Below are 57,671 nucleotides of genomic sequence, written 5' to 3' on the forward strand. Positions count from 1 at the left end.
AATGCAATACCTAAATTGAAGGATGCTGCATATTTTATTACCGATACCAATGATAAAGATGGTGTAGCTCAAGTATTGGAAAAATTAATTTGTACTGTTAACAACAGTTAAAAGGATAGAATGGCTACTTCCTATATCGAAAATTATGTAAATAAGCTGTCCATATGGACAGCTTATTGTATGTTTTTGCTTAGCGTGTTGTTCTTCATAAATGCTGGCGGTACCTCAAGAAATGGATAAAAAAATATAGATATATTTATTTTTTATTCATTTCTATAAAGTGTTGCCTCCTAATGTTTCTAAACTTGAAAGTTGCGAGAAGCCTGCACGACTTCACAACCATAATGGAGTATGGACATCAATAGGAGGGAGGTCACTATCAGTTAGTAAACTCTCCATATTTTAGCTACAGTTTGTCGGCCTGTAGCAATTCCATAAATTCATCTTCCGGAACATCCACAATCAAAATGTCTTCAGAAATCAATTCTCCACCAATAAGTCCCTCAGAGCGCATTCGTATCAACGCTTTTATAGTTTTTAATCATTCTTCTTTTTTTAAGTAATACCCTCCAGGGCTTTATTTATTCACTTCACTTTAAAATGAATGATCTAATTATGATACAGATACTTTTTTTTATGTAGGGCAAAGAACATAAATTCCCTCCTTAAAACAAAACTTATCGAAAACGAACGGTTTTAAAATCTCATTCCTAATTTGAAATGTAAAAAAAGAATGAAATAGTAAGGTAGCGGGAAGAAATCAGCAAAATTAAGCATCCGAGTAGGAGTATAGAGGAGTAACATGTTACAATACAGCTAAGAACACGCAATAAAGGAGAGTATTTTTACGTGAAAATTAAAGCAATTGAACCAACGCCAAGTCCAAATACAATGAAAGTTATTTTGAATGAAGTATTACCATCAGGAGCGCGTAATAATTATACAAATGAAAATAAAGAACAAGCACCAATGCAAGTGCAAGAAATTTTGAAAATAGAAGGCATTAAAGGTGTATACCATGTAGCAGACTTTTTAGCAGTGGAGCGAAATGCGAAGTATGACTGGAAAGTTTTATTACAACAAGTTCGTGCCGTTTTTGGTGAAGAAATAGTGGAAGAAAGCGAAGAACAACAACTTTCTCATTTTGGAGAAGTGAAAGTGTTTGTTCAAATGTTCTTTACTATTCCGATGCAAGTGAAGTTAACAGATGGAACATCGGAAGAGCGTGTAGGCTTACCTGATCGTTTTAAAGAATCTATTATGAAAGTGCAAATGTCTGCACCTAACGTTGTGAAAGAGCGCAAATGGGTAGAGCAAAGTACACGTTACGGTAATTTTGAAGAAATCGGGAAAGAAGTAGTAGAAGAAATTGTTGCTGCTTATTCAGAAGAACGTGTAAATGAAACGGTTAAAGAACTATTGAATCAAGCTGGTGCTGTTGAAGTAACGATTCAAAAGCGTGAGCCATATAAAGTAACAGAAGAGATGATGAAAGATTCTGACTGGAAAAACCGTTTTGCGGCTTTAGAACAAATGGATCCTACTGAAGAAGATATGCCGATATTGAAAATGGCATTAGAGGATGAGAAAGTATCTATCCGCCGTTTAGCAACAGCGTATTTAGGTATGGTAAAAGGTGATGGAGTATTGCCGTTATTATATAAAGCGCTATTGGATCGTTCAGTAAGTGTCCGCCGTACAGCAGGAGATTGCTTATCAGACGTAGGTGATCCAGCAGCGATGTTCGTTATGATTAAATCTCTGAAAGATTCAAGTAAATTAGTACGCTGGCGTGCAGCAATGTTCTTATTTGAACTTGGTGATGAAAGTGCAATTCCGGCACTAAAAGCAGCAGAAGATGATCCAGAGTTTGAAGTGGCGATGCAAGCGCGTTTAGCTTTAGAACGTATTGAAGGCGGCGAAGAAGCCAAAGGATCAGTATGGAAGCAAATGACGGAGTCTCGTAAAGGGGAATAGTTTATGATTGTTTTCTATGATAGTTGGTGTCCGATGTGTACAGCAGTTGCAGAGCGTACGAAAAGATTAGATAAAAAGGGTAAGATGAAATTTGTTTCATTTCGAGATGAAGATGTAGTTGAGAAGTATGAACTTTCTCAAGAATTACAAAGTAAGATGGAACAAAGATTGTATATTTTAAAAAATAATAAGTGGTATGATGGAATTCATAGCATTAACGTATTAGCAAAGGCTGTTCCATCTTATTGGTTTGCAGTGCCTTTTATAAAGCTATCTATCGTACTTGGATTTGGAAGTAAAGTATACGATTATATCGCTAACAATAGAAAACTCGTCCCAGTTGGACACTGCCGTGAAGGGGTTTGTGAAATCCCTACAAAAAAATGAAATCATCGTTATCTTTCTTTTGCACCTATTAATAGAGCGTGATATGATGAATTTGGAATGAAAGTTGAAGGAGAGATTACAAGATGTCAAATGCTTATGAAGAATACATGCGTCAAATGGTAATTCCAATGCGCCAAGAATTAGTGCGTTCTGGATTTGAAGAGTTAACTACAGAAGAAGCTGTAACAGAATTTATGGAAAACACGGCAGGTACAACTTTAGTAGTTGTAAACTCTGTTTGTGGTTGTGCAGCTGGTTTAGCACGCCCATCAGCAGGTCAAGCGGTTGTACGTGCTGAAAAACAACCTGATCATCTTGTAACTGTATTTGCAGGTCAAGATAAAGATGCTACTGCAAAAATGCGTGAATACTTCGGAGAAATTCCTCCATCTTCACCATCTATGGCATTACTAAAAGGAAAAGAAGTTGTTCACTTCATTCATCGTCATGAAATTGAAGGTGCAACTATGGACGAAATTATTACGAACTTAGAACAAGCTTTCGAAAAGAATTGCTAAAGTAGGGGGAGAGTGAATCTCCCTCTTTTCTTTATATAGAGGTGAAACAATGATAGTAACAACAGCAGGAAGAACAAATAAAGAAATGACAGCTTATGCAAATAAGGTAGCAGAAGAATTAAATAGTTCTTTCGTTATACGTAATGATATACCTGTACATAAATTGCATGAACAGTATGAACAAGATGTACTTGTTGTAGGCAAAAATCGTTTAGCCATTTATCCAAAAGGAACGGAAGAGTCGTTTTTCTTTCATCCAAACTCAGCGATGTTTCGTGTGAAAAGATTAATGCGCGGAGAACACGATCCGTTTGTACAAGCTGCTAAATTAGAGAGCGGAATGATAGTGTTAGATTGTACGCTCGGTATGGCATCAGATAGTATTGTAGCTAGTTATATTGTTGGTGAAAGCGGAAGAGTAACAGGACTTGAAGGAAATGAATATATGGCTTATATCATGGAAAAAGGCTTGCAAACTTGGTCTTCGTCTATTGCAGAAATTGATGAGGCAATGCAAAGAATCGAGGTAAAGCAAACAGAGCATTTCGCATTTTTAACGCAATGTGAAGATAATAGTTATGACGTTGTTTACCTTGATCCGATGTTTGAAGAGACTGTCATAGAATCAGATGGAATTAAAGGGTTAAAACACTTCGCTTTGTATCATGATATTACTGATGAAACAATTGCGGAAGCGAAGCGTGTGGCGAGAAAGCGTGTCGTTCTGAAAGACCATTTCCGTAGTGCTAGATTTGAAAAACACAATTTTCACGTATACAAAAGAAGAAGTGCAAAGTTTCATTTTGGTGTAATTGACCCTTGCTAATTGTTTGAAAAGATGTATAATAAGCAATAATTAATTAAATATACTGTCGGTGATGAAGAGAGTAGTCTTTTTCAGAAGGAAAGCGAGCTAGGGATGGTGTGAGCCTAGTGCGGAAGAAAAAGATGAAGCGCACTTCGGAGATGCTTCTTGAATGAATAGTAGAGTAAGCCGAGGTCCCCTGTCCTCGTTATAAACGGGAAAGTGGTTCGTTATGAACAACAAGGGTGGTACCACGGGTTAAAACTCGTCTCTTTTTTAGAGACGAGTTTTTTGTATTCAAAAAATAAGGAGGTTGTATTATGGATTATAAAACGCAGTTTGCAAAAAGTTTATCGAATATTTTTACGAGTGAATTAACGCAAAATCAAATTTTAGATTTAATCGAAACACCGAAACAAGATGAATTCGGAGATGCAGCGTTCCCATGTTTTTCACTAGCGAAGCAATATAAAAAATCACCAGCTATTATAGCGAAGGAAGTTGCGGAGAAATTAAATGATCCGTTCTTTACGAAAGTAGAGGCTGTTGGTCCTTATGTAAATGTATTTTTCAATCGTGAAACTGTAAGTGATGCAGTATTAAAAACGATTTTAGCTAAGAAAGAAGAATACGGTCAAAGTCACTTTGGATGTGAAAAAACGGTAGTTATCGATTATTCCTCTCCTAATATCGCGAAACCTTTTTCAATGGGGCATTTACGTTCTACAATGATTGGTAATTCGCTGAAACATATCGCCGAAAAATGTGGTTATGAAGTTGTAGGAATCAATTATATTGGCGATTGGGGCACACAGTTTGGGAAGTTAATAACCGCGTATAAAAAATGGGGAAATGAAGCAGTAGTTAAAGAGGATCCAATACGTGAGTTATTTAAGTTATATGTTCAATTCCATGAAGAGGTAAAAGAGAACGAGGAACTAGAAGAAGAGGGACGCGCTTGGTTTAAAAAATTAGAAGAAGGTGATGAAGAAGCAGTCGAGCTTTGGAACTGGTTCCGTCACGAATCTTTAAAAGAATTTTCACGTATTTATGAACTTCTCGGTGTGGAATTTACAAATTTTCAAGGAGAAGCTTTCTATAATAATTTAATGGAAGATTTTATTGGAATTTTAGAAGAACATGATTTGCTTGAAGAATCAGAAGGCGCATTAGTCGTTAATTTAGAAGAAGAAGGTATGCCGCCATGCTTAATTAGAAAATCAGATGGTGCGACTATTTATGCAACACGTGATTTAACGGCGGCTTTATATCGTCAAAACACATATGGATTTGATAAAGCACTTTATGTAGTTGGACCAGAACAAAGTTTACATTTCAATCAATTTTTCACTGTATTAAAAAAGCTAGGCTATACTTGGGTTGATGGAATGGAACATGTGCCGTTCGGGTTCATATTAAAAGACGGTAAGAAAATGTCGACACGTAAGGGCAGAATTATTTTATTAGAAGAAGTACTAGAAGAAGCTGTTGCACTTGCGGAACAAAATATTGAAGAGAAAAATCCGAATTTAAAACAAAAAGAAGAAGTGGCAAAGCAAGTAGGTGTTGGAGCAGTTATCTTCCACGATTTAAAAAATGAGCGTATGCATAATATTGAATTCTCATTAGAAAATATGTTGAAATTTGAAGGGGAAACAGGACCGTATGTACAATACACACATGCGCGTGCTTGTTCAATTTTAAGAAAAGAAAGTGTAGAGTTTGAAACGTGTACTTTTGAATTAAAGGACGATTATAGCTGGAGTGTAGTAAAATTACTCAACAGATTCCCGCAAGTAATTGAAGCGGCCTTCAACAAAAATGAGCCATCTATTATTTCAAAATACGTATTAGATGTAGCACAGGCGTTCAATAAATATTATGGAAATGTTCGTATTTTAGAAGAGAACGAAGAAAAAGAGAGTAGACTCGCATTAGCTTACGCTGTGACGGTTGTATTAAAAGAGGGATTACGTTTACTTGGGGTAGGGGCACCTGAGGAGATGTAAAATAATACTTTTGTGCTTAAACGCAATAAGAAATATTTACATTACTTTAGGGAAGAACTGCAAATCAAATTAAAGCGTAATATTATAACAAAAAGAAAAATCAGGCGATCATTAACCTGATTTTTCTTTTTGTATTCTCTTGAATAAATTCTTATCTATAAGGTGTGTTATACGCTGCGAAGTGTAAGAACGCTATAATTTTGTTACGAAATCAATTAAAATATTTGTAGAGAGGATGGTCCGTATTGATTCGAGGTTTCATTTTACACATTCCTTGTCATAGACTACCGGAAAGGAGTTTTCTTAAACTACAAAAATACATGCCTTTATGTGCGCGATGCACAGGTATTTTTATTGGTTTATGTATGTTTCCAATTTACTTTTTAATAACACCTTCGTTTAGTCTCTCATTAATGCTATTCTTTTTTGCTCAAATTCCATTAATAATTGATGGATTCACCCAAAAGTGGAAATGGCGAAGCAGTACAAATTTGCTAAGAGTAACTACCGGCCTATTAAGCGGTAATGGTATGGGACTATTTATTGTATCTAGTATTATATGGATTATATCTTAAACCAAATATCAACGGAGGTAGCTACTTACATGTTTTGGATTTACATAATTCTAATTTTTATATCAGGTGGAAGTGGAATTGGTTTTATCATTCATGAAAAATATATAGAAGCAACAATAGCTTTTGTTATTTGCGTGTTATTTATGGTGCTACTATATTTTTATTTAAAAAGAAGCAAAAAAAAGGGGAATTTAGATTGTGACGTAATAGATTGTACCGATTGCTCAGATTGTGATTGTACTAACTAAACTTCTGTTTATTCCAATATTATTATGAAAAGGATTATATATCGTTTCAGGTATGTAGTCCTTTTTATTTTTTTAAGATTAGTTTGTCAAATAGGTGGGAGAGTAAAGAACATGTACAATTTAACGCATTAATTAAAATTAAACATCTCTAAAATTTTTAGAAACATAGGAATACATTTATTAAATGGAGAACTATAGTTTTGTATATAAAAGGAGGCGTGGGTTTTGGAAAAATATGATTGGAATAGTAAGCTAGCGTATTTAAGAAATACGAGAGATTTATATTATAACGATGATTATTTAAGTTTTTTAGTGAATACAGTTTGGAAGATTACTGAACCGGTACATATTGTTGATTATGGTTGTGGATATGGATATTTAGGCTTAGTTTTGTTGCCGTTACTTCCAAATGGATCAAAGTATACAGGTATTGATAGCGGGGAAGCATTAATGGCTGAAGCGAGAGAGTTGTTTCGTTCGCTTCCATATGAATCAGAATTTATTGAAGGAGATGCTACAGAAATTGAATTGGAAAATAAATATGATATAGCAGCCTGTCAGGCTTTCTTATTACATATGAGTTCCCCGAAAACGATGCTAGAGAAGATGATACATTCAATTAAACAAGGTGGTAAAATAATCTGTTTTGAACCACATTGGATGTCAAATATGTCTTCATACGTATTAGATGGAGAGAATCAATCGAAAATTATTCAGCTAGGTGTTTTGCAGAAATTATTTGAAAGGGATACACAGAGAAACGGTAAAGATGGAAATATCGGTATGAAAATACCTACGTATTTAAGTGAATTGGGTGTGGGAAATATCGAGTGTAGAGTAAGTGATAAGGTGAACTTTTTAGATTCTAATATGTATCATAATGATAAATATAGTTTGTATCATTCATTAAAAGAAGAGGGAATTGCGGGCAATCCAGGTGATAAACAGCAATTTATAGAACTTTTAATGGCTAGAGGATTAACATATGAAGAATCGCTAGCTCAATATGAAGCGGAACTACGGTTTTTTAAAGCATTTCATATGCATTCATCTTTAGTTTATGCTCCGAATATGAAAATTACATTTGGCGAAATACAATGTTAAAAAGTAGCGATATAATGAAAATTGCTACTTTTAATATTTGGAATCATGAAACATTGTGGTCTGAAAGGTTAGAGGCTATTTGTGAAGAAGTCCAAAATATTGCTCCACATATATTAGCAATTCAAGAAGTTCGAAGTTGTATTAATAATAAAGGAAAGAAGACAAATGTTGCACAATATATTGCGGAGCAAGTAAATTATCCATTTTGTATATTTAAAGAATATCCAGATTCTCCAGATGAAGGATTAGCTTTCTTAAGTAAGGTTCCTATATTAATTGAAGAGGCTATTTGGGAAACTGATACAAAGGAAGCTAATTATTGTGCCATTAGAATTACATTTAAATATAGAGATTGCAAACTCGGAATAACAAATGTTCATTTGAATTGGAAGTCAATTATGATAAGGAAAGAACAAATTAGCACAGTACATAATTGGATTAAGAGTAAAAGTAAAAATAGTACATATGAAGTACTTTGTGGTGATTTTAATGCCAATCCTGATTCGAGTGTCCATCAATACTTAGTAGATAACCAATGGATAGATGTAGCTCAGTTTAAAGAAGAACATGATTGCACTTTGGCTCAGCCAACTTTAGATTATGGAAAGAATACAAATTTAATAGGGAATGTAAAGAAAGAAGAACGATATGATTGGATATTGATACAAGAGAATGATTCGTTTGAATCTCTAAATATAGAAAATGTATCTGTATTTGGAGATTCAGCATTAACTTCATCACACGTATTTCCAAGTGATCATTACGGTGTTTTTGTAGATTTAAAATTTGATGAGTGAATCGCTGATATAATAAAAGAGCCGATTGATATATATCAATTATCGTCGGTATAATTTCATTTACTGGAATAAGATTATACATTATTTCATCAAATTAAACGAAATCCCCATAAAAATCAATGTATTTAAGATATTTAGTGAGAAACTTGAATAATATTAAATAATATCGTTCATTATATGAGGTTTTAGTTGAATGCATACTATATGATGTGTAAAATCTAAGCAAGTAGGTTAGAATACTGCTTGCAAATGGCAGTATAAATAATAATTTGAGGTGAATGCATGCTAGATTTTAAGCAATTAGAGATTTGTTTGAAAGAAAAGAGATTTGCAGATGGATTACAGGAGATAAATAATGAAATTGCACATATAAAAGAAACGAATAAGTTATCATACGTGAAGAACTGGCTTTCTAACGTTTCATCATTTACAGAGTTTGATACATTAATTCGCCTTGCTGATGAAGGTTTGATGCATCAATATAGCTCCTTTTTAATTCGTTATACTTATAAAAAATTCCCAAATATGAGAACGCTCTCTTTATATTGTGATGAGTTAATTGATGAGCGTAAAATCCTTGATGCTGAACTATTATTAAAAGATTCTTTGGAAGAGGTAAATGAAGAGGAAACTGATGCGGATGTTTTAACGAAAGCATATTTTACGTTAGTTAGATGTTTGTTAGATATGAAGCGCAATGAAGAGGCTTATGCCTATATGCAAAAGGCGGAAAAGTATAGTACACGTGCAGTTTTTGATAAATGGGGTTACTTATATATACAGACTGGTGAGTGGGAGAAAGCAGAGGAACAACTTTTAGCCGGTCAGCAGCATAAAGATTGTGAAGAGTTAGCTACGTACTTATTGGCGCAATTATATGCATATAAAGGTGAACAGCAGCGAGCATTACAACTCATAAATGATGCGATTGCAAAGTTCCCTCAAGTACCATATTTCTATTTTGAAAAAGTAAAATATTTATTAGATCTAGAGCGCTATGAAGAAATGTTAGCGGTAATAGATGAAATCAATCACATGCTTCCGTATCATGCATATACAACTTATTTTATACATTTACGTGCAGAAGCATTTTATAAAATAAATAATATTCACGATTTGCAAGCACTATTGAAAAGTGAAAAGAGTTTGAAAAATTCTCTATATCATCATATAGAAAAAAATCCTGATGGAAAAAAGGTTCGTTTACCAATAGTTCCGGTTGTACAAAAGGATAACTATTGCGTTCCGACAAGTTTGGAAATGATGTTAGGGGTATGGGGAGAAAAACGTACGCAAGATGAAATTGCACAACATATTTTTGATGTAACAGGTTCTAAGTTTTCAGATACAGTTACATATATAGAAGAGCAAGGTTACGAATATCGTTACTTTCAGGGGAATGAGGAAAATTATAAGAGATTACTTGATCAAGGTATTCCCGTTTTATTAAGTATAGATATTGAGCACGCTTCCCATGTACAAGTACTTTCTGGTTATGACGACGTGCTGCAAGCTTTTTATATTCAAGATCCGAATTTCTTAGAACCGATTCTTGTGGAATATGATAAGTTGCAAGAAAAATATCGTTATACAGATTGTTTAGCTATTACGTTTACACCAAAAGATAGAATGGAACAACTTTTATTTTTAGATGAGGAAGAACATAATTATTATAAATCAATTTTTTCTCTTACTGATCATTTAGCTGAGCAAGATAAAGAGGGAATTGAAAAATTAGTATTATTTTTAAAAGAAACAAGTGAAAATCCAAACACTTGGCTATATACGATTAAACATTTAGATGCTGAAGTAGATAAAGATTTTATTCAGTTTTGTATAGAAAAATTAATGGAAAAGTTTCCAAGCTCTGACTTTGTGAAATTGCATAGTGCACAGTGTTTTATTCGTCTGCAAGATATGGAAAAAGCAGGACATATGCTTCAAAGTGTGGAGAAGAAAAGCAATCAAGCGTTGTATCATTTTATAAATGGACGTTATTCTTTTGAGCAAGATAATTATGCAGAAGCGATTTCTAGTTTTCGTTCATCATTACAACTGGATGCAGACCAACCAGTTGCGTGGAGTTTCTTAGCATTATCATACATGTATATGGATCAATCCGAAAAGGGGCTAGAGTATTCGCTAACAGCTATAGAACGTAGCCCAGAAAGGTTTACACTTGTAAATCACGGTTTAATTTTAATAGATTTAGAACGATATGAAGAAGCATATGGATTCTTTAATGATTTATTAAAAGAATATAAGTATGAAGCGCACATTTGGTATGAACGTGCAAGATGTGCTCAACATTTAGGAAAAGTGTATTTGGCGGTAAAAGGACTTAAAGTAGCAATTCAATTAGATAAAACAGCAGCCTATTTATATACAAAGCTTTCGGAAATCTATGAATCAGATTTAGATGATGGGAATAATGCGAAGGAAATTTTATTACAAGGAATTCAAAATTGTGAAGATCAGGCATCTTTATATGTTCGTTTAGGAGATGTACATTTTCAAAATGATGAACTTGAAGAAGCGGAAACTATATATAAGCGTTCTTTAGAAGAAAATAATGAAGATGTATATTCTCATTTCGGTTTAATTCAAGTTTATATGGCAAAGGAACAATATGAGGATGCAAAAAATTATATTGTTAGTATCAATAAGCAATTTGAGGACAATCAAGATTTTCTTATGAATGCTGGCATGGTGCTGTGGGATGCTGAAATTGCGTTAGGCGGGAATGAAGCTGAGTTGAAAACGGCACTTTCTAAATTAGAGGACGGTATACGTAAGTTATATAGTAATATAGAGAACGTGTTAGAAGAGTATGTAAATAGAATAAAAGGAACAGCTTTCGTGCAACGAGGCATAGCGTTTTTAAGAACGCTACAAAAAGAAAAAACGGAAGTAATTGAATACGGTTGTTATGCTGGTATTTTATATGAATCTATTGGACAGTATGATCAGGCAATGAAGAGATACAATAAGGCAATCGAACAAAAGAGAACTGCTTTGCCATATTATCGAATCGGCGAAACATATATGGTATTAGGACAATTGACAGAAGCAAAGCAAGCGTATGAAATATGTTTAGAGCTGGATGAAAACTTCGCAGGTGTACATTTGCAACTAGCAGAAATATACGAAAAAGAAGAAAATCGTTCTAAAGAACAAAGTCATATGGTCCAGGCGATGAAAGAAGAGCCTTTGCATATTAATATGGAATATTTGGCACAGCTTTCAGTAGATTTGAATCTTCATGAAGAATTGCTGACTGAACTAGAACAATTAGCAAGAGAAGTACCCGAAATATGGCGTTTAGATGCTATTGCATATGTATATGGTGCGATGAATGAAATAGATAAAGAACAGGTGCGAATTGAAGAAGCGCTACAATTAGATGAGGGACACACAGAAGTTCTATATCATTATGCGAAAGTATTAGTGAAAAAAAGAGATGCGAGTGCAATTGAAGTTGCAATGAAAGTAATGCATAAAGAATTAAATAATGAACGTATATTTGATGTATATGTAAAAGCAGTAGAACAACATAAAAAAATATCTCAAATACGAGACGCACTTCATACGTTAAAGGTGAAAAAAGCAGAAAGAAGTAGGGCATTTATGTATGCCGCAGCTGCGGTTACAGAAAGATGGATTGAACGTCAACAAAATGAACAACCGAAAAAATCTATATTTACGAGAGCTTTTTATCGTATGAAAAACCGCGCGAAAGAAATTTCAATGATTACTACAATCATTGATTTATATGAAGTTTCGTTAAAGTTAAATCCAAAAAATAGTATGGCAGCGCAGCGATTTGCACTATTTTACGAGAATGCGGCAATGAATAAAGAAGCAATAGAAGTATTGCAAACATCGCTAGAAAATAAATGGGATTATGATGTAGCGAAGCAACTTGTAAATCTTTTCATTGAGTATGAAGAAGAAGGCATGTTACGAGATGCGTTGGAATTAACGAAACAAATGGTTCGAGAGCTACCGGATGATTATGATACGCTTCTTTTACAAGCACAAGTATTCTTGAAAGCTGGGGAAGAAAGAAAAGCAGAAAAAATATGTTTACAATTAACGGAGAAAACATCGTTTGTAAGTAGAGGATTCCTTACTTTAGCAGAAATATACCAAAGTCAAGAGAGGTTTGAGGATGCGATTCATTTATTAGAAGATGCTTCTGTACATCATCCAAATGAAACGGCAATTCTTATTGCTTTAGCATCTTCGTATCATAGAGCTGGGGGAACTACCAAAGCAGAAAAAATAACAAGTGATATATTAGAAATTGATGCTACACACTTGTTAGCAAGATACGATCATGCTTGCTACTTAGCATTATTAAACAGAATTGAAGAGGCGAAAGAAGAACTTGAAATTGTGCTTCGTGAAGATGACACAGGATTCTTTGCTGAACTTGCAGAGGAAGATGAAGATTTAGCAGGATTACGAGAACTTGAAAAGTAATTGTATAGAAATAGATAAAAAGGATATAAATAAAAATCTATTTTGAATTAGTTGACAATTAATTGCCCAATGGCATAAAATAACTTCTAATAAAGTATACAAATCTGAAGACGAGAAAGAGTAAAATAGTGAGCTGTTCTCCAGAGAGCCGGTGTATTGCTGAAAGCCGGTGTGCAGACGTTATTTGAAAATCATCTCCGAGGAGCCGTGGCTGAATAAAGTAAGCTCGGACGGATGTCTACCGTTACAAAGAACGCGTATGTTAGTACGTTGCTAAGTGCTATTAGTGAAAAGCTAATAGAATTAGGGTGGTAACGCGGGTAAACCCGTCCCTACTTCATGGGGACGGGTTTTTTGTGTGCTTTTAAAACATTCAAAGGAGTGATTGTAGATGAAGAAAGTAGATGTAAAAGAGTCAGCTGTAGGGAGAGAAACACGTATTCGTAAGCAGTGGAACGAACAAGGCATTTTTGAACAATCAATTCAGAATAGAGAAGGCGCGCAATCGTTTGTGTTTTATGAAGGACCACCAACGGCGAACGGTTTACCACACGTCGGCCATGCACTTGGTCGGGCAATTAAAGATTTAGTAGCGAGATATAAAACGATGGCTGGATATAAAGTGTTAAGAAAAGCCGGATGGGATACACATGGATTACCTGTAGAATTAGGCGTTGAAAAACAACTTGGTATTTCAGGTAAGCATGAAATCGAAGAGTACGGCATTGAACCATTTATTCAAAAGTGTAAAGAGAGTGTATTCACATATGAGAAGCAGTGGCGTGAATTCACTGAAAGTATCGGTTATTGGGTAGATATGGATGATCCATACGTTACGTTAAAGAATCCATATATCGAAAGTGTATGGCATATTTTAGGGACGATTCATGAAAAAGGTTTGTTATACAAAGGGCATAGAGTTTCACCGTACTGCCCAAGCTGTCAAACCTCTCTCAGTTCACATGAAGTTGCACAAGGGTATAAAACAGTAAAAGATTTAAGTGCAACAGTTAAGTTTAAAGTGGAAAATAGTGAAAATGAGTATTTCTTAGGTTGGACGACAACACCATGGACGCTTCCAGCAAATGTAGCGCTCGCTGTACATTCAAATATGGAATACGTTAAAGCGAAACAAGAAGGTCATGTATACATTATTGCGAAAGAACGTGTACAAGAAGTATTAAAAGAAAACTATGAAGTATTATCTGTTCATAAAGGTGAAGAATTAGTAAATACATCTTACACAGCACCGTTTCCGATGAAGGAAGTTACAAATGGGTACCACGTCATCGCAGCAGATTTTGTAACTGCAGATAGTGGTACAGGACTCGTTCATATCGCTCCAGCATATGGGGAGGACGATTATAGAGTCGTTCAAAGTGAAGGATTGTCGTTCTTACATGTTGTAGATGAGAAAGGTGAGTATACGGATGCAGTACCATTTCTTAAAGGTAAGTTTGTAAAAGATTGTGACGTGGATATCGTTCGTTATTTAGCGAAAGAAGGTTTGTTATATCATAAAGAAAAATATGAACATAGCTATCCGCATTGCTGGCGCTGTGATTCACCATTACTTTATTATGCAGGAGAAAGCTGGTTAATCCGAACAACTGAGATTAAAGAAACATTTTTACGAAATAATGATTCTGTTACGTGGTATCCAGACCATATGAAGCACGGACGCTTTGGTAAGTTTTTAGAAAACATGGTGGACTGGAATATTAGCCGGAATAGATATTGGGGAACACCTTTAAACGTATGGGAATGTGAAAGCTGCGATCATCAATTCGCACCGAAAAGTATTGCCGAATTAAGAAAGCATAGTACGAAAGAAACACCTGAAGATTTAGAATTGCATAAGCCGTATGTAGATGAAGTACAAGTTTGCTGCGAAAAATGCGGAAGTACAATGAATCGTACACCAGAAGTAATCGATGTTTGGTTTGATAGTGGCTCCATGCCGTTTGCACAATATCATTACCCGTTTGAAAATAAAGAGTTATTTGAAGAACAGTTTCCAGCAGATGTTATTGCAGAAGGAATTGATCAAACACGTGGCTGGTTTTATAGTTTATTGGCAGTATCGGCGCTATATACAGGAAAAGTTCCATACAAACGAGTGTTATCACTTGGGCATGTTCTAGATGAAGAAGGACAGAAAATGTCTAAAAGTAAAGGAAATGCACTAGATCCAGTTGATTTAGTAGAGAAGTTTGGTGCCGACGCTCTAAGATGGGCTCTACTCGTTGACAGTGCCCCATGGAATGCGAAACGATTTTCTGAAAGAACAGTACAAGAAGCGAAATCTAAATTTGTAGATACGTTAGTCAATGTGTATAGCTTCTATGTTTTATATGCAAATTTAGATGAATATAATCCGAAAGAAAAGTATGATGTAAAGCGTACGAAATTAGATGAATGGGTGTTATCAAGATTGCATAGTACAACGAAAAAGGTAAGAACCGCACTTGATGATTATCAATTCACAAATGCAGCTCGTGAAATTGCCACGCTTGTAGATGAAGTGAGTAACTGGTATGTAAGACGTTCACGCAATCGTTTTTGGGAATCTGGTATGAATACTGAGAAAGCAGCGGCGTATGAAACACTTCATGAAGTGCTTGTAACAATTAGTAAATTAATTGCACCATTTACACCATTTGTCGCTGAAGATATTCATCTGAATTTAGAAGGACGTAGCGTTCATTTAGAGGATTATCCAGTTGTAAATGAATCACTTATTCAGCCGAAATTAGAAGCGGAAATGGATGCAGTTTTACAAGTTGTTGAACTTGGAAGGAGTAACCGTAATCAGCATTCATTAAAAGTAAAACAGCCGTTAGCAGAGCTTGTATTACTTGAGAATAAAGAGAATAATATCGATTGGGAATCTTATCGTGATATCGTTATGGATGAACTAAATGTAAAAGCGTTTCATGTTGAACTGGATGAAACGAAGTATACAACATATCAATTAAAGTTGAATTTTAAAACAGCGGGACCGAAGTTTGGTAAAAATGTGAATGCAGTAAATGGTTGGCTAAAACAATTATCACAAGAGGAAGTACAAAGTTTTGTATCAACTGAAAAAGCAGTTTACGAAGTTGCATCAGGGGAAGAAGTAGTTGTGACGGCTGAAGATGTATTAGTAGAGAAAGTTGCGAAATCAGGATTCTCAAATACGACAAACGGACAATATACGGTTATGTTAGATACGAATGTGACGGAAGAATTGTTACAAGAAGGAGTAGCACGTGAATTTATTCGCGCCGTTCAAGAATATCGTAAGCAGTTGAATTTACCAGTTAATTTAAGAGTGGATGTTATTCTTGATACAGAGGAAGAATTACAGAAAACGTTAACGAATCATAAAGATTTGTTGGAAGAAAACTTACTCGTTAAGCAATTTACATTTGATCACTTAACAAGTGAAGATGATGAGCTTTCTTTAGGTGAGACAAAAGTCCGAATTAAATTAAGCACAGCTAATTAAAGAAAAAAGGAAGTTGGAATCATTCCAACTTCCTTTTTGTATGATTGGGAAATTATCCCGCTATTTGTAGGAGTCGGACTTCCCGTAAAAGCCCGATTGGTGAGGGCTAATAATCAGTGGGGATGGACAAAACCCCCATTGATTAAAGCTTTACTTTATCCGACCAATTTCCTCACATTCCATTCGATAGGGTCTCTAGAAAATTTATTTCTCCATAAAACGCTAATAATACACTGAAAATGAAAAATCCAGTAGCAAATAGTAAAACGAATAATAGTGTTTGATGTTCTATTAAAAAGTATAGGATTTAGGAAATGAATAAAGAAATATATTTCTACAGTATTTTTCTCATTTTATACATAAATATTGAGAAAATTTCACTTGTCCTAAATGAAAAGGGAATGTATTTACTCATATAGAATTACTCGTAGATTCAATTTTTATCCCGATACTTGTGGACAGTAATAGTCTGGTGGGACAGGATAAAGGTTTCAATTTATTAGGGGGAGTGGTTTTATGTTAAACAAAAAAATGGTGGCAATGGCAATGACTGTACCATTAGTAATGGGGACGATTTCTACAGTTTCCGCATTGGAAAAAAAGCAAGTAAAGGTAGAAGCTTATTCACCACAGAAAAAAGCAATTGAATATTTAAAAGGACATGCTACGGAATATGGATTGAAGGCAGACCTTTCAGACTTACAATATATTTCTACAACAGAAACACCAGTAGCTTCATATGTTAGATTCCAACAAGTGGTCAATGGTGCTCCTGTATTTTCAAAACAAATAACAGTTACTATTAATGGACAGGGGCAGGGATTACTTGCTGTTTCTGATTACCAGGCAGTTCAAAGTGTGAAAGAAATAGCGAATAAGATTAGTGAAAAAGATGCTGAACAAAAATCAATGGCGTATGTTGGAGGAGAAAGTGAGCAAAATTTATGGGCTCCTACAGAGAAAGAGTTTGGATATGTTATTGAGGATGGAGTAGCTATCCCAGTATATAAAGTTTTAGTCCATTCGAATAAACCTTTCGGAGCATGGGAAACATTTATTGACGCGGAAAATGGAAAGTTAATTAAAAAGGTTGATATAAACCGAAAAGCAGAAGGAACAGGGAAAGTATTTTTACCTAATCCTGTCGTATCAAGTGGTAGTTTAGCAGGATTAAAGGATAATAAAGATGCAGATTCTACAGCTCTAACGAATCAATTAAAGACCGTTACTTTAAAAGGTTTAGATGGTAGCGGATTTTTAATTGGGGAGTATGTCACGATTTCTTCAAAAGCGAAGACGAAATCTACAAACTTACAATTTAACTATACACGTGCAAATGATAGTTTTGAAGATGTTATGTCATATTATCATATTGATACATTACAGCGCTATATTCAAGGATTAGGCTTTAAAAATATTAATAATCGTTCGATTAAAGTAAATGTAAATGGTACAACTGACGATAATTCATTCTATTCTCCATCAACGAAAGCTTTAACTTTTGGTACTGGCGGTGTAGATGACGCAGAAGATGCGGGCATTATCGCGCATGAATATGGTCATTCTATTCAAGATAATCAAGTACCAGGCTTCGGAAGTTCACCAGAAGGTGGAGCGATGGGAGAAGGATTTGGAGATTTCCTAGGTGCTACGTATGAAGATGCGGTATCAACGACAGGATACGGGAAAGCATGTGTTGGAGAATGGGATGCGACTGCTTATTCTAGTTCAGATCCGACGTGCTTACGCCGATTAGATACGAATAAAGTATACCCGAAAGATATAACGAATGAAGTGCATAATGATGGGGAAATTTGGGCTCAAGGTCAATACGAAATGGCGCAGTCTTTTGGACGTGATGTAGCAACAAAAATTATTTTACAATCACATTGGTCATTAACGCCAAATGCTAAATTCCGTGATGGAGCGAAAGCGATTAAGCAAGCAGATGCTCTTTTATACGGCGGGCAACATGCTGCTGAAATCGATCGTATTTGGGCAGCGAGAGGAATTAGTACGAATTAATATAAAAAGTCGTGGCGTTTATAAGCCACGACTTTTTAATTTGCTTAAGGACTGGTACTGGAAAAATTATTGGTATCGGTAATAATGTACATATACCGATAAGTTTACTTTACTGCTTCTTTAAAAACAAAATGCTCTTTAAATTTTCTAGACTCAATTTTTTGGCCGTTTCGCATAGATCGGAAAGGATGCTCTTGCCAAGTGATTAATACGTCAACCTCATCTGATTTTGTAGAAACAGGGAAGTTAGCGTGTCTAAATCCAGTTTTTCCACTCGCTAGACGACTTTCTTTTAGGGAAAAGAGTTCATATTTTGTTTTCATATTTGGTTCATTGCGGAAGACTTCAACTTGTACGTTATATACTTCGTTTTCTCCAACATTCTTTACTGAAAATTGATATGTTTGAAATTCATTTTGTTTAGCTTGAAGCATATTTTTGTTTGTTTTTTTCGGTTCATCAATATTCACTTGCCATTGATCAGAGTTTTGAGAGATTGGTAAAGATTTTGGTGAATAAGCATGCGTTTCATTCACTACAATTAGGCATAACAAAAGGAGAAAGAAACTTATTATTTTTTTCATATGTACACCTCCGATAAAAATTTAGTAATAATATGTGTGGGAAATACGGAATTTATGTAATAAAATGGAAAAAGTAAGTACAATTGAAAGAATTTGAGAAGGATAAAATATTTCTAAGTTGTCAAATGATAATTGTATAGAGTTCAATGTTCATATTACATACTCTTAGAAGGTGTCTGTTTAGTGAAAAGTCGCAATATTTTCTAAAAGGGCTTGCGTTTTACAAAGAGAAGAGATAGAATACTCTGTAAATATAAAAAGTGATGAACAGGAAAAGTACATGATGCAAAGGTCTACAGAGAGCAATCGGTTGCTGGGAAGATTGCGATACCGCATGATGGAAAGACACCTGTGAGTGTTGCTTTGAACGTGATAATTAGTAAAAGCAAACGGTACCTACCGTTATCAGGGCTAAGATGGTCATTATGACAATTTGGGTGGTACCGCGGAAAAATCCGTCCCTATTTATAGGGGCGGATTTTTGTATTCTTTGAAAGGAGGTGAGTGACCGTGGATGATGACGACGACAACAATAACAATAACGTAAATAAAAATAAAATTAATGGAGGGAAATGTAATGGATCAAATAATGAAGCGTTCACTCACACGAGAATGTACGGAGTATGTAGGAAGGGCTGTATTACTACAAGGATGGGTAAAAAAAATTCGTCATCTAGGGAATGTTAGTTTTTTATTATTAAGGGACCGAACGGGTGTTATTCAATGTGTATTAGAAAACGAGTTAGCCGGATACAAAGTTGATGTTGAAAGTGTGGTCCAAATAATTGGAGAAATAGTAGAGACACCGAAAACAGAATTAGGTGTTGAAGTACTTGCACATGAAGTGAAAGTACTAAATGGAGCAGAATCACTCCCATTTGAAATAAATAAAAAAAAGTTACAAGTTGGCTTAGATCAATTATTGAATGAGCGGGTATTATCGTTAAGACATGAGCGAATCGCGGCGATATTTAAAGTGAAATCCATACTCGTTCAGAGCTTTAGTGAATTTCTGATAGAGAACGATTTCACACGTATATTTACTCCGAAAATTGTTTCGCAAGGGGCAGAAGGAGGAGCGAATGTTTTTAAGCTTTCATATTTCCAAAAAGAAGCCTATTTAGCTCAATCACCACAGTTTTATAAACAAATGATGGTAGCGGGAGGACTTGAACGTGTTTTTGAAATTGCACCTGTTTACAGAGCGGAACATCACAACTCTTCCCGTCATTTGAATGAATATATATCGTTAGACGTAGAGCTTGGATTTATTCATGATTTTCATGAAGTGATGCAATTAGAAACGGATATTTTACGATATATGTTTCAACAAGTGTCAAAAAACTGCGAAAAAGAATTACAACTACTACAAAAAGGAGTACCTGTTATTGCAGAAATTCCTAAAATTACATTGGCAGAAGCACAAGAAGTTTTGAAAAGTAGGTATCGAAAAGAATCTCCTATAGGGGATTTAGATACAGAAGGTGAAAAGTTACTAGGGAAATATGTGAAAGAAACGTATAATAGTGAATTAGTATTCATTACACATTATCCGAAAGAATCGCGACCGATGTATACGATGCCGAATAAAGAGAATCCAACTATTACTGATTCATTCGACTTATTATATAAAGGGTTGGAAATAACGTCAGGCGCACAGCGAATTCATAACTATGACATGTTGCTCGCATCTTTTAAAGAAAAAGGATTACATCCAGAGAAATTTCAATCTTATGTAAATACATTCCGATACGGTTGTCCCCCGCATGGTGGTTTTGGAATTGGATTAGAACGAGTTGTGTATAAGCTATTAGAATTATCGAATGTAAGAGAAGCGAGTGCTTTTCCGAGGGATTGTACACGTCTTATACCATAACATTAAAACCCTTCTATATTATAGAAGGGTTTTGTGCATTTCAACATATGTTAAAGGGAATGATAATGGTTTTTTCGTGTGAAAATATGTAAATTATATCAAGAAAATTTTATAATGAATTGAGAAATAGAAAATTCATAAGTTATAATAAAATATGAATATAAAAATAGTTCATATAATAATGTATGGAAGGGTATGAAACATGTTATATCAAACTCAAGCAACACAACAAACACCAGCTTATATAATCTATCTTCTGGATGTAAGCGCATCAATGAATCAAATGATGGATGCAGGCGGAGAAGAAAAAAGAAGAATTGATATTGTAACGGATGCTCTTTCTTTAGCAATTCGCCAAATGGTATTCCGTTCAACAAAAGGTAGTCGTTTGCTCCCGAGGTATAAATTGTCTATTTTAGCCTATAGTGATCATGTTTTTGATTTATTGGGTGGGGTGAAAACAATCGACGAAGTAGCAAGACTGCGTCCGCTAGAAAAAATCCAAACACATCGCTTAACTGATACAGCAAAAGCTTTTTCTGTAGTAGAGAAGTTATTACAAAATGAATTACCAAATTTACAAGATGGACCAGCTCCTGTTGTCTGTCATATGACAGATGGGGCTTCAACTGGTGAAGATCCAGAATTAATTGTGCGAAGAATTATGGATATGTCTGTACCTGATGGAAATGTACTAATTGAAAACATTTTTATTTCAGATGAAATTATGCAAGACCAAATTACTAGCATAAAGAAGTGGCAAGGGATTATGCCAAATACAGAAATTACAGATGAGTATGGTGCAAAGTTGCAAAGACTTTCATCGCCTATCCCTCAAAGCTATCGTGAGATGATGACTGAATATGGTTTCCATATTGCAGATGGTGCGGTGATGATGTTTCCTGGTACAAATGCGGATTTAGTATCACTTGGATTTCAAATGTCTGCTGCAACGCCGGTTCGATAGGAGGGAGAAGTATCGTGAAATATATCCTATCGCAAGAGAGAGAAACGGTATTGCAAGAAAAGAAAAGCAAACATTTTACTTATCGATATAGCTATGTCAGAGCAAAAGAAACGCAGGATTTAAATGAGATTGGACAGGACTTCCTAGTATTTCAAGATAATGGAACTAGTTTCATATTTGTTTTATGTGATGGTGTAGGGATGTCTTTCCACGGTGAAATTGCTGCAGAGTTTCTTGGTATGAAGTTATTAAACTTGTTTGAAACGTGTCAAGAAAGTGGACAGGATATTCCTACATTATTAGATGAACAGTTAAATAATTGGATAGAAGAAGCTTCAGAGGAAGTGAGTGCATTCCGATTGCCAGAAAAAACACCGTGGTTACTTCGCGATGTATTAGAAGAAAAGCGAAAACAAGGTAGTGAAGCGATGTTTATTGGTGGGAAAATAGAGCTCATTCCAAATCAAGACAAAGTACAAATAACGATAGTTGTACATGGTGATTCATTTGTACAATTGTTTCAAGATAAGAAGAATTGTTCGAATGTAGTGAAGTTTGAGAGAAATATAGAGAAAAGATGGTCTACACAGTGTGGCATTATTGGAGGTGCACTGGAGGTATTTTCAAAGACATTATCCAGAGAAGAAATAAACCGGATAGTTATTCATTCAGACGGACTTGTATCGCTTAAGCAGTATAACTTTGAGGAAGTCTTAAAAGAAATAGAGAGGGCGCAGTGCTCACCGACAAGCGATGATATTTCATTTATAGATATTTCTTGGTAACAACACGATGGAAAAAGGTGAATAAACGTGGAAGAGATTATTGTGACATACATAAAGCAATCAAATGAAGAAATTGATATTGCAATTCCTAATGATGTAAAAGCGGTACAAATTATTGAAGCAATTTTACATCATGAAAAAATAGACGAAGCATTGGGCGGTATCTATGAAATTAGAGTGGCAAAAGATAAAGAAGAATGGTAGCCCTAAAAATGTTTAGTAAAGGTGCAGGATATATGTCCGCAACTGATACGAACAATGCATTTAAATGTTTTGAATTTTTAACTCGTGAAAAATATGCAAATGCTATTAATGGGGAATTGCGCCAAAAAGCATTGAAACAATTAGACGAAATTAAAGCTATGAACGTTCAAAAATAACTAGATTTAAATTTCGCATAAGGAGTAAATATTAATGAGTTTAGTAGAAATTTGAATTCTACTAAACTCATTAATTATTCATTAAAGTCACACTTTGCATAATGAAGAATTTGGAAGGTGGAAAAAAGATGATTAGCAATTTAAAAAGAGAAGCATTATCCTCATTGAAAGGCCGATGGGGATTAGGGGTAGGTTCAACGTTTCTTAATTACCTCATTCCCGCAGCAAGTATGTATTTTATTGGTATAGTAGTATTTCTAATTTTTGGTTTGTTTATTGACGTTATAGGACCTGAGAACCTTGTATATTATTCATATGGCGAACCTCAAATTAATTTTGGAGTTATTTTATCTCAAATTATTATATGGGCTATTATTTTTATTCTTTATATTGTTGTACAAAGTGTTATGAGTTACGGCTATTATAATATCACATTAGGTTTAGCGAAAAATGAATCTACCACAATTGGTGATTTATTTGCTGGTTTCAATTCAAATAATATATTTAGAGCTATGAAATTAGGTATTTTACAAACAATATTTATTAGCTTATGGAGTCTTTTATTCATTGTTCCAGGTATTATTAAATTTTTCTCTTATTCTATGGCTTACTACATTATGTTAGAGGATCCAGAATGTACAGCAAGTGAAGCAATTAAAAAAAGTAAAGTGATGATGAAAGGACATAAGTTAGATTTATTTATCACTTGGTTAAGTTTCATTGGTTGGTTTATTTTAGGTTCATTAGTGGGAATATTTACACTAAATCTCCCATATCTTTGGATTTCGCCATATTATACTACTACAGTATCACATTTCTACTTAAATCTAGTGAATAAAACTAATAATACAAAAGAAGTACCAGTTATTAATGTTCAAAAATAATCGAATTTATTCTAAAGGGCATTGCTGTTAATGTTTTGTCATAAATCTTTGTTTAAACGAAAAAAGAAGATTTCTTTTTTCGTTTTTTTCTTTAGCTAAAACACTTAATAAAAGCGAATTATCTATATAATTTACATCTTTGTCTAGTGCGCTTTGCATTCCAGATAACATCATATATACAGCTAAAATAACGATAGTGAAAAATAAAACGGGTCCGAACGCTACCCAAGGTAAAACATTTAAAAACTGGTGATTATGACCAAGTAAAACAAGTGTACCCGCAATGTTAAATGAAATGGCTTGAAACAGTGCTAAATGCAATAATAATACTAAAGTTTGCAGCATCTGTTGATTTATCCAAATGAAAATTTTTGGTGTAAGAAAGGGTTTTAAATGTAATTTACAAATGTGAAAAAAACCACCACCTAATGTTTTAGAACTTGTCACAAATTCATTTTGTAGTAATAGACGAATTTCATTGCTGAAAAGTTGTAATAAATTAGGTACACTAATAAAAATTAAAACCGAAATCGTATAAGTAAGCCAAAGGTGTTCATCTTCTGGAGATACGAACATTACAGGTGATAGTAAAAATATAGCTAATAAGGTGCTAGGGACGTATTGGAATGTTTCAAATAGAACATCTAAAAAACGTACGTATCGATAAAAGTATGCATGGAGAACACCAAATATAAGTGAAAAGGCTATACGGAAAAAGCTAATAATTACTGCATAAAAAATGGGTGTTTTTGCATTGTAAAGAGTCCGAATTAATACATCATTCCCGACCATATCTATCCCGAAAGGATGAGCAAAAGATGGCGGTGCTGGGGCTGTCCGAGTTATTTTATCTTCGATATATTGATATTCAGGGATAGGTTTGATTTTTCCTGTGTCTACTTTCTCTTTTGTAATATAACTTGAAATAATAATGGATACTAAAATAAAGAGTCCGATTAAAAATCGTATGTTAAAAACTATCTTTTTAAGCATGTAAATCCCTTCTTCCTGGTAAAATGCGTTTTAATAGTTCAAAGGAGAGATAGAATGGAATTGTTAAAATTAATATGCTTACGGTAATAATTTCCGGTGTTTGGTGCGTAATTAAAAATTTAAATAAGCCGTATGAATTAAATAAATACTCTAGTACGATCATATTGGAAATCATAAATAAAAAAATAGATTTTGCATTATAAAAGATGGAGAGTAAGGCGTTAATGAGTACGTGTTTATATAAAATGTAAAATGGCTGTAATCCTTTTGCGACCGCAACGTTTACGTAATCCTTTTGTAGTTCATCTTTATAGTTTAGTAGGCTGATTTTGTATAAGAAAATAATTGGTAATATACTTAACGTTACTATCGGTAACAAATATGTTTTTTCTTGCATAGTAGAAAAGGGAACGGTAACGAGTAAATTTGTATTTTTATAAATCCAAATGACAAATAACTGTACGCTGAAGACAAAAAATAAGTCAGGTAATGATTCTAGTACGTGCAAAGTTTTAAGAATAAGAGATTGAATGCGTTTAGGGAAGTAAAATGTAAGTATAGTAAAAGTAGTAGAAAGAAGTACGGCGATAAGGAAGGCACAAATCATAATCGTTAATGTATGCGTATATGATTCTAGTAAGTATGGAAACAGGTCGCGATCGGGCGATTGAGTACCAGCATTGTTAATTCTATAAGTAATACTGGTAGGGTGAAACAAAGAAGAAATAACATTGGATATCGAATCTAAATAGTTACTAAAATTAAATTGTAAAGTTGGTGTAGGCGGAATTGCTAGTGATGTTGCTGAACTTGGAGATGTACCAAAAAATAATTGTGGTAAGGAACAAATCGCAATAATACCAAGAATGATAAAAAATGAGCGGACAACAAAAAAACAACCATTCTTTAATAGTGACATAACGTTTGGATCTCCTTTTATTTTTATCCCGCTATATGCGGGTAGTAATACTCTCACCTCAAAATTTGGCGGGAGATAACTGTCCGTAAATGCCCGATTGGTGAAAGAAAATAACCCCAATGATTAATGTTTTACTTTATTGTAAAAATTTTCTATAAGACGATATAAAAATCCTTTTCGACAAGAAAATTAATATATCCCTTGACAGTTACAAATATAACCGATATACTTCATATTAATTTCAAAAGAAAATATATTCTAAATATTAAAATGTGTTGAATAGGAGTAGTAAGGTCATGTATTTGTGCAGAGAGCTATGGGTTGGTGCGACATAGTCAAATGACATCCTGAACTCGCCTAGGAGCAGTAAGGTGGAACGGAATCACATTTCTTAGTAAATCTTAACGGTTAACCTTCGATATTAGGTTTGTAATCAAACGATTACTACTAAGGTGGATTCATAATGGAATCAATAAGGGTGGTACCGCGTTAAGTAAATGGCTTAGCGTCTCTTTATATAAAGAGATGCTGGGCCATTTTTTATTTTATAGAAAAAGAAATGGAGGGTTTATTCGGATAGGTATATAAAATTTATTTATTTATATAAAAAGATTTAATAAGGAGGAAAATAAGATGAAACAGACGGAGCAATGGACTTCGAAATTAGGTTTTATTATGGCAGCAGCAGGATCAGCAATTGGACTTGGCGCAATATGGAAGTTTCCTTATATTGCTGGAAAGAGCGGGGGAGGAGCATTCTTTTTAATCTTTATATTATTTACTGTATTAATTGGTCTCCCGCTATTAATAGCTGAATTTATGATTGGACGCAGTACACAGAAACAAGCAGTTGGAGCATTTAAAAGTATCGCACCAAATACAGGATGGCACTGGATTGGACGTCTTGGGGTTGGGACTTGTTTTATATTACTTTCGTTTTATAGTGTTGTAGGTGGATGGGTACTAATTTATTTATTCAGAGGAGTAACTGGACAACTTATTACTCCGGGACAAAATTACGGTTCGTTATTTACTGAAACAATTGGAAATCCGGTTTGGGCTATTACTGGACATTTCGCTTTTATGTTCATTACGATATCGGTTGTATCAAAAGGTGTACAAAACGGAATTGAAAAAGCAAGTAAATATATGCTACCAGCATTGTTCGTTTTATTTGTCGCCCTTATTATTCGTTCATTAACACTGGATAATGCAATGCAAGGTGTGAAGTTTTTCTTACAACCAGATTTCTCAAAGATTACTTCAGAAAGTATTTTGTTCGCCATGGGCCAATCATTCTTTGCGATTAGTATCGGAATATCAATTATGGTTACATATAGTTCCTATTTAAATAAAAAAGAAAGTTTACCAAAATCAGCGGTTACGATTGTTGGATTGAATTTATTCGTATCTTTATTTGCAGGCCTTGCTATATTTCCAGCAGTATTTTCATTAGGAATGGAGCCGACAGAGGGGCCGGGCTTACTATTTATTGTATTGCCATCTGTATTTAGCCAAATTCCATTCGGAGGATTGTTCTTAACGGTATTTCTTGCGCTATTTACATTTGCGACATTAACCTCGGCATTTTCTCTACTAGAGACGGTTGTTTCAGCATTAGCAAATGGTGAACAAGAAAGAAGAACAAAACTATCATGGATCATTGGTTTCTGTATTTTCTTAGTGGGTATACCATCTGCGTTATCATTTGGAGTATGGAGTGATATTACGATTTTTGGGAAGAATATTTTTGATGCAGTAGACTTCTTATCTAGTAATATTTTAATGCCGCTCGGAGCGCTATTTATTAGTATTTTCGTATCATTCAAAATGGAAAAGAAAGTGTTAGAAGCAGAATTTTTTGTAGGCGGAAATTACGGAAAGAAAGTATTTACTTGTTGGGCATTTTTACTTCGATTTGTAGCGCCACTTGCAATAATCATCGTCTTTTTAAATGTAATAGGAATTATTTAACATTAAATGTTATAATATTCAGTAAAAAAGAAGGTGATGATTATAAAAGCGAATTTGATAGAAGCAGGGAAGTATATGAATATTAGAGGGAAAAAGTTATACGTTGAAACGCATGGAAGCCCTAAAAATAAACCAGTCCTATACTTGCATGGTGGACCAGGAGAAAGCTGCTATGATTTTTCATTTCATCAAGCGGAACGTTTAAAAGATTCTTTATATGTAATTATGATAGATCAAAGAGGTGTTTGTCGCTCAGAAGAAATTAATGAGGACGAAGCTTTTGGATTAAATGATTTGATTGAAGACTGTGAGGAACTAAAAAAAGTATTACAAATTGAGAAATGGTCTGTAATTGGACATTCCTTCGGTGGATATTTAGCATTGTTATATGCGTTGATATATCCAAGTTCAATAGAGAAAATAATTTTTGAAGGGCCAACTTTCGATTTTGCATTAACAAGTAGGGCTTTGTTACAAAAGACAGGAACGTTATTAAAAAAGTATGGAAAAGAAGCGGCAGCAGAAGAGTGCCTAACTTATTCATCTAGTAATGCTAATTCGGAAGAGTTACTAGATGCATATATAAGGTTAAGTGATGAATTAGATGAAAAAAGAATGGAAATTTACAATTATAAGGAAGATGAGACAGACGATAGCTTATATAGTGACGAAGAGTGGGAACAATTTTCGAATCGTTCCAAAATCCATTTCGATAGATTAAAATCAGAGGGAGCATGTCATACGTCATTATTATCTAAAATAAAAGATGTACAGAATCCAATGTTATTAATAGTAGGAAAATATGATGTGGTAACGTGTGAAAAACAAGTTGAAATCTTTAATAAAGATGCTCGAAACGGCAAGTATATCGCATTTGAAGAGAGTGGTCATTCACCTCATTATGAGGAAGCAGATAGATTCGCAGAAACGGTCATGCATTTTTTGAAATGAAGAAAAGGGTGCTTCTATAAATAAGGAGCACCCTTTCTAGATTTCTGGATATGTGATTGTAATGTTGGGCCATTTGTTTTGCCAATTCTTTTTAATAACTCTATTTTTGTACATATGTATACGTTCTTTTGATTCAAGAAAATGAGCTGTTGGTCTCACTTGTAATGAAAGCACATCCTCAATACCACATGGTGCTGTTAATATGACGTTATTTAGTTCGTCAAGTGTAACTCCTAAAGCGGTTGCTGTTTCAGGAAATTTAGAAATAGCATCAACAGAAGAAGAGTATGGCAGCATTCCATTCACTACATGCATGCGAGTTTGATTTTTTACTGACCAAGGGATAGAGGCATCCATCTTCGTCAGCTTCTGTTCTAATGATTGTTCGTATACCTCATCTTTATGTAATGGATCAAAATAAATGACATCGACGTCGGGTGTAGCTGTTCGTACTTCGTAGTTATGTAAAGTATCCCAAATTTTAGAACGGACAAATCCAGCGCAAACCCACCAATCAGGTAGCTCTAGTGATTTTGCCATTTGTAATACATTCATCATCCATTCGTCGTTTTCTATTAAGTGAATTAAATCTTGCTTTGTTTTTATATTCATTGATAAATACACCTTCCTTGTAGATTAATGCATCAGCTCAATAATCCATAAAATCCAGTAAGCACCTGGTACAAATAAAAGTTGTGCTAATAAGGTGCCGAGAAGTCTAGAAATCATTAGCCAACCATACATTTTACTCATTGCTTCAGCACCCTTTTCTGATTGTAAAGCTCGTTCTGTTAAAAGAGCAATGCGTGGATCGAGTAGCACTGTTAATAAAATGGTAGCAAAACCATTAACTAGGCCAGAAGCTGTACTTGCATTTGTTGCGTAATCTGGGTTTAAAAAGGAAGCGTAAAGGGCTGAAAGTACCCCCGCTGTATAAATTGCAGTAGCAAACATGTTAATAAGCATAATACGCTTTGGTATACCACCGATCCTCATTCGATGAATCATTTCGAATTTGGGGAAGCGTACATATTTTTTTGTGTACTTTAATTTTTGAATGTTATTCGTCTTCATCATTCGAATGAATGAACCATCTGTTTCAAAGTTTTGAATGACGTATCCAAATAGCTTTGTCAAAGTTGGATAGAGTATAATCGCGAGCAAAGTACCGACAGAAGCAGATAATAGAACGAGCCGTATAATATGCTCTAAATTAATAGAAGAATCTAGTTTTGCTTCATCGACAATACCACCGATTAAAAAGGCTTGCAGTAAGTTAGATGTTCTTGAAATAAGCAGTACCATTCCTACGACGGATAAGGCAACGGCAATCTTTTTTAAACGTACACCAGCTAATCGAATACTATAAGAGCTAGTTTCAACTGCGTGGATAACAATTGTGAAAGCCATTATAAAAATTAATGTAATTGACATTTGATTCACCAGTTTCTATTAAATTAAGTATAACTTTTTCACTTTATCATATCTTTTGTGATTTTGTAACTGAAAGTATAAGGGTTAGAAAAAGTAATTTTCTGAAAAGTTAAATGGTGATAGTATAGTAAAGGGGTAAGTAGGAGAATGGCTTTAATAGGGTACATATAAAATCAGTGGGGGAATTAAATATGTATAAAACATTTCTATTTGACTTAGATGGAACATTAACGGATCCGAAAGAAGGGATTATAAATTCTGTTCTATACGCGTTAGAAAAAATCGGGATTGAAGAAGTAAATATAAGCGAGTTAGATTCATTTATCGGCCCACCAATACAACAATCTTTTGTAGATAGATATAATATGAACGAAATAGAAGTAGAACGAGCAGTGTTTTACTTTCGGGAATATTTAAAGCAAAGTGGTTTATTAGAGAATAAAGTATACGATGGAATTACAACTCTATTGCAAGAATTAAAGGATGCTGGCAATCGTTTGTTTGTAGCAACATCAAAACCTACTGTATTTGCGAAACAAGTAATAGAGCACTTTCAGTTAACAACTTTTTTTGAAGAGATTGTAGGGAGTAATTTAGATGGGACAAGAATAAAAAAGGAAGAAATAATTGCTCATATTTTACAAACAAATGAAGAACTTAAAAAAGAAGAAATGGTGATGATTGGTGATAGAAAGCATGATGTAATCGGTGCGAACAGTAACGGAATTGCTTCAATAGGTGTATTGTATGGATATGGTAGTGAGATTGAATTGAGTGATGCTGGGGCGATTCATATAGTGAAAGATGTCGAAGAGTTACAAAGCTTTTGTATAGAGAATAGTACGATAAAACTATAGAAATAGAACCTAGAAATCCTTTTATAACATATGACGATGAAATCGTTTTTGTTTAAAGGGATTTTACATATGTAATCGAATACTATAATTAGACAATTTTAGCATGAAAAATTTGTAATAAAGTGAAACTTTGATCAGTGGAGGCTTTTTCCATCCTCCACAAATTATCAGCCCTCATCAATCGGGATTTTACGGGCAGTTGATATCCCGCCTAGCTTCCGCGCATTTGCTGAATTTTAAGGTGGGAGTGTTACTGCCCGCAAATAGCGGGATAAAAAGAGGAGGAATGTCATGAAATAAAAGGGTTTGAAATCCCGGTAAAAGTTTGTTGTCAAAAGATTGAATTTTCAGTTTAAAGGGAGGGTTATAATTGGAGCTAGTTATTATATTATTAGCACTTAGTTTACTCATGTTTGTAGCATATAAAGGATTTTCTGTAATATTATTCGCACCGATTTTTGCATTATTTGCGGTATTTTTGACAGAGCCTAGTTTTGTATTACCTTTCTTTTCAAATATTTTCATGGAGAAAATGGTAGGATTTATTAAATTATATTTCCCTGTGTTTTTACTTGGAGCAATATTTGGAAAAGTAGTAGAAATGTCAGGAATCGCTGATTCCATCGCAAAGACCATTGTAGAGTTAGTTGGAGAAAAACGTACAATTTTAGCGATTGTTCTAATGGGGGCTATTTTAACGTATAGCGGTGTTAGCGTATATGTAGTGGTGTTCGCTATATTTCCGTTTGCGGATAAGTTGTTTCGACAAGCGGATATTCCGAAGCGTCTAATCCCTGGAACGATTGTTCTTGGAGCAGTAACGTTTACAATGGATGCGCTACCTGGATCACCACAAATTCAAAACGTAATACCTACAACCTTTTTTAAAACGGACATTTATGCTGCGCCGATACTTGGTATTGTAGGGGCAATTTTTGTTCTTACATTAGGTTTACTATATTTAGAGAGTAGACGTAAGAAGGCAAAAGCCGCAGGAGAAGGGTATTTTGGTTTTAACGATGGAAATTCTGAAATGGCAGCATCTTTACAATTAGAACAAAAAGATATGCCGATACTAAGCGGTATTGAAATCACAAGAGTGCAACAGGTGATTGCGTTTGTACCACTTATTTTAGTAGGTGTAATGAATAAAGGTTTCACAATCATGATACCGAAGTGGTATCCGAATGGCTTTGATTTCTCAGCTATTGGTATGAAAGCATTTGGAAAGGTTGAATTAAGTGCAGTAGTTGGAATTTGGTCTGTAGAATTGGCACTTATTATAGGGATTCTATCAACACTTTTATTATATTGGAAACGGGTAGTAACTGGATTTCAAGCTGGTTTGAATACAAGTATTGGTGGAGCGCTACTTGCAACAATGAATACAGGAGCTGAGTTTGGGTTTGGTGGTGTTATTGCCGCACTTCCTGGCTTTGCGATAATGAGAGATGGCATCTCTGCAACGTTTACTAACCCATTAGTAAATGGAGCAGTAACGACGAATATTTTAGCTGGAATTACAGGTTCAGCATCAGGCGGAATGGGAATTGTGTTAAGTGCGATGGGGGATAAATTTATTGCTGCAGCAACGCAATATAACATTCCATTAGAAGTTATGCACCGCATTGTATCAATGGCGTCAGGTGGAATGGATACATTGCCGCATAATGGTGCAATTATTACAATATTGACGGTAACGGGATTAACACATAAGCAATCATATAAAGATATTTTTGCTATTACAGTTTTGAAAACGGTTGCTGTATTTGCAGTCATCGCGTTCTATACTTTAACAGGAATCTATTAATAAGAGTTAATATACGAAAAGAAAATATTCATTAGGATAAGAAGGGGTGGAGTACTTGCAAGAAGTTGCTGAATTTCGTATGCCGAAGTCTGTATTATATGGGAGAAATTCGCTTGAAAAACTAGGGGAGCAATCAAAAAAGTTAGGGAAAAGGGCTTTTATTGTGAGTGATACAATTATGGAGAAATTAGGGTATGTTGAAAGTTGTATTACGCAATTAAATGCGAAAGGGATTACTGTTAGTACATACAATAAAGTGAACGCTGAGCCTACAAATATACACGTATTAGAAGCTTTATCTATTTGTAAAGAAGGGAAATGTGATTTTATTATCGGTATCGGCGGAGGAAGTTGTATTGATGTTGCGAAAGCAATTGCAGTGTTATATACAAATGGTGGGGAAATTGAAGATTACGTACAAAAGGATGTTGAAATAGAAAAAGATCCGCTACCGCTTATCGCAATTCCAACAACTTCTGGTACTGGATCGGAAGTAACAAGTGTAGTAGTAATTACGAATAAAAAAACGGATGTAAAAATGATGATAAAGCATCCGAATTTCACTCCACAAGTAGCGATTATTGACCCGATTTTAACACGTTCGTTACCACCTCATATTACTGCAGCAACAGGGATAGATGCATTATGTCATGCAATTGAAGCTTATTTTTCTAAAGTTTCACAACCTCTTACAGATGTTCTTGCTCTGTCGGCTATTGAAAGCATTATGAAATATTTACGTATCGCATATGAAGATGGAGATAATATGGAAGCAAGGGAAGCAATGATGATTGCTTCATTGCAAGCTGGGATTGCTTTTTCAAATGCATCTGTTACATTAGTGCATGGTATGTCTCGTCCAGTGGGAGCATTATTCCATGTACCACATGGAATATCGAATGCAATACTATTACCTACAGTTTTAGAATATACAAAAGCGAAAGCAGTAAGAAGGTTAGCTGACATAGGACATAACTTAAACAAAGATTTATATTCTCATTCTGAAGAAGAAGTAGCCAACTACACGATTGCTGAAATTAAGAAACTTTGCTTTGATCTTCGTATTCCTAATTTAAGAGAATACGGAATTGGGGAAGTTGAATTTGAAAATGCTATTTCTAAAATGGCGAAAGATGCTATTGCAAGTGGTAGCCCAAGCAATAACCCGAGAGTTCCATCATATGAAGAAATAAAAGAATTGTATCGCAAATGTTTTGATTATCAATCTGAGTCTACTACAAGAGTTGTTTTCTGAATATTCTATAATTATTTCCGTGGAAATGAATAATATTCCTATACATTCGATCGCATATATTAGGATGGGGATTTGATTTATTATAGTAATGAAACGTTATTTATTGTGTATAAATTACATTATGAATTGTGTGTTTGAAAATATTATTTAAAAGGAGAATATATGAAATTAATAGGTCTTATTGGCGGAATGAGCTGGGAGTCATCTACTGAGTATTACAAAATGATAAATGAAGAAGTAAAAATGAGATTAGGTGGATTACATTCAGCGAAATGTCTACTTTACAGTGTTGACTTTGAAGAAATTGAGCGATATCAATCTGAAGGGGATTGGGATAAAGCGGGAGAAGTATTGGGAAATGCAGCTTCTTCTTTGGAGAAGGGTGGTGCTGATTTTATAATAGTTTGTACAAATACAATGCATAAAGTTATTAAGCATATAAAAAATAGAATCAGCATCCCAATATTACATATTGCTGATGCAACAGCGAAGGAAATAAAACAACATGGAATTCAATCAGTTGGTCTACTCGGGACAAAATACACGATGGAGCAGGATTTCTATAAATTACGTATAGAAGAAAATGATATAAAAGTAACCGTACCAACAGAAGAAGATAGAGAGACAGTAAATAAAATAATATATAACGAATTATGCTTAGGAAAAATAAACCAACAATCAAGAGAATATTTTAAAAGTGTAATGGAAGATTTAGTGCAAAGAGGGGCAAAAGGCATAATATTAGGGTGTACGGAAATAGGGCTATTAGTAAAACAGGAAGATTCAATAGTTCCTTTATTTGATACAGCCCGCATACACGCAATTGAAGCTGTGAATATGTCTTTAATAAGTAAAGATAATTTTATTATGTAAACAATGACCGTGTGAGTGGAAAATGTTCAGAAAATATTTTATAATGTAAGTGGTTACATTCAAGGGGGAATGCGGATGTTTTCAGTTCAACCAATCGCATTTGTACATAATGAAAGAAAGGAAATAAAAGATGATGAGTGGGGAGATGTAAGATCCTGTATTACTTTAACTGATATGTATACTGAGGAAAGTATACAAGGGGTTGAAGACTTTTCTCATATTGAAGTTATTTTCTATTTTCATAAAGTAACAGATGAACAAATTCAGTATTCTGCTAGACACCCTAGAAATAATAGTAATTATCCAAAAGTAGGGATTTTTGCACAGCGTGGAAAAAATCGCCCGAACCGACTAGGAGCGACAGTTGTTAAAGTGATAAGAAGAGATAGAAAAACAATCGTTGTTGAAGGATTAGACGCAATCGATGGTACACCTATATTGGATATTAAGCCTGTTATGAAAGAATTTATACCGAGAGAAGAAATAAAGCAGCCTGAATGGGCAACGGATATTATGAAACAATATTGGAAGGGGAATACAGTAAAATGAGAATATATGAGGCAACAATTGCAGATTTAGATGGACTAGCATCGGTTTTTAATAATTATCGCGTATTTTATCGACAAGATTCCGATATTGAAGGAGCAAAAGTATTTTTACGAAATCGAATCGAGAGAAAAGAATCCATTATTTTCGTGGCAGTTGAAGATGGAGAATATATCGGGTTCACGCAACTATATCCATCATTTTCTTCTATTTCGATGAAAGAGTTATGGATTTTAAATGATCTGTTTGTACAACAGGCGAAGCGCGGAGCTGGAACAGGTAAAAAATTATTAGAGGCCGCAAAAGAATTCGCATTAGAAAATGGTGCAAAAGGTGTAAAATTACAAACAGAGATTGATAATTTATCAGCACAGCGATTATACGCTGAAAATGGTTATTTGAGAGATAATCGTTATTTCCATTATGAATTAACCTTTTGAAATATACATAGTTAAATGAGACGTTTTCAAAGTGAAGACGTCTCATTTAATTTTTTATTGATGATTTAAAATCCAATTTGTAGCATCTTCAAAGTTTTCTGCAATGTAGTTTGGTTCAATATGTGCCCATTTATCTCGGAACGTATGTAAAGCATCATATCCAGCACCAGTTCGAACCAATATAGTCGTTGCATTTACTTTTGCCCCAGCAACAATATCCGTCCAGCGATCACCGATTACAGCGCATTTTGTTAAATCAAGCCCATGTTTTTCCGCTGCTTGTAGGAGCATACCTGTGCTCGGTTTGCGACATTCACATCCATCACCATGTTTATGAGGGCAAAGGTAAATATCATCAAAACCAAACTCTTTTAATTCTTTCGTAAAATCATTCACGGTCGCTAGTCCATCTGCGATACCTGGTTGATTTGTAAAAGAGAAAAGCTTTATATTTTTTGCTTTTAATTTTTGTAGAGATTCTTTCGTAAAAGGAAATAATGTGAAAGAACCTGGATAATGTATTGTAGTATCACCACCAATTGTTCCGTCACGATCAATGAATATCGCTTCAATGTTTGTCATAGTTATAGTCCTTTCTTTGTACCAGTAGTTTAAAAATATTTTACAAATCGATACCCATTTACTTCATAGCCCAATTTTTCATAAAAGGGGTGTGCTTCTTTGCGGTTCATTCCACTAACAAGCCAAGTACCAATACAGTCATGCTCTTTTGCTAATTGTTCTGCATAATCCATTAACACTTGTCCAATACCTTTTCGACGTATTGTAGAATCAACACTAATAATTGAAATTTCTCCATAACGAGTTACATCTTCTAAATTTTCACGTATACGAAATCCTAGTAATCCAAAAATAGTATTATCTTCCTCATATACATATAAAAAATCAAAAGGGCTCATTTTTACGAATTGTAGACGATTCTTCATATCTTCATTAGAGATAGAGGATCCTTTTAATTCTTTTGTAAGAGAACAAAGTGAATCTATATCATCTATAGTCGCTTCACGAATTTGAACTGACATATGATCAACCCCATTTACTTTAAAATCTTCAAACATTAAATATTCTGTTAAAGTGTTTTTTTTCCTGCTACCGAAACAAATATTTTAGAAATGATATAATACTATATTAAGAGGGATATGTTATCATTTTCCTTGATTGTATTGTAAATGGAAAGAAGGGGAATGTATGCTAGAAGTGAATATTCGCTCAGCAGGATATGAAATAGGAGAAAAGACAGTTCACGATATTGCATTTGCAATTGAAAAAGGCGAGTTAGTTGCTCTTATTGGCGCAAATGGCGCAGGAAAGAGTACGACAATTAAATCGATGCTCGGTTTGCTAGTCAATATGGATGGTGAAATTTCGTTTGGTGAAAAGAAAAATCCATATGCATATGTACCGGAGCACCCCACTTATTATGATTACTTAACTTTGTGGGAACATATTGAATTGCTAATGGCTGCCCGTGGAAATGAAGTGAGAAATTGGGAGGACAAAGCAAGGGAATTATTACATACGTTTCGAATGGAAAAACATATACACGAATACATATCAAATTTTTCAAAAGGTATGAAACAAAAGTCGATGCTTATATTAGCATTTTTAACAGAGCCAGATTTTTATATTATTGATGAGCCTTTTATCGGTTTAGATCCAGTAGCTACGAAAGAATTTTTGAATTACTTATATAAAGAAAAAGAGCGAGGAGCTGGAATTTTACTTTGTACACACGTACTAGATACTGCAGAAAGGATTTGTGAAAGGTTTTTGCTTATTTCGAAAGGGACATTAGTAGCAGATGGGAAATTAGACAAAATCCAAACATTAGCAGAAATGCCAAGGAGTCCATTGTTAGACTGTTTTGATGCAATTGTAAGGCGGGAACAGCATGATTAAACAACAGTTTAATAAAAGGTTACGTCATGAATTGCAAAGAAAATGGAAGTCGATTCGTTCTGTTACAGATTGGACAGTCGCATTATATATTATTATTCCAGCACTTATATTTGCGGGGATTTACTATCGTTCACTATGGATGAAAGAATTATCGATGGAAGAGACCGTTTATTTTGGATTAGGCTTACTCGCGTTTTATTTTGTCACATTTTCAAGAGGAGTTCGCTCGTTTTTTGAGCAAGCAGATAGCTTATTTTTAATTTCGTATCCAAATCATATGCAAAAATTAATGAGGTTTGGCATGATGTATACGTTTATCCGGATTGCAATAACGAACGTAATTGTAATATTTATTATGTTACCTATATTGATGAAAAGTATGGGAGCGACAAGTATACAAATCGTACTATTTTGGATTTTCTTTACTGTTTTTCGATTTACGCTATCGTTGTTGATGAGATTCATAAATGTACGTGTGGGGAAACGATGGGTTTTATGGATAGTAAAAGATGTTGTATTTTCTATTAGCTTAATTTTTTTTGGAATCAGTATATTTTTTATTTATAAAAATCCGTTGTACTCAGTATTATTTATCGGTCTAGCAGCTTTACTTACTGTAGTCTTAGTAAAAGAAAAGATGAATTATAAAAAATTCTTTTTTAAAGAAGTTGAGAAAGAAAAAGAAGAAAGTATGCGCTGGACTGTAGGGATTATGCAGGTTGGTGGTCATGCAGCTAAACCGAGTAGTTCGAATAAAAAACCATGGATGTTTCCTCGTTCTAAAAAGATATTAGGAAAAAAATCTGATTCGCGTATTGTAGAAGCTTTTTTAAAAGAATTTTTGCGTACAAGTAGTGCTTTCATGTTTTATATTCAAATTGTATGTATAAGTACTGTAAGTATTATCGTGACTCCGAAGTGGATAACAGCTATTATTCTTGTATTTGCTTTAGTTGCTATTTCTCGCTATGCACGTGATTATTGGAATGAATTTACGAAGAGAATGTTTCTACATTTATATTGTGACGAAGGAGAATTACTATTATTAAGATGGAAGGCGGATCGTTATTTGCTCTTTCCAACCGTATTCATATACGGGACGGTCATCCTTTCTCAGTTTTATTTATTGCCAGCAGTAATAATTGGGTTTATTTTTATAGTATTCATTGGTTGGATTGTATTTTTACCATAGAAAAAGAGCCGGAAACGGCTCTTTTTCTAGTCTGTAACACACTGATAAATAAAATATACTAAAAGGAGTATGCTTGCGGCGGAGTACAGGGCATCTAAAGTCATCTGATCGCCTCCTCGTTGTTGTATATATAGTGTATGAAATCTTACAATTTCATATTCAAGTGAAAAATATGTGAACGTTAACAAAATTGTAAAGTGCAAAAATTACAATCATTTTGTATAATAGAAGAAACAATCGTTATATAAAATATAATGAGCGAAAGGGGAGGGAACATAAATGCCAAATTGGTTTAGAAAAACCTTAGTCGCATTAATTACCGTATTTACATTTGGTTTAGTGACGCCTCCTTCCATATTACTTGATAATGCCAAAGCTGCGGACAAGCCTACGAGCACAGCTGGGCAACAAAATTTGGAGAGTACGTCCTATACATATGAAGAAACGAATGATAGGTTAACCACCGATACCTTTATTAATTATGCGATGCAAGAAGCAGAGAAGCAATCTATGCAAAAATTCGGCTCTAAAATTGGGCCTGTAATTGAAGATGAATTTAAAGATGTTGTATTACCTAAAATTGAAGAGGCAATTGCAGAACTTGCCAATGATGTGCCAGAAGAATCGTTACAATCATTAGCGATTTCTCAAAGACCGGCTGGCGGAAATAATGAAAAGATTTTTCATGTTTATGACACGAAATCAGGAAATGACTTACTGCGATTTCATGTGAGGAGAGATCATCCACCGCAAGATGGATATTATTTTAATTTCCACTATCATCGTTTTGATGATGGATACTCAGGACACCATGAGTTAGGAAATATTTATTGGAATACGAATGTACCGCCGAAATGGCTGTCTTAAAGAAGAACAAGAGAAAATCTTGTTCTTTTTTTATATTTATGAAAGGGGAAGACATTTCTGTTGTTGAATAACATATGTTTAGGAAAAAAAGCAAAGGGAGTATGGGAATGCAAAAATACATTGTTTTTGATTTTGACGGCAAATTAGTAGATTCACAAAATATATTTGTACCAATTTATAATCAACTTGCTGAAAAGCACGGATATAAAACGGTAAGGGAAGAAGAAATTGAGTATTTACGTAAATTAACGATGCCAGAGAGATGTAAAAATCTTGATGTACCACTGTATAAACTACCGATATTAGCGCTGGAGTTTTATAAATTGTATCAACCTGCTATAAAAGATCTCGTTTTGTTCCATGGGATGAAAGATGTATTAGATGAACTACATAAAAAAGGCTACGGAATTGCAGTCATATCATCGAACTCAGAAGAGCATATTCGGGCATTTTTACACAATAATGATATAGAAAATATACAGGAAGTGTATTGTTCTAAAAATTTGTTTGGTAAAGATAAAATGATAAAAAGATTTTTAAAATCGAAAAAGCTAACAGAACAAGATATGTTGTATGTCGGTGATGAACAACGTGATATAGCAGCTTGTAAAAAAGCTGGTGTAAATGTAATTTGGGTTTCTTGGGGATATGACGTTATTGAAACGGTAAAAGGGGATGCGCCAGATTATATGGTCAATACGCCAATGGAAATAATGCAAGTAGTACAGGGAGCGCATTCTTAATATGAATACACTTCGAGCAGGTATTCATCATATTGAATTTTGGGTAGCAAATTTAGAGGAGTCTATTTCTTTTTACGATATGTTGTTTTCAATAATTGGATGGAGAAAATTAAGCGAAGGAGCATATAGTACGGGAGAAAGTGAAATATATTTTAAAGAAGTAGACGAGGAAAATTGTAAGGACGTTAGGACCGAGACATATTTGTTATCAAGCTATTAATAGAAAAGTAGTTGATGAGGTATCGGGATTTTTAGTCGATACTAATGTGAAGATTATATGTGGTTCTATCGAAATAAAGCATTATTCGGATGGGTACTATACAATAGACTTTTATGACCCGAATGGTTTTATTGTAAAGGTTGCGTATACACCGAATGCGGAAATGTAAGGGGAATAGACATGAAGACAATTACAGCATGGCAAAACAATATACAAATAGTAAAAGATGCAGTGGATATTGAAGAAATTTCTAAAGGGTTCTCACCTGATAAGAAATATATAATTACGAGTGCGAGTAATGAAAAATATTTATTGCGGACAGGCGATATAAAAGAGTATGAAAGAAAGAAAATAGAGTTTCAAATTTTAAATGAAATGCAGGAACGAAACGTGCAGGTACAAAGACCAATTGAACTTAGCATATTGGAAGAAGAAGGTTTATGCTATAGTGTTTTTTCATATTTAGAGGGGGAAGATGCGAAAAAGCTGTTGCCTACATATACGCCAAAAGAACAATATGAAATTGGTATAGAAGCAGGAAAAGATTTAGCAAAAATGCATACATATGAAGCTCCTAATGATATACTTCCATGGTATGAAAGAGCAATGAAAAAACATAGTAAATATTTAGAGGCATATAAAACATGTGGAATAAACATAAAAAATGATGATAAAATTATAAAGTTTATTGAAGAAAATGAAATATATTTAAAGAACCGCCCAAATCGATTTCAACACGATGATTTTCATTTAGAAAATATAATTGTACGGGATGAGAAATATGTAGGTGTTATTGATTTTAATGGCTATGATTGGGGCGATCCACTGCATGATTTTGTAAAGATTGCATTATTTACAAGAGACGTTAGTATCCCGTATTCAATCGGACAAATAGAAGGATACTTTAATGGTAGAATACCAGAGGAGTTTTGGAAATTATATGCGGTGTACGTTGGCATGACGGTTTTCTCTTCAGTTGTTTGGTGTTTACGAGCAGCGCCGCATATGTTAGATGATATGTTAGAACGTCTTACTATCGTTTTAGAGGATCATAAAAACTTTGAATTATCGAAGCCGATTTGGTTTGATAGTGAAATGATGAATAGAAAATAAGGATAGTAGGTGGGAAATCTCACACCTGCTATTTGTAAATAACTCATGAGATGGTCTCTTTACATACTATATATGTAGTTTTTTTATGAAGGAATGAAAACCTTGATGTCTCCATTATAATAAAAAAAAGGGGTGAATTATTGAAAATCAGGCAAGGCAAATATGAAGAAATAAAATTACGCGATAGAATCCCAGGAATGGTTGAATATATAGAGGACACAATGTTACCTACTGGTTTTCACTATTATATTCCTCCTCACTGGCATAGAAGTATTGAAATTAGCCTAGTCGTATATGGAGACGTTTTCTTGTATGTGAATGGGCAAAAAAAGAAAGTATCTGCTGGCGAATTTATTTTTGTAAATAGTGGAGATGTTCATGAATTTGAAAAAGTTGAAGATACAAGTTGTGCAGTAATGATGTTAATTATTTCTTATGAATTTCTTAAAGAGCTAAATGAAGATTTTGATAAATATAGATTCAATATAAAGGAATCAGTTGTTCAGAAAACTAATCTCCAGCGAATGTTTTATGAATTAAAGGGGTTAGTCACAAATTCTGATGATTTAACTTACATAAAAATTAATAGTTTAATTTATGAAATTGTTTATATTCTATTGCGATATTGCAAAGATGGGGAGAATATTGACAATGATTTTCAACTTGGAAATAGACAGAAAGAAATGATTACGTATATTTACAAACATTATGATGAGGAACTAAAACTGAAAGATGTGGCTAAACATTTTTTTGTAAGTGAAGAACATTTTTCACGTATGTTTAAAAAATCATTCGGATCAAATTTCACCACTTTTTTAACGAGATACAGGCTCTATAAAGCGTATGAAGATATTATTAGAAGTACAAATTCTATACAAGATATAGCACTGAAACATGGATTTCCAAATGTGAAATCATTTATTTCACAGTTTAAAGACAAATATGGATATACACCATTACAGTATAGGAAAAATATCATATCAAAAAATGACTATAATCGAATCAAATATGAACAACAATAAAAATACGTTCCATGGTACATTTTGTACATGGAACGTATTTTTATTTAGTAAACGGGAAGCTATATAATCCTGAATAATGAAAGCGCTTGAATTTAGAGGAGAGAAATATTAGATGACTAGAAAATATGACTTAGACTTATTAGAACAAATTCAAGAAAAACAAGAAACCATCAATGTGCAGGGGGCAAAAGTCTTAGTAAAAAACATACCAGATTGCGATGAAAAAGGAGCGATGGATCCACGCCTTTATAAGGATACGAAGGTTCAAATGAATGTAATGAGGTTTATGCCTAAAAATATGATGAAAATGGATGCTTCTGAAAAATCGGTAAAGAATATGCGAAAACAATTTAATGGAATTAAAAGTGTTCCAATTGTCACTAAAGACATAAATATTGCGCATAAAACAGTGAAAGCGGAAGATGGCTATGATATACCTATAAGAATTTATAACAGTAGTACTAAACGAGAGAATGCACCAATTTTATACTTTATTCATGGTGGCGGATTTATGGCGGGATCACCTGATGTGGTAGAAGAACTTGTGAAATTGATAGTAGAAAAAACAGATATACTAGCCGTTTCTGTGGATTATCGATTAGCTCCAGAAAATCCTTTTCCAACTGGGCATACAGATTGTTACACTACTTTAAAGTGGATTTATGAGAATGCTGGCACATTAGGCGGTGATAAGAATAATATCTTTGTAGCAGGTGATAGTGCAGGAGGGAACTTAACACAGTATTGTACAACTAAAGATTTGGAAGATGGTAGGAAGTACGTGAAGGGACAGTTGCTACTGTATCCTACAATTAACATGTGTGATTATGAAGATGAGTTTTATTCTTGGAGTATAGATAAATATGAAATTGCTCCAAAGTATAAAAAAGGATTAGAAAAAATGCTTAATATTATGCATTCAATGGTTGGAGGTATGTCAGAAGTACTTGGTACGAAAGAAATTAATTCTAAGTATTTAAGTCCATATGTTGATGTATCCCCAGACTATCCAAGTACATTTATTACGGTAGGAGAGCATGATTTTTTAATGATAGAATGCTTAGCTTATGCAGCTAAATTAACTAACAAAGGAGTTGATACCGAAACAGTTCTTTATCGTGGTTTAGGGCACGCTTATGGAGATAACGTAGGTGTCTATCCTCAAAGTGAAGATTTAGCAATTGAAATGGGGAATTTTATATTAAAGCATAGTGGAAAGTAGGGAGCATGATGAAAAATAGAAAAGTGATATTAATTGCTAGCTTTGCTATTTTACTATGTATCTTTGCATTTACAGACTTACAAATATCCAATAGTTTATATGAACCAACTAATAAGATTGCTCTTTTTTTACATGCTAAAGGAGTATTTTGAGCTTATATAATGATGAATGGTTTGAGTAGTACTAAAGTGTTATTTGTTTAATTAGATAAATAAATTAATGGTTTTAGATGAAATTTCTACTTGTGAAAAAATAGAGAGAAGCGAAAGCTTCCCTCTATGAAATTAACTATTCAATTTTAGTAAATGTAAGCGGCTGAGTACTTAGCATAGCGGGCACATGTAACTGAAGTGATGGGAATTCACCATTCACATTCATTTCATATGCAAATAATAGATTCATTTTTGCTTGGAACAAGTCAACTGGTGCGGAGAAAATGTCGTAATGATGATGCTGTAATTGAATCTCCATCTCCATAAATTGTACGTGTAATGAATCATCCCGTTTATATACTTGTAATGCTCCATAAGCAGGATGTTCAAAAGTACCAGTATAATCCTCTAACTTGTGAGAAGGTGCAGTCCCTTTAATTTGTTCAGGAAGGGATTCAGTTGCTTCTTTCATCATTTCCTTCATTTTTTCAGTATCTTCAACAGCCCGTTTATGCCAATCGATGCCTTCTAATTCAAGTAGATCGTCATAAATTTGGTTAGCAAGATAAGTAGGGAGTAATGTGCTTCCGGCATTCGTTAAAATGACAAGGCCTACATTTTCTTTTGGCATGAATGAAACAAGTGCCGAAAATCCATCAATATTACCGCCATGATGAATCACTTTATTACCACGATAAGCGCTAATAAACCAACCAAGGCCGTAACTATTTAATGGAGATTCAGGGAGTGATAGAACTGGTTGATCTGGAATGGAATTGTGTGGTGTATACATTTGTTGTAATAATTCAGAGGAGATTAATTCATGATCTCCAAACTTTCCTTCGTTTAAGTGAAGAAGTACCCAATTTGCCATATCTTCAATTGTAGAATTAATGCATCCAGCAGCGCCAACTGTATCGATATTACGGAATGGAACTTCTTTTATTTCACCGTCATTTTCCATGTAAGGTAAAGCATAATCGTCTGTATTTTGTGAGTCTGTAACAGAGAAGTTTGTATGACTCATATTTAAAGGTTCTAAAATATGATCTGTAACGTATTGCTCCCACGTTTGATTCGTAATATTTTCCACAATATAACTAATTGTCGCATACATTAAGTTGTTGTATAAAAATGCTGTGCGGAACGGTGCATCAAGTGATAAATGTTTTATTTTTTCAACAAGATCTTTTCGAGTTAAGGAAGAACTGTACCAAAGAGCATCGTGACGACTTACCCCAGTACGATGAGAAGCCAAATCTCGTCCTGTAACTTGCGAACTAGCGAGTATATCGGATAGAGAGAAGTTAGGTACGTAAGATTGGACAGGGGTATCCCAATTAAATTTTTTTTGCTGTGCTAGTAAGCTTAATGAAAGTGTCCCGAATGCTTTCGTTGCGGAACCGATTGCGAATCGTGTCTGCGGAGTAACAGCCTCTTTTTTCTCTATGTTTCGATAGCCAAAACCTTCTGAAATAATTACTTCGCCATCTTTTATAACAGCTATAGCAGCGCCAGGAACGTTTAAATCCTTCATCATCTTCTCAACCTTATGTTGTAACGTACTTAAAACAGGAGTTTTGATTTTAGACATGCTTTCAACCTCCAAATATAATTTTTATGTTCCGCACTATACTTTCTGTAATAGAAAAGTGAAACCCTTTTTAAATACAGAAAGTTAATAATTTTGTAAGAATAAATGAAATTATTATTTATTTAGAATTTTATTTTTATTATAATTAATTTAAATTGGATTTGAGAAGAGAGGGTGAAAAAGCGTGCTAACAATAAAGAAAATACTTTGCGATAATAAAATTAATCCGGTAGGCATAGATTCAAAAGCTGTTAAAATTAGTTGGCAGCTTGAGTCGAATAACCGAAATGTCAAACAACGTGCTTATCAATTGCAAGTTGCGAAGGATAAAGATTTTGAAAATATAGTATTTGATTCACAGAAAGTAGAAACAGATCAAAGTTTACATATACCGATCAATTCCTTTCTATATAGAACGGAGACACGCTATTTTTACCGAGTGAAGGTGTGGGATAATCATGAAGAAGAGTCATCTTGGTCAAAAGTAGCATTTTGGGAGACTGGATTACAAAGTGACAATTGGACGGGAAACTGGATTGCTGCAAAAAAAGAGCGAACACAAGTTATGTCCTTTAATAAAAATATTTTTATTAAAAAATTAGTAAAAAAAGCACGTTTATATATAACAAGTTTAGGATTATATGAGGCTGCTATAAATGGAGAGCGTATTGGAGAGAGTTACTTTACTCCTGGATGGACAAGTTATGATAAGAGAGTATTGTATCAAACGTTTGATATAACGCATTTATTAAAGGATGAGCACAATGCTATTTCTGTACTGGTAGGTAATGGATGGTTTAAAGGACCGCTTACAATGCATCATGTACGTAATTATTACGGGGAAAGACGTGCGATTATTGCTCAAATACATATAACGTATGAGGATGGAACGAAAGAAAAAATTGTAACAGACGAAACGTGGAAGGTAGAAAAAAGCCCTATTTTGTATTCTGAAATTTATGAAGGAGAAGTTTACGACGCTAGGTTAGAAGAAAGTGGGCAAGAGTTAGAGAATGTGGAAGTAATTGGTCATTCTAAACGAATAATTGTTGCACAAGAAAACGAATCGATTCGTAAAATGAAAATCATAAAACCAATCTCTATTTCAAAACTACCAAATCATGAGTGGCTCATTGACATGGGACAAAATATGGTGGGATGGGTGCGATTTACAGTTCGTCATGTTTATAGTGGACAAAAGATAGAATTACAACATGCTGAAATATTAAATAAAGACGGTAGTTTTTATACTGGAAATCTCCGAAAGGCAAAACAAAAAATAGTGTATATAGCAAAAGGAGAAGCTGAGGAAAAGTTTGAGCCTCATTTTACATATCAAGGTTTTAGGTATGTGAAAATAAGTGGATTAACCCAACCACCTCAAATAACAGATTTTGAGGGGATTGTATTGCATACTGATATGGAAAAAGCGACTGAGTTCGAAACGTCCAATCCATTAATCAATCAGCTTCATCATAATGTGGAATGGTCCCAAAGAGGTAACTTCTTTGATGTGCCAACAGATTGTCCACAGCGTGATGATCGACTTGGATGGACAGGAGATGCACAAATGTTCATCGGGACAGCTACACAAATCATGAATGTTCAATCGTTCTTTAAGAAATGGCTCCAAGATTTATCGTTAGATCAAAATGTTAACGGAGCTGTGCCTTTAGTTATTCCAGATGCGTTTGGAAAAAGAGCGGATTTTGATCTTGATACTTCTGGAGGTTGGGGCGATGCAGCCATTATTTGTCCGTGGGTTCATTATTTGCATTACGGGGATTTATCGATTTTAAAAGAACAATATGACAGTATGAAGAAGTATATAGATTACATACGTTCACAAGGTGATAACGAGTATACATGGGATACAGGTTATCATTTAGGAGATTGGCTTGCATTAGATACGAAACCAGATGTGTATGAAGGCGGAACAGACAAGTATTTTATTGCGACGGCTTTCTATGCGTATTCTACATCGCTTTTACAAAGAATTGCTGGGATTTTAGGTGAAAATACAGATGCTAGGTTTTATGAAGAGTTACACGCAAATATTGTTCAAGCATTTCAAAATGAATTCGTTACACCAAATGGTAGATTAATTTCAGATACCCAAACTGCCCATGTATTGGTGCTGTTGCTTGAATTAATAAATGATAATGTGAAGGAGAAAGTATTTAATCGCTTAATTGTGCTTTTAAAAGAAAATAAAAATCATTTAACAACTGGTTTTATTGGAACTCCGTACTTGAATTTAATATTAAGCAAGTTTAACCGTCACGACCTTGCTTGTAAGCTTCTATTTCATGAAGATTATCCCTCTTGGTTATATCAAGTGAAGAAAGGAGCTACAACCATTTGGGAACATTGGGATGGTGTGAAAGAAGATGGAACACTTTGGAAGGATAGCATGAATTCTTATAATCATTACGCATACGGTTCTATTGTTGAATGGATATACCGATATATTGTTGGGTTAGAAGTGAATGAAACAAAGCCTGCATATAAACATTTTTATATCCAGCCTCATTTTGATTCCAATCTAGAATGGATTAATATAAAGCGTGAAACAGCGTATGGAGAAATTAAAATTGATTGGCGTGTAGAACATGAACAAGCTATATTAAATGTCTCAGTACCGGCAAATACTACAGCAACGTTACGAATTCAGGAAGCTGAATGGGAAACGAGAGATAGGATTGAAAAGGAACTAGGATCGGGCGATTATGAATTTACATTTTGTAAGAAAATAAATGAGGTAGAATTCTGTTAATATAGAAATGTTTTTTATTAATTTGGATTATTAAATTCACTGTTTTTCATGTTATGATAAATTGCATATAAGATTGAAAGAAGGTTTTCTTACATATGAAACATGCTGAATATGAATACTTAAATTTATGCCGTCATGTAATGGAGCACGGTACGAAGAAAGAAGATCGTACGGGGACAGGTACTGTATCTGTATTTGGTTACCAAATGCGTTTCGATCTAAGTAAAGGATTTCCTTTATTAACGACTAAGAGAGTCCCATTTCGCCTTGTAGCAAGTGAACTGCTTTGGTTTATGAAAGGTGATACAAATATTCGTTATTTATTGCAACATAATAATAATATTTGGAATGAATGGGCGTTTAAGAGCTGGGTAGAAAGTGACGAATATAAAGGTCCTGATATGACAGATTTCGGTCTTCGCTCTCAACAAGATGAGGAATTTAAGAAGCAATACGATGAGCAAATGGAATTGTTTAAAAAGAACGTTCTAGAAGATGATGATTTTTCGAATAAATATGGTTATTTAGGAGACGTATACGGAAAGCAATGGCGTGCTTGGAAAACGACAGCTGGTGAAACGCTTGATCAACTAAAAGATGTAATTGAAATGATTAAAAAAACGCCAGATTCACGTCGACTAATTGTTTCTGCTTGGAATCCTGAGTATGTACCAAGCATGGCTTTACCGCCTTGTCATACGCTATTCCAGTTTTATGTAGCAGATGGAAAGCTTTCTTGTCAGTTATATCAAAGAAGCGGTGACATATTCCTTGGGATTCCATTTAACATCGCAAGCTATTCATTACTAACACATTTAATTGCACATGAATGTGGTCTTGAAGTTGGCGAGTTTGTTCATACAATTGGTGATGCACATATTTATACGAATCATTTTGAACAAGTAGAAAAACAGTTGGCACGTGAACCACGTCCATTCCCGAAACTTACATTAAATCCAGATGTAAAATCTGTGTTCGATTTTGAAATGGAAGATTTAACGATTGAAGGATACGATCCACACCCAGCAATTAAAGCACCGGTTGCAGTGTAATTGTAGAGGAGATGAAAAGAATGATTATTTCATTTATGGTCGCAATGGACGAGAATAGAGTAATTGGGAAAGATAATAACTTACCTTGGCGTTTACCTAGTGAATTACAATACGTGAAGAAAACGACGATGGGCCACCCGCTTATTATGGGAAGAAAAAACTATGAAGCGATTGGTAGACCATTGCCTGGAAGACGTAATATTATTGTAACTCGTAATGAAGGGTATCATGTAGAAGGCTGCGAAGTAGCTCATACTGTAGAAGAAGTGTTTGAACTATGTAAAAATGAAGAAGAGATTTTTATTTTTGGCGGAGCGCAAATTTATGATCTCTTTTTACCTTATGTAGACAAGTTATATATAACAAAAATCCACCACGCATTTGAAGGAGACACATTCTTCCCAGAAATGGATATGACAAATTGGAAAGAGATTTTTGTAGAACAAGGTTTAACGGATGAAAAAAATCCGTATACGTATTATTACCATGTATACGAGAAACAACAATAATAATAATAAAAATTGATGTGAGTATTCGCATCAATTTTTTTATTTGTATTTATAAATGTAAGTTTATAGATGATATTCGATAGTGCTATAATGAAAGATAGCATGTGAAAAATGCTAAAATTTTCAAAAGTATTAATGTAGAAAGAGGAGGAGAATCGATTGAGAAAGATATGGGGGATTCTATTTCTTTGCTTAACATTCATGTTAGTCGGATGCGGTAAAGAAGAAAAACCACAAGAAGCGTTTGATACATATGCGAAAGCATGGAATAAACAAAAATTTGCAGATATGTATGATCAATTATCAGAAAATGCAAAAAAAGATATTTCAAAGAAAGAGTTTACTGAGAAATATGAAAAGATTTATTCTGGTATCGAAGTGAAAGACTTAAAGGTAGAAACAGGGGAAGTAAAAGAAGATAAAAAAGATGAAGGCCCTGTTCCTTTTAAGGTAAGCATGGATACAGTTGGTGGTAAAATCACTTTTGGCCATGAAGCGAAAATGGTGAAAGAAAAAGATGGAGATAAAGAATCATGGAAAATAGATTGGACTCCTGATTTTATATTCCCAGGCATGACAAAAGATAGTAAAGTGCGTATGCAAACGACAGAGCCAAAACGTGGAGAAATATATGACCGTAACGGTAAATATCTTGCGGTAAATGGTAAAGCTTCTGAAATTGGAATGATTCCAGAAAAATTAGGAGATGCTGCTCCGCAAACGAAGGAAACGATAGCGAAGTTGCTAAATATGTCTGTAGAAGAAATTGATCAAAAACTAGCTGCTAAATGGGTAAAACCAGGGTATCTCGTACCAATTGGAATTTTACCTGAAGGGACAACGCAAAATACGTATCTTGATTTACCTGGTGTTGTAACAAAACCTGTAAATGTTCGTACATATCCGTTAGGGGAAGCTGCAGCTCATCTAACTGGTTATATCGGAAAGGTAAATGCTGAAGATTTAAAAACGCTACAAAAGAAAGGCTATCAAGCTGATGAGCCAGTTGGTAAGGCTGGATTAGAGCAAGTGTTGGAAGAAAAGCTACGCGGTAAAAAGGGTGGCCGTGTCTTTGTAGAAGATGCACAAGGAAAAGAAATTAAAAATTTGGCAAAAACAGATGCTGTTGATGGAGAAAATGTAACTTTAACTATTGATAGTGTTGTTCAAGAAAAAACGTATAATGAAATGAAGGGAGAAGCTGGTTCAAGTGCGGCGATTAATCCGAAAAGTGGAGAAACAATTGCTCTTGTAAGTAGTCCAGCTTATGATCCTAATTTAATTGCACGAGGAACATCGAAAGCACAACGCGAAGCTTGGAATAATGATCCGAAAAAACCAATGACGAATCGTTTTACACAATTATCGGTACCAGGTTCTGTATTTAAGCCAATTACAGCTGCAATTGGTCTTGAAACAAAAACGATTGATCCAAAAGAAGAGTTGAAAATTGAAGGATTGAAATGGACAAAAGATTCTTCTTGGGGTAATTATTATGTAACGCGTGTGAAAGATGCAAATCCGATTGATCTTGATAAGGCAATGAAATACTCGGATAATATTTACTTCGCACAAGAAGCGTTAAAAATTGGAAAAGACAAATTTATGAGTGAAGCGAAAAAATTCGGATTCGATGAGAAATTACCAATTGAATATGGATTCCCAGCTTCTAAAATCGCAAATGATGGTATTAAAAATGATATTCAAATGGCAGACACAGGTTATGGACAAGGACAAGTGTTAATGACTCCTCTTCATTTAGCTTTAACGTATGCGCCAATTGTAAATGATGGAACGATTCCCACGCCGTATATCATTAAAACAGATAAACAACCAAAAGCTTGGAAAGAAAATGTGATTTCTAAAGGAAATCAAGATATATTAAAAACTGCTTTAACAAAAGTAATTAATGATCCAGATGGTACAGGGAAAATTGCTAAAATTGATGGAATGACTCTTGCTGGAAAAACAGGTACAGCGGAATTAAAAGTATCTAAAGAGGCCGAAGGAAAAGAACTAGGCTGGTTCGCTGCGTTTGATTTAAATTCACCTGATATGGTCATTACAATGATGATTGAAGATGTAAAAGGTAGAGGCGGAAGTAACATTCCAGCTGAAAAAGTGAAACATATTTTTCAAAAATAGAAATTGATAGAAACTACCTCCATGAAATAGGGAGGTAGTTTTTTATTTGGTTAAGATCTTAATGTTTATATACAAAAGTAAAATGAAACCACATAACTTATTAACTTACGAAAAAAAGTAGCTATTTTTTATTGACAGCAAGTATAACTTTTCGTATTATACTTACATAAGGTAAGTTATTTACTTACAAAACATAAATCTCAAATTAAAGATAAAATGTAAAAAGGGAGAGAATACAATGACAAAAGTACTATTTATCACAGCAAATCCAAATTCAGCAGAAGGTTCTTTCGGAATGGCAGTAGGAGAAGCTTTCATCGAAGCTTACAAAAACGAGCATCCACAAGACGAAGTTGTAACAGTTGATTTATTTAATACTGTCGTACCAGCAATTGATGCAGATGTATTTGCTGCTTGGGGTAAATTTGCAGCAGGTGAAGGTTTTGAAACTTTAACTGAAGTTCAACAACAAAAAGTAGCAGCAATGAACACAAACCTAGAAACATTTATGCATGCAGATCGTTATGTATTCGTAACTCCAATGTGGAACTTTAGCTATCCACCAGTAGTAAAAGCATACTTAGATAACGTAGCAATCGCAGGTAAAACATTCAAATATACTGAAAATGGTCCAGTTGGCTTATTAGAAGGCAAAAAAGCACTTCACATTCAAGCGACGGGTGGCGTTTATTCTGAAGGAGCATATTCAGCTGTAGACTTCGGTCGCAATCACTTAAAAACAGTATTAGGATTCATTGGTGTAAATGATACTGAATATATTGCAGTTGAAGGTATGAATGCAAACCCTGAAAAAGCACCAGGAATTAAAGAAGCAGCAATTGCTAATGCTCGTGAATTAGCAAAACGTTTCTAATATAGAATACTTAAAAATGTCCAAACACTTGTTGTTTGGACATTTTTTCTTCTTTTTCCTTCGTTTGTCTAGTATAATGAAGGTCGGAATGATAATAGGTGGGGGTTCTGTATGATTCAAACGTTTTTTAAAATCTTTTATTTAATTTTAATCGTAATTGCGATTACACCGAGAATGTGGCGTCTTAAAAAACAAGTAAATACGATGTCACCGGAAGAAAAAGATAATGCTGTGTATAAAACGACAAATTGGTTTGGTAAAAAAATGGTACGTGTTGCTGGGGGGACAGTAGAAGTAAAAGGACTTGAAAATGTTCCGAAAGACAAGCCAGTACTAGTTGTAAGTAATCATCAAAGTAATATGGATATCCCTGTTTTACTAGGTTACTTAAATAAACCAATTGGATTCGTTTCAAAGGCAGAGATTAAGAAATTTCCAGTTGTACCAACTTGGATGGAACTTATGAATTGTGTATTTATGGTTCGTGATGATCGTCGTCAATCTCTTCAAGCGATTAAAGATGGAATTGAACTATTAAAGAATGGACATTCTATCGTAATTTTCCCTGAAGGAACGAGAAGTAAGGGTGGCGAAATTGGAGAGTTTAAAGCGGGGAGTTTTCACCTAGCAGTAAAATCTGGTGTAGCAATCTTACCTGTAACGTTAGATGGTACATATAAAATGTTTGAAGCGAATGGAAATCGCATGAAACCAGCTCATGCAACAGTAACAATTTCTAAGCCGATTACACCTGAAGAGTATGCGAATATGGATATTAAAGAATTAACGAAGCATACACAGGATATTATTGCATCTCAATTACATAAGTAATAAAAAAAGTTTCAGCTTACATCAAGCTGAAACTTTTTTTATTACACTGCAGGTAAGACGTAAAAGAGTACGCAGAAGAACATCATTGTACTACCACCTAAAACGAAAAGATGCCAAATGGCATGATTGAAAGGTAGCTTTTCCCAAAGAAAGAATATAGCCCCAACAGAATATAAAATGCCACCTATTAACAGTAGTGAAAAACCGTGTCCAGTTAGATTTTCATAAAGTGGTTTAATAGCAACGATTATGAGCCAGCCCATAATGATGTAACATAAAGTTGATGCTTTTATAAAGCGGCGTACAAAGAAAATTTTGAAGACAATACCGCCAATTGCAAGTGTCCATATAATAGCGAGTAACGTCCAACCTAAAGGTCCACGAAGTGTAATGAGTAGAAAAGGAGTATATGTGCCAGCGATTAATAAATAGATGGCTGAGTGATCTAAAATAGTAAATAATTTTTCTACTTTTGGATGGTGAATGCTATGTAGCAACGTTGAAAACAAGTACAGTAAGAACATGCTTACACCATAAACAGTAAATGCAACAACAGCAGATGCGGTACCGTGCTTAGAAGCATGAATAATTAATATAATTAAGGCAGGGATGCTTAAAATGGCACCGATACCATGTGTAATTGCATTTGCAATTTCTTCTTTCACAAAATGTGTCATTCGTGTCATTTTTTCAGTCATTATGCAAATCCTTTCTACTATCATAAAATAATATCTCATTTCCCTTACCATATCATACACAAGGGCAATAGAAAATGAAATTTGTATAATTGATTATATTTTTGAATTTTTTTGACAAAAGATAACGGAATTGTTGACGTTTTCAAACTTTTTTGACAAAATAAAATTATGTAATAGTAGGACAAGGAATCTACTAATAAAGGGGATGGAGAAATGTTTTCAAATATTGGCTTTCCAGGGTTAATTTTAATTTTAGTAGCTGTACTCATTTTATTTGGACCTAAAAAATTGCCGGAAATCGGGAAGGCTTTAGGGGAAACGTTAAAAGAGTTTAAAAAATCAACGAAAGAATTGACAGATGATGCATTTCAAGAGAAGGAAAAGAAAGAAAAAATGTAATGGATTTTCCTTGTAATGGATAAATAAAGTGTGGTGAACGAGATGGAAGATCAAGAAATGAGCGTAGTAGAACATATTGTTGAGCTTCGTAAACGAGTAATATATACAGTCTTATCATTTGTACTATTTTTAATTATTGGATTTACTTTTACGAAGGATATATATTTTTGGCTCGTAAAAGATTTGCCGATGAAGTTAACAGTTCTGGGACCGAGTGATGTATTGTGGATTTTTTTCTCGATTGCTACAGTATTTGCTATCGTTTGTACGATTCCTTTTGCTGCGATACAAATTTGGTTATTTGTAAAGCCTGGTTTGCATCCTAATGAACAAAAAATGACATTAATGTATATACCGGTACTATCTATATTATTTATTGCAGGTTTGTGTTTCGGATATTTTATTGTAATGCCGTTTCTATTTCATTTTTTAACGACAATTGGTAATGAAATGTTTAATACGATGTTTACTACAGAAAAATATTTTCATTTTGTACTTAATTTAACAGTGCCATTTGCAGTTATTTTTGAATTACCTGTAGTGGTGATGTTTTTAACGAGTATCGGACTTTTAACGGCAGAATTCCTTGTGAAAATAAGAAGGTATGCATATGTAATATTGATTATTATTGCATCATGTATATCACCACCTGATTTTTTATCACATAGTTTGGTAGCGGTACCACTTATTTGTATTTATGAAATTAGTATTGCTTTATCAAAGATTGTTAGTAAGCGAAAACAAAAAAGAGAAGAAAAACAGTCGAAAAGTGCCTCTTTATAAAGGCACTTTTTCATTTATTTGTTATACTCTAGCTATAATCGTATACAATATATAGAAGAAAAAAATTATAGAATCTCCAAAATTTAGACAAACTTTTCACCTTTATAAGTTTATACTGAAGTTATCGAGCTATATATGGGTAATAAGACTCCCGTCTCAAGGGATATATAGGACAGGGGCCAAATTAGGTGGATATAAATTAAGTATTAACTTCTAAACGGGGGCCGCTTAAAAATATTTTAGTTTTCATAGGAAACCTACACTTGAAAAACGTGTTAAAGAATAAAGTGGAGGAAGTTCAAAAATCCAACGAAAAAGAGGATTGATATTGTGATTACGAAAAGTTTTTATTTCACTCATGCAACAGGGAGTTGTATTAAAATATTTGAAATCCCTGTCCTACAAACACAGCATCCATTAGCGTTTCTAATTCAGTCTCGTCTTCAATTGTTTATTGCAAAAATTCAAAAACATAAAAATCCAAGATTCTCGTACTCTTTCCGTGAATATTTACAAAGTTGTTTGAAGTGGAATGATTATTCAAATGTATATAAAACAAATACTCTTGAAAAGAATGCATAATATACAGCAGGGACAGAGTTAGATCGGCTCTGTCTTTTTCATTTTAGGTATAGAAATATAATTAATTTGGTGAAATTTATTCGAAATTGTTGAAAGCATCTGGAATGCTAGTATAATAACAAGGAGAGCGTATTGGAAAGGGAAGAATATAATATGCAAAAAATTAAAATTGTAACAGATTCAACGGCAGATTTATCACAAGAGGTAATTGAGAAGTATGACATTCATGTTCTACCATTATCAATCTCTGTAAATGGACAAACATATTTAGATCGCGTTGATCTACAACCAGATGAATTTATTGAAGAGATGGCAAAATCAGAAGAATTACCAAAAACATCACAACCAGCTATGGGTACATTTGTAGAAATGTATGAAAAGTTAGGGGAAGATGGGAGCGAAGTACTATCCATCCATATGACAGGTGGAATGAGTGGTACTGTTGCAACAGCAAATAGTGCTGCATCAATGACCGATACAAAAGTAACAGTCGTTGATTCTCAGTTCATTAGCCATGCATTAGCATATCAAGTAATTGAAGCAGCAAAGCTGGCAAAAGAAGAGCGCTCATTAGAAGAAATTTTAACGCGAATTGAAGAAGTGAGAAAAAATACTCGCTTATATGTAGTTGTAGATACATTGGAGAACTTAGTGAAAGGTGGACGTATTGGTAAAGGAAAAGCGTTTATCGGCTCTTTACTGAATATCAAACCAATTGCAAACCTTGATGGTGGAGCATACAATCCTGTCACAAAAGTTCGTAGTCAAGGGCAGATTGTAAAGACACTAACTAAATTATTTGAACAGGATACAGCAGGGAAGTCTATAAAAGCTGTTGGGATTCCTCATGCAAAAGCAATGCCTTTAGCTGAAAGTATGAAAGCAGCGATTGAAAAAGCGAGTGGATTCGCACAATCTGAAATTTTCTATACAACTCCAGTTATTAGTACTCATACAGGTCCGGGCGCAATCGGATTTATGTATTTAGCAGAGTAATAAAAAAGCTACTTGAAATATATTTCAAGT

52 protein-coding genes, 4 pseudogenes and 4 other annotated features are annotated in these 57,671 nt (G+C 34.2%); of the genes and pseudogenes, 46 read left to right on the forward strand and 10 right to left on the reverse strand.

Annotation, left to right across the window (positions count from 1 at the left end):
* Window positions 1-6 precede the first annotated feature (6 nt).
* From JDS80_RS21170 to ileS, 12 genes are all read left to right on the forward strand, one after another.
* Window positions 7-111, forward strand: a complete 105-nt coding sequence (locus JDS80_RS21170; protein WP_346011391.1) for a hypothetical protein — start codon at window positions 7-9, stop codon at window positions 109-111.
* A 738-nt stretch (window positions 112-849) separates the two neighbouring features.
* Entirely contained in the window at window positions 850-1,977 is a 1,128-nt protein-coding gene (locus JDS80_RS21175) for a conserved virulence factor C family protein (RefSeq protein WP_071771321.1), read from the forward strand.
* Between the two features lie 3 nt (window positions 1,978-1,980).
* Window positions 1,981-2,364, forward strand: coding sequence for a thiol-disulfide oxidoreductase DCC family protein (locus tag JDS80_RS21180; protein WP_002085930.1), 384 nt, complete (start codon window positions 1,981-1,983; stop codon window positions 2,362-2,364).
* A gap of 83 nt (window positions 2,365-2,447) precedes the next feature.
* Window positions 2,448-2,882: a BrxA/BrxB family bacilliredoxin gene (locus tag JDS80_RS21185; RefSeq protein ID WP_000063705.1), complete on the forward strand. Its 435-nt coding sequence runs from the start codon at window positions 2,448-2,450 to the stop codon at window positions 2,880-2,882.
* 49 nt (window positions 2,883-2,931) lie between these two features.
* Window positions 2,932-3,708 carry a class I SAM-dependent methyltransferase gene (locus JDS80_RS21190; RefSeq protein WP_098889006.1) on the forward strand — a complete coding sequence of 259 codons (777 nt, stop codon included), beginning with the start codon at window positions 2,932-2,934 and terminating at the stop codon, window positions 3,706-3,708.
* Between the two features lie 40 nt (window positions 3,709-3,748).
* Window positions 3,749-3,963: a binding site (T-box leader), on the forward strand.
* A 44-nt stretch (window positions 3,964-4,007) separates the two neighbouring features.
* Window positions 4,008-5,696, forward strand: a complete 1,689-nt coding sequence (gene argS / locus JDS80_RS21195) for an arginine--tRNA ligase (protein ID WP_098889005.1) — start codon at window positions 4,008-4,010, stop codon at window positions 5,694-5,696.
* A 245-nt stretch (window positions 5,697-5,941) separates the two neighbouring features.
* The gene (locus JDS80_RS21200; protein WP_199639915.1) at window positions 5,942-6,271 is read left to right on the forward strand and encodes a DUF2085 domain-containing protein; all 330 of its coding nucleotides are present in this window, start codon (window positions 5,942-5,944) and stop codon (window positions 6,269-6,271) included.
* Window positions 6,272-6,300: 29 nt separating this feature from the next.
* The gene (locus JDS80_RS21205; protein ID WP_071745239.1) at window positions 6,301-6,519 is read left to right on the forward strand and encodes a hypothetical protein; all 219 of its coding nucleotides are present in this window, start codon (window positions 6,301-6,303) and stop codon (window positions 6,517-6,519) included.
* A gap of 225 nt (window positions 6,520-6,744) precedes the next feature.
* A complete protein-coding gene (locus JDS80_RS21210) occupies window positions 6,745-7,623 on the forward strand; it encodes a methyltransferase domain-containing protein (protein WP_199639916.1) in 879 nt (292 codons plus the stop codon).
* Entirely contained in the window at window positions 7,617-8,420 is an 804-nt protein-coding gene (locus JDS80_RS21215; protein WP_071745237.1) for an endonuclease/exonuclease/phosphatase family protein, read from the forward strand. The genes JDS80_RS21210 and JDS80_RS21215 overlap by 7 nt, the downstream gene beginning before the upstream one ends.
* Window positions 8,421-8,702: 282 nt before the next feature.
* A complete protein-coding gene (locus JDS80_RS21220; protein ID WP_199639917.1) occupies window positions 8,703-12,905 on the forward strand; it encodes a bacteriocin-processing peptidase family protein in 4,203 nt (1,400 codons plus the stop codon).
* Between the two features lie 98 nt (window positions 12,906-13,003).
* Window positions 13,004-13,242 (forward strand) — a binding site (T-box leader).
* A gap of 54 nt (window positions 13,243-13,296) precedes the next feature.
* Entirely contained in the window at window positions 13,297-16,398 is a 3,102-nt protein-coding gene (gene ileS, locus JDS80_RS21225) for an isoleucine--tRNA ligase (protein WP_199639918.1), read from the forward strand.
* Between the two features lie 155 nt (window positions 16,399-16,553).
* Here the strand turns inward: ileS and JDS80_RS21230 are convergent.
* Window positions 16,554-16,690, reverse strand: a pseudogene (locus JDS80_RS21230) (DUF418 domain-containing protein); the annotation flags it as partial.
* A gap of 224 nt (window positions 16,691-16,914) precedes the next feature.
* On the opposite strand from JDS80_RS21230, the gene JDS80_RS21235 reads away from it, so the two are divergent.
* A complete protein-coding gene (locus JDS80_RS21235; RefSeq protein ID WP_071745234.1) occupies window positions 16,915-18,423 on the forward strand; it encodes a M36 family metallopeptidase in 1,509 nt (502 codons plus the stop codon).
* A 104-nt stretch (window positions 18,424-18,527) separates the two neighbouring features.
* Here JDS80_RS21235 and JDS80_RS21240 read toward each other — a convergent pair whose 3' ends face one another.
* Window positions 18,528-19,007, reverse strand: coding sequence for a hypothetical protein (locus tag JDS80_RS21240; RefSeq protein ID WP_098889000.1), 480 nt, complete (start codon window positions 19,005-19,007; stop codon window positions 18,528-18,530).
* 254 nt (window positions 19,008-19,261) lie between these two features.
* Window positions 19,262-19,473, forward strand: a binding site (T-box leader).
* Window positions 19,474-19,584: 111 nt separating this feature from the next.
* On the opposite strand from JDS80_RS21240, the gene aspS reads away from it, so the two are divergent.
* The 6 genes and pseudogenes from aspS (at window position 19,585) to JDS80_RS21270 (ending at window position 23,899) form a co-directional block, all read left to right on the forward strand.
* Window positions 19,585-20,883, forward strand: coding sequence for an aspartate--tRNA(Asn) ligase (aspS, locus tag JDS80_RS21245; protein WP_098888999.1), 1,299 nt, complete (start codon window positions 19,585-19,587; stop codon window positions 20,881-20,883).
* Window positions 20,884-21,085: 202 nt separating this feature from the next.
* Window positions 21,086-21,850 carry a vWA domain-containing protein gene (locus JDS80_RS21250; RefSeq protein WP_071745230.1) on the forward strand — a complete coding sequence of 255 codons (765 nt, stop codon included), beginning with the start codon at window positions 21,086-21,088 and terminating at the stop codon, window positions 21,848-21,850.
* An 11-nt stretch (window positions 21,851-21,861) separates the two neighbouring features.
* Window positions 21,862-22,635 carry a protein phosphatase 2C domain-containing protein gene (locus JDS80_RS21255; RefSeq protein WP_098888998.1) on the forward strand — a complete coding sequence of 258 codons (774 nt, stop codon included), beginning with the start codon at window positions 21,862-21,864 and terminating at the stop codon, window positions 22,633-22,635.
* A 27-nt stretch (window positions 22,636-22,662) separates the two neighbouring features.
* Window positions 22,663-22,839, forward strand: a complete 177-nt coding sequence (locus JDS80_RS21260) for a hypothetical protein (RefSeq protein WP_180237345.1) — start codon at window positions 22,663-22,665, stop codon at window positions 22,837-22,839.
* Window positions 22,836-23,015, forward strand: a pseudogene (locus JDS80_RS21265) (hypothetical protein); the annotation flags it as partial. The gene JDS80_RS21260 and the pseudogene JDS80_RS21265, both read left to right, overlap by 4 nt.
* A 128-nt stretch (window positions 23,016-23,143) precedes the next feature.
* The gene (locus JDS80_RS21270) at window positions 23,144-23,899 is read left to right on the forward strand and encodes a DUF975 family protein (RefSeq protein ID WP_098888997.1); all 756 of its coding nucleotides are present in this window, start codon (window positions 23,144-23,146) and stop codon (window positions 23,897-23,899) included.
* Window positions 23,900-23,926: 27 nt separating this feature from the next.
* On the opposite strand, the gene JDS80_RS21275 is transcribed toward JDS80_RS21270, so the two are convergent.
* Complete coding sequence (locus tag JDS80_RS21275; RefSeq protein WP_098888996.1) at window positions 23,927-24,892, reverse strand: ABC transporter permease subunit; 966 nt, start codon at window positions 24,890-24,892, stop codon at window positions 23,927-23,929.
* On the reverse strand, window positions 24,885-25,811 hold the full coding sequence (locus JDS80_RS21280) for an ABC transporter permease subunit (protein ID WP_098888995.1): 927 nt from the start codon (window positions 25,809-25,811) through the stop codon (window positions 24,885-24,887). Before JDS80_RS21280 ends, JDS80_RS21275 begins: the two co-directional genes overlap by 8 nt.
* Before the next feature lie 266 nt (window positions 25,812-26,077).
* Window positions 26,078-26,327, forward strand: a binding site (T-box leader).
* Between the two features lie 117 nt (window positions 26,328-26,444).
* On the opposite strand from JDS80_RS21280, the gene JDS80_RS21285 reads away from it, so the two are divergent.
* Entirely contained in the window at window positions 26,445-27,785 is a 1,341-nt protein-coding gene (locus JDS80_RS21285) for a sodium-dependent transporter (protein ID WP_098888994.1), read from the forward strand.
* Between the two features lie 36 nt (window positions 27,786-27,821).
* Window positions 27,822-28,736, forward strand: a complete 915-nt coding sequence (locus JDS80_RS21290) for an alpha/beta fold hydrolase (protein ID WP_098888993.1) — start codon at window positions 27,822-27,824, stop codon at window positions 28,734-28,736.
* A 36-nt stretch (window positions 28,737-28,772) separates the two neighbouring features.
* Here the strand turns inward: JDS80_RS21290 and JDS80_RS21295 are convergent, their stop codons facing one another.
* Entirely contained in the window at window positions 28,773-29,348 is a 576-nt protein-coding gene (locus JDS80_RS21295; RefSeq protein ID WP_098888992.1) for a nucleotidyltransferase family protein, read from the reverse strand.
* A 24-nt stretch (window positions 29,349-29,372) separates the two neighbouring features.
* Window positions 29,373-30,170, reverse strand: coding sequence for a lipid II flippase Amj family protein (locus JDS80_RS21300; RefSeq protein WP_071745224.1), 798 nt, complete (start codon window positions 30,168-30,170; stop codon window positions 29,373-29,375).
* Between the two features lie 191 nt (window positions 30,171-30,361).
* Between JDS80_RS21300 and JDS80_RS21305 the strand changes: the two genes are divergently transcribed.
* From JDS80_RS21305 to JDS80_RS21330, 6 genes are all read left to right on the forward strand, one after another.
* The gene (locus tag JDS80_RS21305) at window positions 30,362-31,027 is read left to right on the forward strand and encodes an HAD family hydrolase (RefSeq protein ID WP_098888991.1); all 666 of its coding nucleotides are present in this window, start codon (window positions 30,362-30,364) and stop codon (window positions 31,025-31,027) included.
* Window positions 31,028-31,397: 370 nt separating this feature from the next.
* Window positions 31,398-32,837 (forward strand): GntP family permease, encoded by a 1,440-nt coding sequence (locus tag JDS80_RS21310; RefSeq protein WP_199639919.1) that lies wholly within the window; start codon window positions 31,398-31,400, stop codon window positions 32,835-32,837.
* A 55-nt stretch (window positions 32,838-32,892) separates the two neighbouring features.
* Window positions 32,893-34,092: an iron-containing alcohol dehydrogenase gene (locus JDS80_RS21315; RefSeq protein WP_199639920.1), complete on the forward strand. Its 1,200-nt coding sequence runs from the start codon at window positions 32,893-32,895 to the stop codon at window positions 34,090-34,092.
* Window positions 34,093-34,254: 162 nt separating this feature from the next.
* Window positions 34,255-34,965 (forward strand): aspartate/glutamate racemase family protein, encoded by a 711-nt coding sequence (locus JDS80_RS21320; RefSeq protein WP_199639921.1) that lies wholly within the window; start codon window positions 34,255-34,257, stop codon window positions 34,963-34,965.
* A gap of 75 nt (window positions 34,966-35,040) precedes the next feature.
* Complete coding sequence (gene tsaA / locus JDS80_RS21325) at window positions 35,041-35,514, forward strand: tRNA (N6-threonylcarbamoyladenosine(37)-N6)-methyltransferase TrmO (RefSeq protein ID WP_071745218.1); 474 nt, start codon at window positions 35,041-35,043, stop codon at window positions 35,512-35,514.
* Window positions 35,511-35,951 carry a GNAT family N-acetyltransferase gene (locus JDS80_RS21330; protein ID WP_098888988.1) on the forward strand — a complete coding sequence of 147 codons (441 nt, stop codon included), beginning with the start codon at window positions 35,511-35,513 and terminating at the stop codon, window positions 35,949-35,951. The genes tsaA and JDS80_RS21330 overlap by 4 nt, the downstream gene beginning before the upstream one ends.
* A 54-nt stretch (window positions 35,952-36,005) precedes the next feature.
* Here JDS80_RS21330 and JDS80_RS21335 read toward each other — a convergent pair whose 3' ends face one another.
* On the reverse strand, window positions 36,006-36,533 hold the full coding sequence (locus JDS80_RS21335; protein WP_098888987.1) for an HAD-IIIA family hydrolase: 528 nt from the start codon (window positions 36,531-36,533) through the stop codon (window positions 36,006-36,008).
* Between the two features lie 29 nt (window positions 36,534-36,562).
* Window positions 36,563-36,994 (reverse strand): GNAT family N-acetyltransferase, encoded by a 432-nt coding sequence (locus JDS80_RS21340; RefSeq protein WP_071745283.1) that lies wholly within the window; start codon window positions 36,992-36,994, stop codon window positions 36,563-36,565.
* Between the two features lie 166 nt (window positions 36,995-37,160).
* On the opposite strand from JDS80_RS21340, the gene JDS80_RS21345 reads away from it, so the two are divergent.
* From JDS80_RS21345 to JDS80_RS32360, 9 genes and pseudogenes are all read left to right on the forward strand, one after another.
* Window positions 37,161-37,871 carry an ABC transporter ATP-binding protein gene (locus JDS80_RS21345; protein WP_199639922.1) on the forward strand — a complete coding sequence of 237 codons (711 nt, stop codon included), beginning with the start codon at window positions 37,161-37,163 and terminating at the stop codon, window positions 37,869-37,871.
* Window positions 37,864-39,063, forward strand: a complete 1,200-nt coding sequence (locus JDS80_RS21350) for an ABC transporter permease (protein WP_098888985.1) — start codon at window positions 37,864-37,866, stop codon at window positions 39,061-39,063. Before JDS80_RS21345 ends, JDS80_RS21350 begins: the two co-directional genes overlap by 8 nt.
* A gap of 279 nt (window positions 39,064-39,342) precedes the next feature.
* Window positions 39,343-39,930, forward strand: a complete 588-nt coding sequence (locus JDS80_RS21355) for a YpjP family protein (protein WP_001134410.1) — start codon at window positions 39,343-39,345, stop codon at window positions 39,928-39,930.
* Window positions 39,931-40,037: 107 nt separating this feature from the next.
* Complete coding sequence (locus tag JDS80_RS21360; protein WP_199639923.1) at window positions 40,038-40,673, forward strand: HAD family hydrolase; 636 nt, start codon at window positions 40,038-40,040, stop codon at window positions 40,671-40,673.
* A 1-nt stretch (window position 40,674) separates the two neighbouring features.
* A pseudogene (locus tag JDS80_RS21365) lies at window positions 40,675-41,062 on the forward strand (VOC family protein).
* An 11-nt stretch (window positions 41,063-41,073) separates the two neighbouring features.
* Window positions 41,074-42,006, forward strand: coding sequence for an aminoglycoside phosphotransferase family protein (locus JDS80_RS21370; protein ID WP_199639924.1), 933 nt, complete (start codon window positions 41,074-41,076; stop codon window positions 42,004-42,006).
* Between the two features lie 140 nt (window positions 42,007-42,146).
* Complete coding sequence (locus JDS80_RS21375) at window positions 42,147-43,028, forward strand: AraC family transcriptional regulator (protein ID WP_098888983.1); 882 nt, start codon at window positions 42,147-42,149, stop codon at window positions 43,026-43,028.
* Window positions 43,029-43,140: 112 nt separating this feature from the next.
* Window positions 43,141-44,250 carry an alpha/beta hydrolase gene (locus JDS80_RS21380; protein WP_071745210.1) on the forward strand — a complete coding sequence of 370 codons (1,110 nt, stop codon included), beginning with the start codon at window positions 43,141-43,143 and terminating at the stop codon, window positions 44,248-44,250.
* Window positions 44,251-44,258: 8 nt separating this feature from the next.
* Window positions 44,259-44,393: pseudogene (locus tag JDS80_RS32360) on the forward strand (phosphatase PAP2 family protein); the annotation flags it as partial.
* A gap of 145 nt (window positions 44,394-44,538) precedes the next feature.
* Here the strand turns inward: JDS80_RS32360 and JDS80_RS21385 are convergent.
* A complete protein-coding gene (locus JDS80_RS21385) occupies window positions 44,539-45,996 on the reverse strand; it encodes a serine hydrolase (protein ID WP_199639925.1) in 1,458 nt (485 codons plus the stop codon).
* 184 nt (window positions 45,997-46,180) lie between these two features.
* On the opposite strand from JDS80_RS21385, the gene JDS80_RS21390 reads away from it, so the two are divergent.
* From JDS80_RS21390 to JDS80_RS21415, 6 genes are all read left to right on the forward strand, one after another.
* Window positions 46,181-48,772: a family 78 glycoside hydrolase catalytic domain gene (locus tag JDS80_RS21390; protein WP_199639926.1), complete on the forward strand. Its 2,592-nt coding sequence runs from the start codon at window positions 46,181-46,183 to the stop codon at window positions 48,770-48,772.
* A gap of 95 nt (window positions 48,773-48,867) precedes the next feature.
* Window positions 48,868-49,824: a thymidylate synthase gene (locus JDS80_RS21395; RefSeq protein ID WP_098890282.1), complete on the forward strand. Its 957-nt coding sequence runs from the start codon at window positions 48,868-48,870 to the stop codon at window positions 49,822-49,824.
* Window positions 49,825-49,844: 20 nt separating this feature from the next.
* A complete protein-coding gene (locus tag JDS80_RS21400) occupies window positions 49,845-50,333 on the forward strand; it encodes a dihydrofolate reductase (RefSeq protein ID WP_071771354.1) in 489 nt (162 codons plus the stop codon).
* 159 nt (window positions 50,334-50,492) lie between these two features.
* Window positions 50,493-52,478 carry a penicillin-binding protein 3 gene (pbpC, locus tag JDS80_RS21405; RefSeq protein WP_199639927.1) on the forward strand — a complete coding sequence of 662 codons (1,986 nt, stop codon included), beginning with the start codon at window positions 50,493-50,495 and terminating at the stop codon, window positions 52,476-52,478.
* 238 nt (window positions 52,479-52,716) lie between these two features.
* Window positions 52,717-53,352, forward strand: a complete 636-nt coding sequence (locus JDS80_RS21410; RefSeq protein ID WP_098890284.1) for an FMN-dependent NADH-azoreductase — start codon at window positions 52,717-52,719, stop codon at window positions 53,350-53,352.
* Between the two features lie 111 nt (window positions 53,353-53,463).
* Window positions 53,464-54,183, forward strand: coding sequence for a lysophospholipid acyltransferase family protein (locus tag JDS80_RS21415; RefSeq protein WP_071745203.1), 720 nt, complete (start codon window positions 53,464-53,466; stop codon window positions 54,181-54,183).
* Window positions 54,184-54,224: 41 nt separating this feature from the next.
* Here JDS80_RS21415 and trhA read toward each other — a convergent pair whose 3' ends face one another.
* The gene (gene trhA, locus JDS80_RS21420) at window positions 54,225-54,881 is read right to left on the reverse strand and encodes a PAQR family membrane homeostasis protein TrhA (protein WP_199639928.1); all 657 of its coding nucleotides are present in this window, start codon (window positions 54,879-54,881) and stop codon (window positions 54,225-54,227) included.
* 213 nt (window positions 54,882-55,094) lie between these two features.
* Here trhA and JDS80_RS21425 point away from each other — a divergent pair, with 213 nt between their 5' ends.
* The 4 genes from JDS80_RS21425 to JDS80_RS21440 all read left to right on the forward strand — a co-directional run bounded on the left by JDS80_RS21425 (window position 55,095) and on the right by JDS80_RS21440 (window position 57,641).
* A complete protein-coding gene (locus JDS80_RS21425; protein WP_000492443.1) occupies window positions 55,095-55,280 on the forward strand; it encodes a twin-arginine translocase TatA/TatE family subunit in 186 nt (61 codons plus the stop codon).
* Between the two features lie 42 nt (window positions 55,281-55,322).
* Window positions 55,323-56,063, forward strand: a complete 741-nt coding sequence (gene tatC, locus JDS80_RS21430) for a twin-arginine translocase subunit TatC (RefSeq protein ID WP_071771358.1) — start codon at window positions 55,323-55,325, stop codon at window positions 56,061-56,063.
* 330 nt (window positions 56,064-56,393) lie between these two features.
* Window positions 56,394-56,645, forward strand: coding sequence for a DUF2535 family protein (locus tag JDS80_RS21435; protein WP_000629009.1), 252 nt, complete (start codon window positions 56,394-56,396; stop codon window positions 56,643-56,645).
* Between the two features lie 153 nt (window positions 56,646-56,798).
* Complete coding sequence (locus JDS80_RS21440) at window positions 56,799-57,641, forward strand: DegV family protein (protein WP_071771385.1); 843 nt, start codon at window positions 56,799-56,801, stop codon at window positions 57,639-57,641.
* Window positions 57,642-57,671: the final 30 nt, after the last annotated feature.

Origin of the sequence: Bacillus cereus group sp. N8, from assembly GCF_016483685.1 — a bacterium.
Taxonomy (GTDB): Bacteria; Bacillota; Bacilli; order Bacillales; family Bacillaceae_G; genus Bacillus_A; species Bacillus_A proteolyticus.

Bases quoted from the DNA above. Each gene is read 5' to 3' on its own strand.
- JDS80_RS21180 (WP_002085930.1), top strand. From the start codon at position 1,981: ATGATTGTTTTCTATGATAGTTGGTGTCCGATGTGTACAGCAGTTGCA.
- JDS80_RS21380 (WP_071745210.1), top strand. From the start codon at position 43,141: ATGACTAGAAAATATGACTTAGACTTATTAGAACAAATTCAAGAAAAA.
- JDS80_RS21185 (WP_000063705.1), top strand. From the start codon at position 2,448: ATGTCAAATGCTTATGAAGAATACATGCGTCAAATGGTAATTCCAATG.
- argS (WP_098889005.1), top strand. From the start codon at position 4,008: ATGGATTATAAAACGCAGTTTGCAAAAAGTTTATCGAATATTTTTACG.
- JDS80_RS21240 (WP_098889000.1), bottom strand. From the start codon at position 19,007: ATGAAAAAAATAATAAGTTTCTTTCTCCTTTTGTTATGCCTAATTGTA.
- JDS80_RS21415 (WP_071745203.1), top strand. From the start codon at position 53,464: ATGATTCAAACGTTTTTTAAAATCTTTTATTTAATTTTAATCGTAATT.
- JDS80_RS21345 (WP_199639922.1), top strand. From the start codon at position 37,161: ATGCTAGAAGTGAATATTCGCTCAGCAGGATATGAAATAGGAGAAAAG.
- aspS (WP_098888999.1), top strand. From the start codon at position 19,585: ATGGATCAAATAATGAAGCGTTCACTCACACGAGAATGTACGGAGTAT.
- JDS80_RS21440 (WP_071771385.1), top strand. From the start codon at position 56,799: ATGCAAAAAATTAAAATTGTAACAGATTCAACGGCAGATTTATCACAA.
- JDS80_RS21395 (WP_098890282.1), top strand. From the start codon at position 48,868: ATGAAACATGCTGAATATGAATACTTAAATTTATGCCGTCATGTAATG.
- JDS80_RS21220 (WP_199639917.1), top strand. From the start codon at position 8,703: ATGCTAGATTTTAAGCAATTAGAGATTTGTTTGAAAGAAAAGAGATTT.
- JDS80_RS21250 (WP_071745230.1), top strand. From the start codon at position 21,086: ATGTTATATCAAACTCAAGCAACACAACAAACACCAGCTTATATAATC.
- JDS80_RS21425 (WP_000492443.1), top strand. From the start codon at position 55,095: ATGTTTTCAAATATTGGCTTTCCAGGGTTAATTTTAATTTTAGTAGCT.
- JDS80_RS21300 (WP_071745224.1), bottom strand. From the start codon at position 30,170: ATGTCAATTACATTAATTTTTATAATGGCTTTCACAATTGTTATCCAC.
- JDS80_RS21320 (WP_199639921.1), top strand. From the start codon at position 34,255: ATGAAATTAATAGGTCTTATTGGCGGAATGAGCTGGGAGTCATCTACT.
- JDS80_RS21215 (WP_071745237.1), top strand. From the start codon at position 7,617: ATGTTAAAAAGTAGCGATATAATGAAAATTGCTACTTTTAATATTTGG.
- JDS80_RS21330 (WP_098888988.1), top strand. From the start codon at position 35,511: ATGAGAATATATGAGGCAACAATTGCAGATTTAGATGGACTAGCATCG.
- JDS80_RS21205 (WP_071745239.1), top strand. From the start codon at position 6,301: ATGTTTTGGATTTACATAATTCTAATTTTTATATCAGGTGGAAGTGGA.
- JDS80_RS21305 (WP_098888991.1), top strand. From the start codon at position 30,362: ATGTATAAAACATTTCTATTTGACTTAGATGGAACATTAACGGATCCG.
- JDS80_RS21290 (WP_098888993.1), top strand. From the start codon at position 27,822: ATGATTATAAAAGCGAATTTGATAGAAGCAGGGAAGTATATGAATATT.
- tatC (WP_071771358.1), top strand. From the start codon at position 55,323: ATGGAAGATCAAGAAATGAGCGTAGTAGAACATATTGTTGAGCTTCGT.
- JDS80_RS21400 (WP_071771354.1), top strand. From the start codon at position 49,845: ATGATTATTTCATTTATGGTCGCAATGGACGAGAATAGAGTAATTGGG.
- JDS80_RS21335 (WP_098888987.1), bottom strand. From the start codon at position 36,533: ATGACAAACATTGAAGCGATATTCATTGATCGTGACGGAACAATTGGT.
- JDS80_RS21295 (WP_098888992.1), bottom strand. From the start codon at position 29,348: ATGAATATAAAAACAAAGCAAGATTTAATTCACTTAATAGAAAACGAC.
- JDS80_RS21340 (WP_071745283.1), bottom strand. From the start codon at position 36,994: ATGTCAGTTCAAATTCGTGAAGCGACTATAGATGATATAGATTCACTT.
- JDS80_RS21355 (WP_001134410.1), top strand. From the start codon at position 39,343: ATGCCAAATTGGTTTAGAAAAACCTTAGTCGCATTAATTACCGTATTT.
- JDS80_RS21235 (WP_071745234.1), top strand. From the start codon at position 16,915: ATGTTAAACAAAAAAATGGTGGCAATGGCAATGACTGTACCATTAGTA.
- JDS80_RS21285 (WP_098888994.1), top strand. From the start codon at position 26,445: ATGAAACAGACGGAGCAATGGACTTCGAAATTAGGTTTTATTATGGCA.
- tsaA (WP_071745218.1), top strand. From the start codon at position 35,041: ATGTTTTCAGTTCAACCAATCGCATTTGTACATAATGAAAGAAAGGAA.
- JDS80_RS21410 (WP_098890284.1), top strand. From the start codon at position 52,717: ATGACAAAAGTACTATTTATCACAGCAAATCCAAATTCAGCAGAAGGT.
- JDS80_RS21280 (WP_098888995.1), bottom strand. From the start codon at position 25,811: ATGTCACTATTAAAGAATGGTTGTTTTTTTGTTGTCCGCTCATTTTTT.
- JDS80_RS21190 (WP_098889006.1), top strand. From the start codon at position 2,932: ATGATAGTAACAACAGCAGGAAGAACAAATAAAGAAATGACAGCTTAT.
- ileS (WP_199639918.1), top strand. From the start codon at position 13,297: ATGAAGAAAGTAGATGTAAAAGAGTCAGCTGTAGGGAGAGAAACACGT.
- JDS80_RS21370 (WP_199639924.1), top strand. From the start codon at position 41,074: ATGAAGACAATTACAGCATGGCAAAACAATATACAAATAGTAAAAGAT.
- JDS80_RS21270 (WP_098888997.1), top strand. From the start codon at position 23,144: ATGATTAGCAATTTAAAAAGAGAAGCATTATCCTCATTGAAAGGCCGA.
- JDS80_RS21385 (WP_199639925.1), bottom strand. From the start codon at position 45,996: ATGTCTAAAATCAAAACTCCTGTTTTAAGTACGTTACAACATAAGGTT.
- JDS80_RS21360 (WP_199639923.1), top strand. From the start codon at position 40,038: ATGCAAAAATACATTGTTTTTGATTTTGACGGCAAATTAGTAGATTCA.
- JDS80_RS21350 (WP_098888985.1), top strand. From the start codon at position 37,864: ATGATTAAACAACAGTTTAATAAAAGGTTACGTCATGAATTGCAAAGA.
- JDS80_RS21275 (WP_098888996.1), bottom strand. From the start codon at position 24,892: ATGCTTAAAAAGATAGTTTTTAACATACGATTTTTAATCGGACTCTTT.
- trhA (WP_199639928.1), bottom strand. From the start codon at position 54,881: ATGACTGAAAAAATGACACGAATGACACATTTTGTGAAAGAAGAAATT.